This window comes from Bradyrhizobium sp. 195, assembly GCF_023101665.1.
Lineage (GTDB): Bacteria > Pseudomonadota > Alphaproteobacteria > Rhizobiales > Xanthobacteraceae > Bradyrhizobium.
The window spans coordinates 6,027,867-6,082,503 of the sequence record NZ_CP082161.1 but is presented as its reverse complement, the minus strand read 5'-3'; the positions used below and the strand labels follow the sequence as shown (position 1 = coordinate 6,082,503).

General features: G+C 63.3%; 57 protein-coding genes and 3 pseudogenes (1 of these 60 running past the window's edge). 36 read left to right on the top strand and 24 right to left on the bottom strand.

The annotated features are described in order from the left end of the window. The first annotated feature begins 170 nt into the window (after positions 1-170). Positions 171-371 carry a hypothetical protein gene (locus IVB26_RS28450; protein ID WP_247968417.1) on the top strand — a complete coding sequence of 67 codons (201 nt, stop codon included), beginning with the start codon at positions 171-173 and terminating at the stop codon, positions 369-371. 291 nt (positions 372-662) lie between these two features. Here the strand turns inward: IVB26_RS28450 and IVB26_RS28445 are convergent, their stop codons facing one another. The 4 genes from IVB26_RS28445 to IVB26_RS28430 form a co-directional block, all read right to left on the bottom strand. Next, positions 663-1,703: a glycosyltransferase family 4 protein gene (locus IVB26_RS28445; protein WP_247968416.1), complete on the bottom strand. Its 1,041-nt coding sequence runs from the start codon at positions 1,701-1,703 to the stop codon at positions 663-665. A gap of 132 nt (positions 1,704-1,835) precedes the next feature. Continuing rightward, complete coding sequence (locus IVB26_RS28440; RefSeq protein ID WP_247968415.1) at positions 1,836-2,045, bottom strand: hypothetical protein; 210 nt, start codon at positions 2,043-2,045, stop codon at positions 1,836-1,838. Between the two features lie 168 nt (positions 2,046-2,213). After that, entirely contained in the window at positions 2,214-2,540 is a 327-nt protein-coding gene (locus tag IVB26_RS28435) for a nuclear transport factor 2 family protein (protein WP_247968414.1), read from the bottom strand. Between the two features lie 121 nt (positions 2,541-2,661). Beyond that, positions 2,662-2,856 (bottom strand): hypothetical protein, encoded by a 195-nt coding sequence (locus tag IVB26_RS28430; protein WP_247968413.1) that lies wholly within the window; start codon positions 2,854-2,856, stop codon positions 2,662-2,664. A gap of 129 nt (positions 2,857-2,985) precedes the next feature. Between IVB26_RS28430 and IVB26_RS28425 the strand changes: the two genes are divergently transcribed. The 3 genes from IVB26_RS28425 to IVB26_RS28415 all read left to right on the top strand — a co-directional run bounded on the left by IVB26_RS28425 (position 2,986) and on the right by IVB26_RS28415 (position 4,395). Next, the gene (locus IVB26_RS28425) at positions 2,986-3,213 is read left to right on the top strand and encodes a hypothetical protein (RefSeq protein ID WP_247973288.1); all 228 of its coding nucleotides are present in this window, start codon (positions 2,986-2,988) and stop codon (positions 3,211-3,213) included. 539 nt (positions 3,214-3,752) lie between these two features. Continuing rightward, positions 3,753-4,001, top strand: a complete 249-nt coding sequence (locus IVB26_RS28420; RefSeq protein ID WP_247968412.1) for a hypothetical protein — start codon at positions 3,753-3,755, stop codon at positions 3,999-4,001. Positions 4,002-4,125: 124 nt separating this feature from the next. Further along, positions 4,126-4,395 (top strand): DUF6894 family protein, encoded by a 270-nt coding sequence (locus IVB26_RS28415; RefSeq protein WP_247968411.1) that lies wholly within the window; start codon positions 4,126-4,128, stop codon positions 4,393-4,395. On the opposite strand, the gene IVB26_RS28410 is transcribed toward IVB26_RS28415, so the two are convergent. Further along, positions 4,389-4,619, bottom strand: coding sequence for a hypothetical protein (locus IVB26_RS28410; RefSeq protein WP_247968410.1), 231 nt, complete (start codon positions 4,617-4,619; stop codon positions 4,389-4,391). The two genes, IVB26_RS28415 and IVB26_RS28410, sit on opposite strands and share 7 nt — an antisense overlap. Then, positions 4,616-4,816: a hypothetical protein gene (locus IVB26_RS28405; protein ID WP_247968409.1), complete on the bottom strand. Its 201-nt coding sequence runs from the start codon at positions 4,814-4,816 to the stop codon at positions 4,616-4,618. Before IVB26_RS28405 ends, IVB26_RS28410 begins: the two co-directional genes overlap by 4 nt. Positions 4,817-5,148: 332 nt before the next feature. On the opposite strand from IVB26_RS28405, the gene IVB26_RS28400 reads away from it, so the two are divergent. The 6 genes and pseudogenes from IVB26_RS28400 (at position 5,149) to IVB26_RS28375 (ending at position 10,067) form a co-directional block, all read left to right on the top strand. Continuing rightward, positions 5,149-5,319, top strand: a complete 171-nt coding sequence (locus IVB26_RS28400) for a hypothetical protein (RefSeq protein ID WP_247968408.1) — start codon at positions 5,149-5,151, stop codon at positions 5,317-5,319. Positions 5,320-5,576: 257 nt separating this feature from the next. After that, positions 5,577-6,476 carry a DUF4261 domain-containing protein gene (locus IVB26_RS28395; protein WP_247968407.1) on the top strand — a complete coding sequence of 300 codons (900 nt, stop codon included), beginning with the start codon at positions 5,577-5,579 and terminating at the stop codon, positions 6,474-6,476. A 161-nt stretch (positions 6,477-6,637) separates the two neighbouring features. Next, the gene (locus IVB26_RS28390) at positions 6,638-7,159 is read left to right on the top strand and encodes an imm11 family protein (protein ID WP_247968406.1); all 522 of its coding nucleotides are present in this window, start codon (positions 6,638-6,640) and stop codon (positions 7,157-7,159) included. A gap of 436 nt (positions 7,160-7,595) precedes the next feature. Next, positions 7,596-9,215: an AHH domain-containing protein gene (locus IVB26_RS28385; RefSeq protein WP_247968405.1), complete on the top strand. Its 1,620-nt coding sequence runs from the start codon at positions 7,596-7,598 to the stop codon at positions 9,213-9,215. 26 nt (positions 9,216-9,241) lie between these two features. After that, positions 9,242-9,343, top strand: a pseudogene (locus IVB26_RS28380) (DUF3606 domain-containing protein); the annotation flags it as partial. 355 nt (positions 9,344-9,698) lie between these two features. Beyond that, positions 9,699-10,067 carry a hypothetical protein gene (locus IVB26_RS28375; RefSeq protein ID WP_247968404.1) on the top strand — a complete coding sequence of 123 codons (369 nt, stop codon included), beginning with the start codon at positions 9,699-9,701 and terminating at the stop codon, positions 10,065-10,067. A 61-nt stretch (positions 10,068-10,128) separates the two neighbouring features. On the opposite strand, the gene IVB26_RS28370 is transcribed toward IVB26_RS28375, so the two are convergent. Both IVB26_RS28370 and IVB26_RS28365 read right to left on the bottom strand, forming a co-directional pair. Further along, positions 10,129-10,299, bottom strand: a complete 171-nt coding sequence (locus tag IVB26_RS28370; RefSeq protein ID WP_247968403.1) for a hypothetical protein — start codon at positions 10,297-10,299, stop codon at positions 10,129-10,131. Between the two features lie 75 nt (positions 10,300-10,374). Beyond that, the gene (locus IVB26_RS28365) at positions 10,375-10,761 is read right to left on the bottom strand and encodes a hypothetical protein (RefSeq protein WP_247968402.1); all 387 of its coding nucleotides are present in this window, start codon (positions 10,759-10,761) and stop codon (positions 10,375-10,377) included. A 215-nt stretch (positions 10,762-10,976) separates the two neighbouring features. Between IVB26_RS28365 and IVB26_RS28360 the strand changes: the two genes are divergently transcribed. Next, positions 10,977-11,201, top strand: coding sequence for a hypothetical protein (locus IVB26_RS28360; RefSeq protein ID WP_247968401.1), 225 nt, complete (start codon positions 10,977-10,979; stop codon positions 11,199-11,201). Between the two features lie 348 nt (positions 11,202-11,549). On the opposite strand, the gene IVB26_RS28355 is transcribed toward IVB26_RS28360, so the two are convergent. The 3 genes from IVB26_RS28355 to IVB26_RS28345 form a co-directional block, all read right to left on the bottom strand. Then, positions 11,550-13,082: an FAD-dependent monooxygenase gene (locus IVB26_RS28355; protein WP_247968400.1), complete on the bottom strand. Its 1,533-nt coding sequence runs from the start codon at positions 13,080-13,082 to the stop codon at positions 11,550-11,552. 223 nt (positions 13,083-13,305) lie between these two features. Beyond that, the gene (locus IVB26_RS28350; RefSeq protein WP_247968399.1) at positions 13,306-13,650 is read right to left on the bottom strand and encodes a response regulator; all 345 of its coding nucleotides are present in this window, start codon (positions 13,648-13,650) and stop codon (positions 13,306-13,308) included. 63 nt (positions 13,651-13,713) lie between these two features. Next, positions 13,714-13,914, bottom strand: coding sequence for a hypothetical protein (locus IVB26_RS28345; RefSeq protein WP_247968398.1), 201 nt, complete (start codon positions 13,912-13,914; stop codon positions 13,714-13,716). Positions 13,915-14,118: 204 nt separating this feature from the next. Between IVB26_RS28345 and IVB26_RS28340 the strand changes: the two genes are divergently transcribed. The 6 genes and pseudogenes from IVB26_RS28340 to IVB26_RS28320 all read left to right on the top strand — a co-directional run bounded on the left by IVB26_RS28340 (position 14,119) and on the right by IVB26_RS28320 (position 18,467). After that, complete coding sequence (locus IVB26_RS28340) at positions 14,119-14,505, top strand: hypothetical protein (RefSeq protein ID WP_247968397.1); 387 nt, start codon at positions 14,119-14,121, stop codon at positions 14,503-14,505. Further along, positions 14,502-14,843 (top strand): hypothetical protein, encoded by a 342-nt coding sequence (locus IVB26_RS28335; RefSeq protein ID WP_247968396.1) that lies wholly within the window; start codon positions 14,502-14,504, stop codon positions 14,841-14,843. The genes IVB26_RS28340 and IVB26_RS28335 overlap by 4 nt, the downstream gene beginning before the upstream one ends. A 100-nt stretch (positions 14,844-14,943) precedes the next feature. Then, positions 14,944-15,039, top strand: a pseudogene (locus IVB26_RS43235) (PBSX family phage terminase large subunit); the annotation flags it as partial. A 257-nt stretch (positions 15,040-15,296) separates the two neighbouring features. Beyond that, the gene (locus IVB26_RS28330; RefSeq protein ID WP_247968395.1) at positions 15,297-16,565 is read left to right on the top strand and encodes a CaiB/BaiF CoA transferase family protein; all 1,269 of its coding nucleotides are present in this window, start codon (positions 15,297-15,299) and stop codon (positions 16,563-16,565) included. A 123-nt stretch (positions 16,566-16,688) separates the two neighbouring features. Beyond that, the gene (locus IVB26_RS28325; RefSeq protein ID WP_458309292.1) at positions 16,689-17,894 is read left to right on the top strand and encodes an acyl-CoA dehydrogenase family protein; all 1,206 of its coding nucleotides are present in this window, start codon (positions 16,689-16,691) and stop codon (positions 17,892-17,894) included. A gap of 9 nt (positions 17,895-17,903) precedes the next feature. Then, on the top strand, positions 17,904-18,467 hold the full coding sequence (locus tag IVB26_RS28320; RefSeq protein ID WP_247968393.1) for a flavin reductase family protein: 564 nt from the start codon (positions 17,904-17,906) through the stop codon (positions 18,465-18,467). Positions 18,468-18,491: 24 nt separating this feature from the next. Here IVB26_RS28320 and IVB26_RS28315 read toward each other — a convergent pair whose 3' ends face one another. After that, positions 18,492-19,400 carry an NAD(P)-dependent oxidoreductase gene (locus IVB26_RS28315; RefSeq protein WP_247968392.1) on the bottom strand — a complete coding sequence of 303 codons (909 nt, stop codon included), beginning with the start codon at positions 19,398-19,400 and terminating at the stop codon, positions 18,492-18,494. Between the two features lie 166 nt (positions 19,401-19,566). Between IVB26_RS28315 and IVB26_RS28310 the strand changes: the two genes are divergently transcribed. The 6 genes from IVB26_RS28310 to IVB26_RS28285 all read left to right on the top strand — a co-directional run bounded on the left by IVB26_RS28310 (position 19,567) and on the right by IVB26_RS28285 (position 25,879). Further along, positions 19,567-20,550 (top strand): ABC transporter substrate-binding protein, encoded by a 984-nt coding sequence (locus IVB26_RS28310; protein ID WP_247968391.1) that lies wholly within the window; start codon positions 19,567-19,569, stop codon positions 20,548-20,550. Between the two features lie 76 nt (positions 20,551-20,626). After that, positions 20,627-22,321: a dihydroxy-acid dehydratase gene (ilvD, locus tag IVB26_RS28305; protein ID WP_247973287.1), complete on the top strand. Its 1,695-nt coding sequence runs from the start codon at positions 20,627-20,629 to the stop codon at positions 22,319-22,321. An 82-nt stretch (positions 22,322-22,403) separates the two neighbouring features. Continuing rightward, positions 22,404-23,249 (top strand): ABC transporter ATP-binding protein, encoded by an 846-nt coding sequence (locus IVB26_RS28300; RefSeq protein WP_247968390.1) that lies wholly within the window; start codon positions 22,404-22,406, stop codon positions 23,247-23,249. Beyond that, on the top strand, positions 23,246-24,031 hold the full coding sequence (locus IVB26_RS28295; protein ID WP_247968389.1) for an ABC transporter permease: 786 nt from the start codon (positions 23,246-23,248) through the stop codon (positions 24,029-24,031). The genes IVB26_RS28300 and IVB26_RS28295 overlap by 4 nt, the downstream gene beginning before the upstream one ends. Continuing rightward, entirely contained in the window at positions 24,031-24,795 is a 765-nt protein-coding gene (locus IVB26_RS28290; protein ID WP_247973286.1) for an ABC transporter permease, read from the top strand. The genes IVB26_RS28295 and IVB26_RS28290 overlap by 1 nt, the downstream gene beginning before the upstream one ends. A 37-nt stretch (positions 24,796-24,832) precedes the next feature. Beyond that, positions 24,833-25,879, top strand: coding sequence for a M29 family metallopeptidase (locus IVB26_RS28285; RefSeq protein WP_247968388.1), 1,047 nt, complete (start codon positions 24,833-24,835; stop codon positions 25,877-25,879). On the opposite strand, the gene IVB26_RS28280 is transcribed toward IVB26_RS28285, so the two are convergent. From IVB26_RS28280 to IVB26_RS28260, 5 genes are read right to left on the bottom strand one after another with little or no spacing between them, the layout of a single operon-like run. Beyond that, the gene (locus IVB26_RS28280; RefSeq protein WP_247968387.1) at positions 25,876-26,868 is read right to left on the bottom strand and encodes a 3-hydroxybutyryl-CoA dehydrogenase; all 993 of its coding nucleotides are present in this window, start codon (positions 26,866-26,868) and stop codon (positions 25,876-25,878) included. The genes IVB26_RS28285 and IVB26_RS28280 overlap by 4 nt on opposite strands. A 3-nt stretch (positions 26,869-26,871) precedes the next feature. Continuing rightward, the gene (locus IVB26_RS28275) at positions 26,872-27,960 is read right to left on the bottom strand and encodes an NAD/NADP-dependent octopine/nopaline dehydrogenase family protein (RefSeq protein WP_247968386.1); all 1,089 of its coding nucleotides are present in this window, start codon (positions 27,958-27,960) and stop codon (positions 26,872-26,874) included. Further along, positions 27,957-29,492, bottom strand: a complete 1,536-nt coding sequence (locus IVB26_RS28270; protein ID WP_247968385.1) for a class I adenylate-forming enzyme family protein — start codon at positions 29,490-29,492, stop codon at positions 27,957-27,959. Before IVB26_RS28270 ends, IVB26_RS28275 begins: the two co-directional genes overlap by 4 nt. 2 nt (positions 29,493-29,494) lie before the next feature. Next, a complete protein-coding gene (locus tag IVB26_RS28265) occupies positions 29,495-30,784 on the bottom strand; it encodes an acyl-CoA dehydrogenase family protein (RefSeq protein ID WP_247968384.1) in 1,290 nt (429 codons plus the stop codon). Between the two features lie 12 nt (positions 30,785-30,796). Continuing rightward, positions 30,797-31,594, bottom strand: coding sequence for an alpha/beta fold hydrolase (locus IVB26_RS28260; RefSeq protein ID WP_247968383.1), 798 nt, complete (start codon positions 31,592-31,594; stop codon positions 30,797-30,799). Between the two features lie 212 nt (positions 31,595-31,806). On the opposite strand from IVB26_RS28260, the gene IVB26_RS28255 reads away from it, so the two are divergent. The 4 genes from IVB26_RS28255 to IVB26_RS28240 all read left to right on the top strand — a co-directional run bounded on the left by IVB26_RS28255 (position 31,807) and on the right by IVB26_RS28240 (position 37,199). Further along, positions 31,807-32,568 (top strand): SDR family NAD(P)-dependent oxidoreductase, encoded by a 762-nt coding sequence (locus IVB26_RS28255; RefSeq protein ID WP_247968382.1) that lies wholly within the window; start codon positions 31,807-31,809, stop codon positions 32,566-32,568. Positions 32,569-32,611: 43 nt separating this feature from the next. After that, complete coding sequence (locus IVB26_RS28250; protein WP_247968381.1) at positions 32,612-33,448, top strand: enoyl-CoA hydratase family protein; 837 nt, start codon at positions 32,612-32,614, stop codon at positions 33,446-33,448. Between the two features lie 97 nt (positions 33,449-33,545). Next, positions 33,546-35,897: a bifunctional salicylyl-CoA 5-hydroxylase/oxidoreductase gene (locus IVB26_RS28245; RefSeq protein WP_247968380.1), complete on the top strand. Its 2,352-nt coding sequence runs from the start codon at positions 33,546-33,548 to the stop codon at positions 35,895-35,897. A gap of 51 nt (positions 35,898-35,948) precedes the next feature. Beyond that, positions 35,949-37,199: a flavin-dependent oxidoreductase gene (locus IVB26_RS28240; protein WP_247968379.1), complete on the top strand. Its 1,251-nt coding sequence runs from the start codon at positions 35,949-35,951 to the stop codon at positions 37,197-37,199. A gap of 9 nt (positions 37,200-37,208) precedes the next feature. On the opposite strand, the gene IVB26_RS28235 is transcribed toward IVB26_RS28240, so the two are convergent. After that, positions 37,209-37,667, bottom strand: a complete 459-nt coding sequence (locus IVB26_RS28235; protein WP_247968378.1) for a cupin domain-containing protein — start codon at positions 37,665-37,667, stop codon at positions 37,209-37,211. Between the two features lie 102 nt (positions 37,668-37,769). On the opposite strand from IVB26_RS28235, the pseudogene IVB26_RS28230 reads away from it, so the two are divergent. Next, positions 37,770-38,544 (top strand): annotated as a pseudogene (locus tag IVB26_RS28230) (IS5 family transposase). 13 nt (positions 38,545-38,557) lie between these two features. Here the strand turns inward: IVB26_RS28230 and IVB26_RS28225 are convergent. Then, positions 38,558-39,730: an ABC transporter substrate-binding protein gene (locus tag IVB26_RS28225; RefSeq protein ID WP_247968377.1), complete on the bottom strand. Its 1,173-nt coding sequence runs from the start codon at positions 39,728-39,730 to the stop codon at positions 38,558-38,560. A 249-nt stretch (positions 39,731-39,979) separates the two neighbouring features. Here IVB26_RS28225 and IVB26_RS28220 point away from each other — a divergent pair, with 249 nt between their 5' ends. The 3 genes from IVB26_RS28220 (at position 39,980) to IVB26_RS28210 (ending at position 42,815) form a co-directional block, all read left to right on the top strand. Continuing rightward, positions 39,980-40,498: a MarR family winged helix-turn-helix transcriptional regulator gene (locus tag IVB26_RS28220; RefSeq protein ID WP_247968376.1), complete on the top strand. Its 519-nt coding sequence runs from the start codon at positions 39,980-39,982 to the stop codon at positions 40,496-40,498. A 147-nt stretch (positions 40,499-40,645) separates the two neighbouring features. Beyond that, positions 40,646-42,337 (top strand): benzoate-CoA ligase family protein, encoded by a 1,692-nt coding sequence (locus IVB26_RS28215; protein WP_247968375.1) that lies wholly within the window; start codon positions 40,646-40,648, stop codon positions 42,335-42,337. A 19-nt stretch (positions 42,338-42,356) separates the two neighbouring features. Further along, positions 42,357-42,815: a RidA family protein gene (locus IVB26_RS28210; protein ID WP_247968374.1), complete on the top strand. Its 459-nt coding sequence runs from the start codon at positions 42,357-42,359 to the stop codon at positions 42,813-42,815. Positions 42,816-42,839: 24 nt separating this feature from the next. Here IVB26_RS28210 and IVB26_RS28205 read toward each other — a convergent pair whose 3' ends face one another. After that, positions 42,840-43,568 carry a CBS domain-containing protein gene (locus IVB26_RS28205; RefSeq protein WP_247968373.1) on the bottom strand — a complete coding sequence of 243 codons (729 nt, stop codon included), beginning with the start codon at positions 43,566-43,568 and terminating at the stop codon, positions 42,840-42,842. A 210-nt stretch (positions 43,569-43,778) separates the two neighbouring features. On the opposite strand from IVB26_RS28205, the gene IVB26_RS28200 reads away from it, so the two are divergent. Further along, positions 43,779-45,632, top strand: coding sequence for a PHA/PHB synthase family protein (locus IVB26_RS28200; protein ID WP_247968372.1), 1,854 nt, complete (start codon positions 43,779-43,781; stop codon positions 45,630-45,632). On the opposite strand, the gene IVB26_RS28195 is transcribed toward IVB26_RS28200, so the two are convergent. Both IVB26_RS28195 and IVB26_RS28190 read right to left on the bottom strand, forming a co-directional pair. Further along, a complete protein-coding gene (locus IVB26_RS28195) occupies positions 45,629-46,603 on the bottom strand; it encodes a CHAD domain-containing protein (protein WP_247968371.1) in 975 nt (324 codons plus the stop codon). The genes IVB26_RS28200 and IVB26_RS28195 overlap by 4 nt on opposite strands. An 11-nt stretch (positions 46,604-46,614) precedes the next feature. After that, positions 46,615-48,162 (bottom strand): bifunctional aminoglycoside phosphotransferase/ATP-binding protein, encoded by a 1,548-nt coding sequence (locus IVB26_RS28190; RefSeq protein WP_247968370.1) that lies wholly within the window; start codon positions 48,160-48,162, stop codon positions 46,615-46,617. Between the two features lie 181 nt (positions 48,163-48,343). On the opposite strand from IVB26_RS28190, the gene IVB26_RS28185 reads away from it, so the two are divergent. After that, positions 48,344-49,183, top strand: a complete 840-nt coding sequence (locus IVB26_RS28185) for a universal stress protein (RefSeq protein ID WP_247968369.1) — start codon at positions 48,344-48,346, stop codon at positions 49,181-49,183. Positions 49,184-49,248: 65 nt separating this feature from the next. Beyond that, positions 49,249-51,942, top strand: coding sequence for a bifunctional acetate--CoA ligase family protein/GNAT family N-acetyltransferase (locus tag IVB26_RS28180; protein ID WP_247968368.1), 2,694 nt, complete (start codon positions 49,249-49,251; stop codon positions 51,940-51,942). A 9-nt stretch (positions 51,943-51,951) separates the two neighbouring features. On the opposite strand, the gene IVB26_RS28175 is transcribed toward IVB26_RS28180, so the two are convergent. Both IVB26_RS28175 and IVB26_RS28170 read right to left on the bottom strand, forming a co-directional pair. Next, positions 51,952-52,440 (bottom strand): phage holin family protein, encoded by a 489-nt coding sequence (locus IVB26_RS28175; protein WP_247968367.1) that lies wholly within the window; start codon positions 52,438-52,440, stop codon positions 51,952-51,954. Beyond that, positions 52,441-52,716: a hypothetical protein gene (locus tag IVB26_RS28170; RefSeq protein ID WP_247968366.1), complete on the bottom strand. Its 276-nt coding sequence runs from the start codon at positions 52,714-52,716 to the stop codon at positions 52,441-52,443. 173 nt (positions 52,717-52,889) lie between these two features. Here IVB26_RS28170 and IVB26_RS28165 point away from each other — a divergent pair, with 173 nt between their 5' ends. After that, positions 52,890-54,026, top strand: a complete 1,137-nt coding sequence (locus IVB26_RS28165; protein ID WP_247968365.1) for an ABC transporter permease — start codon at positions 52,890-52,892, stop codon at positions 54,024-54,026. Between the two features lie 2 nt (positions 54,027-54,028). After that, on the top strand, positions 54,029-54,637 hold the 5' portion of the coding sequence (locus IVB26_RS28160) for an ABC transporter ATP-binding protein (protein WP_247968364.1). It continues 159 nt past the right edge of the window; 609 of the gene's 768 nt are visible here — the first part of the coding sequence; it begins with the start codon at positions 54,029-54,031; its stop codon lies off the right edge, out of view.

Here is a 54,637-nt window from a genome sequence, read left to right as displayed (position 1 = left end):
GCAAACCCCGATAGGCCCCAGCTCCAATGCCCGCCAATATCCCACGAGCTGGGGCCATTTTTCTAACAGCGGCCCGGAGCTGTGTGAATCCGGAAGCGTCCTGGTTTTGCGACCGGAAGTGAACTTACTTTTGCGGTTTGGAATCGTAGTCAGCAGTTGAGGAGCGCGCCATGGGAGAGCGCCGCAGAATCGTGCAGACCCGCTCGCTTGAAGAACGAATGGCCGAACAGGCCAATATACTCAAAGAACGGGCGAGCCAGTTACCGGCTGGTGCGGAACGTGAGGGTTTACTCAAGCGAGCCAGGGTCGTCGAGACCGGCTCACATCTCAGCGACTGGCTGACCTCGCCCGGATTGCAACCGCCCAAATAAGCCTTCGGAACGATTCTTCACTTTGGTACGCTCGGGAGCATCGACACGCGGTGATTCGATGCTCCAAATGATTTTGATAATGTGCGGGATCGGGACTGCACTGGTCGGCATCTTAATCAGCGTATTCGAGTGGCGCGCATTGGTGGGCTACCGGCGCCTGAAGAGGCGTCCCACACGCCCTGGCTCGTAGGATGGGTCGAGCGAACGCGAACCCATCAATCCGTTCGTCGACGACGAGGCATGCCGGGTTTCGCGAGGGCTCAACCCATCCTGCGCGTACAGAATATGCCCTTACGCCCGGCGCCATCCTCGGTCGGCCAGCTCGCGGTACCGGTCCTCGTACTGCCTCGCCATCCGGCTCGCGGCGAAACGCTCCTCGAAACGGGCGCGGATCCTGCGTCGGTCCAGTCGGCCTACTTCCTTGACCGCTTCGATCGCCTGCTCCCGGCCGTCCACGATGAAGCCGGTGACGCCGTCTTCCACGACTTCCGGCACCGATCCAGAGCGGTAGGCGATCACGGGCGTGCCGCACGCCATCGCCTCGATCATGACGAGGCCGAAAGGCTCCGGCCAGTCGATCGGAAACAGCAAGGCGGCAGCACCGGCGAGGAACGGCTGCTTGCGGGCTTCGTCCACCTCGCCGACGAGTTTGATCTTTTCGCCGTCGATCTCGGGCTCGAGCTTCTTCTTGAAGTAGGCGGTCTCCGCGCGGGGGATCTTGGCCGCGATTTGCAGCGGCATCCCGACGGCGCGTGCGATGCGTATGGCATCTTCCGGTCCCTTCTCCACCGTGAGCCGCCCGAGAAAAGCCAAATACGAACCAGCTTCGAAGGATGGTCGAAACAGGTCCCTGGGCAATCCGTGCGGAATGGTCGCGATCCAGTTTGCGTCCGGAAGCGCACGGCGCTGGTTGTCGGATATTGAGACGAAGGGGGCGTCCGGGAAAGCCCCGATCACGCTGGGAAGCCCAGGAAGGTCGAGCCGACCGTGCATGGTCGTTAGAAACGGCACTCCGGTCCGACTCAGCACCGGCAGGGCCAACCAGTCGACATGGCAGTGGATCACGTCGAAGTCGCGTGCGCGCTCGGCGATGGCCTCGATCAGCAACGCGCAGGTGGCGTTCGGATCGACGCCCCTCCGCCCCAGCCGGAGCGCGCGCGGCCACACCGCCTGGAGGCTTCCTCTGGTTTTCGAATCCCCGGTCGCGAACAGGGTGACGTCATGTCCGAGCGCGACCAACTCGTCCACAAGCCAGGCAATCACCCGCTCCGTGCCGCCGTAAAGTTTCGGAGGAACGCTCTCGGCCAACGGGGCAAGCTGGGCGATCCGCATCGCACTAGGTCCCCAACGCGATGCGCAAGCCGATCACGATGATCGCCGAGAGGAGAAACGAAATCGCGAGCAGCGTCCAAACAGGCCTCGTGCTACCGCGGGTTACGCGCGCGACCAGCATTTTCATGGTCGTCAACATTCGTCTCGGGGAAGCCGATGCAGATACGCCATCCCCAAGCTGGCGAGTTCTTCGGTATCGCTCTTGCGCTCTTCCCAGGTCCGGTGCAGGTGGCGTTCGAGCAGGCAGCGCCGGCTGTCCTGTGCATCGACGTCAGGATGCCGTGCCCGGTACACCGTCCATGCGATCTCCGTTGCGTTCTTCAAGACGGCTTCGTCGACCATGCTCACTCTCCGGCACCGAAAACCAGTCCCTGCCAACTCAACGCTTTCCGGAAAGTTTCCACTTTTTCCCGGTGTTAGACGAAGAGGGGAGATCGAGACCTCTGCAACGGCCCTCAGTTCAGGCGAATCGGCCACGTCCTGTCGCGAAGACAACACGGAGCATGCGTCCTAGTTTTGCGGACCGCAGACGTGGGTGGCGATCTTTCCGGAGGCATCGAAGGTCAGGCTCGCGCTGACGATGCCGCCGCGCGCGACGTACGAGACCACCGCCGTCTCTCCGGACGGTTGCAGATTGTCGAGGCCGGACGCGGGATATCTGGTGAGGCGGTCGCGCCAATAGGCGCGCCGGCCGTCCTTGCCCGAGCTCGTCTTCATGCCGCCGCAGGCGCAATGGATCACCGCGTCGTCGGCGTACATTCCAAGGACAGTGTCGATATCGCCGGCGCGGTAGGCATCAAGCCAGTCGACCGCAGCGGCCATCGGGTCAAAGGACATGGTCCTGCCTACATGCCGTTTCGTCGGTCGCAGGTTTAAGGGCGTGCCTATGAATGCAAGGTGAAACGGCTGGCGAAAAGACTGGGAGTTCCCATGACCAAACGGCAACCTTCGCGCCGCCTCACTTGACTGCCTGGGCTTGCGCCTGCGTCCTCGCAGGCTCCCAGAGGGCCGGAAGGATGACGCGGATCGGGCGAGCCTCAGCGGCGCCTTGAACAGCAGGCCGGGCTTGATTTTTGGCCGGCTCGGCCAGCGCCACGGAGAGCAACGCAATCGGCATGGCCAGCGACGTCGTCGCGAGTCTCAGATCCAGCATCGAACCCTCCGCGCCGCGCGTCAAGGTTGGAGGTCGCGGTTGGTTCGCGCGCGAGACCGGGAACAAGTGGCAATTTTTGATGTTTGTAGAAGACAGATCCGGATGACCGGGCTGCTGGAGGAGGACACGATGAACATCAAGACCATCATTGCCGCTGCGGTGTTGACGTCGTTTGCGGCGCCTGCGTTCGCGCAGTCGTTCTACGTGGTGCAGGACATCAAGACCAAGAAGTGCACGATCACGGAATCGAAGCCGACGACCACCGAAACGACAGTCGTCAGCGGCGACACCGTTTACAAGACGCGGTCCGAAGCCGAGGCCGGCATGAAGACCGTCAAGGTCTGCACGACGAACTGAGGGCGGTGGCGTTTATCTGATCGGCCACATGCACTGAGGCAACAATCGGCGTCGTGGACCACGGCGCCGAGCTTTCGAGGGAGGCCGCGCAAGCGGCAAGCGAAAGCCCGCGTGGAGCAATCCGCGCGGGCTTTTGGCTAGCCGGCCGGCGGTTTCGATTGCCATGACGCGGGGGAGAGGTCGCGCCGAAGGCGGGTGAGGGCTATCTCCTCTTGGGGTTGTCCCATTGTGGAAACACCCTCTCCCCAACCCTCTCCCGCAAGCGGGAGAGGGAGCGCATCTCCGCGGGGGCTGGCAAGCCTTATTTCATGCCACTAGTGCACCAAGACGCGACGAAACGCGCCTGAAACAGTGCTGAAACCCGATTGTCCTGAACTCGGCGCGCCCGGGCCTCGACCAACGAAGCGAAAAGGAGATCATCATGATCCAGATCGGTTCGAAGGAAGAAGTCGCGTTTCTGCTGGCACTGTTCGGCACCCACACCCAGCCTGTGAAGCGGCCGAAGCCGACATCGCAGCAACGTTGAGAGGCTCAAAGCCATGCCCGGTTTGGCCGAATGCCAGAGCCTGTTGCGGCTCCTGATCGCCAGGGGCGATCCCAAGGCCATCCCGCTCGCCAAGGGCGCCATCGACCAGTTTCTGAACACGGCGCCGCTCAGCGCCCGCGGGCGTGGCCTGCGCGTGCTCCAGCGCTACGCGCTCGATCAGCATGATGTGGCGGTCGGTGTGCAGCGCTCGTTCGCCGAGACGGTGGATGCCTATATCGAGCGCAAGCTTGCGGAGGAGTAAGGCTGCGCAACCGCGCCCGATCGCGCCGGAGTTGCGTTCCCGGAACCCATTGGATTCAGGAGAATTTTTCGGCCCGCTGGAAACTTTTATTTGCCCCGTGCCTAATAGGGCAAAGGATACGGACATGCCCCGATATTACTTTGACCTTCGCGACGACAAGGGAATTGCGCTGGACGAGGAGGGACTGGAATTGTCCAGCCCGCGCGCGGTTCGGGCCGAGGCCGCCAAATCGATTGCCGACATGGCGCGCGACGCCGTCTTGTCTGCGTCGCCCACCGGCGGCAGGCAACAGATGGCGATCGACGTTCGCGACGCCAACGGGCCAATCATGCAGGTGAAGTTCAGCTTCGAGATCGACAGTCTCACGTCGCGATCGCGCTCACGCGATCATTGACGCGTCAGTGTCGGCCGGGATCGCGCGGGCGGCGGCGGCGGCTGGGACTGCTCCGAGTCCAGCACGGCGATCTTGCGGCCGAGCTGCCATACCTCCACCTTGCCGTGCCGCGTGAACTGCTGCGCGAAGGTGAGAGCGGACTCGTCGGACGAGGCCTCGAATGCTTCGGCGGAGCGGAAGACGCCGTTCTCGCCGACGAGGTAGGCGCGATATTGCTGGCTCATGTCGGCGCCCTCAGGCCGGGCGAGCGCAGCCAGGCATCGATCTGCATGGCGGTCTCGTCCTGCCGCGCCCGGCGCAGCAGCATCTCGCGGCGGCGTCCCGGCGCCAGCCGGCGCGCTTCCTCGCGGCAGCGTATGGCTTCGTCGGCGAGTCTTTCGTTGAGTGTCGTAGTCTGTTTGAAACGACGCCGCTTCAGCATGGCGTGCTCCCTCGTTGGAGGAGGCGGGAGCGCAATTGGCGTTCTCATCACCGACCGATACCAAGAGCCTTGCGGTGACGGATGAAGGCTAGGCCTGCGGCGGCGGCGAGTCTGTATCTTTTGATACGGTGGACGAAAGAATCTTCGTTGGTGTTGCACGAGTTGAGCGGTTTGAGCCGCTTACTCATGCTGCGGCAGATGATGAACTATTCGCTCTGGAACCGAGACGACCTGTGGTAGTTTACGATCATCACCGGCCGAGGCTCTGCCCGTAGGCGTCGGTGGCTGAGAGACCCAGCGTGCTCCCGCCTGCAATGCCAGGGAGCACACCGATGCCGGTATATCGGCCGACGTCTGTCGACCATGACCAGACAGAATACATGCGCCAGATCGTGCGCGAAGCCCGCGAGCTTTTGAAGCAGCCGCCACCCGATACATTCCTGGGACGCAAGACGATGGACGTGCCTCCGAAGGAGGGGCAGTCGGACGAGGACGCCGGGTGACGGGCTGCGTCGTCACCATGCTTGCTCTGGTCTGAGGTGCGAGGGGCAGGAATTGGTGAACGCGATCGGCCGGTCATCGAACGAAAGCCTCGCCGTCCACAAAGCCACGCTCGCGGTACAGAGCCGGCGCGGGCTCGAACGGCGCCGCTTCCGGTCTCGAGGCTGTGCGCTTTAGCTTGGCGCACGATAGTGTCCCGCCGCCGCGCCGCAGTTGATCGAGATGGGGTCTCCCGCCCAGCTCCAGGCCGAAACCCCTGTTGAGCTTCAACAGAAGGCAAGAACGTCGATTGACATTGTTCTTGATTTGTTCTATTCATAACGCTATTTCAACCTCTGGGCGAACAGCAAAGTCGAATTCGTCCGTCATTTCCGCGGGTCAGTTGATGAGTAACTCGATTCTTTCTTTGGTCCTATTGAACAATCCCGTAACGCCGGACATGTCTGCGGTCGCCAAGGTCCTTCACGCCCGACATCCGGAGCTGGCAACGGAGGCGATGGACGACGGTCGTGCGAAGGCGCAGGCAAACTCGCCGCTCATTCGCTGCGGCAAAGAGCTCGTTGCCGTCATGTCGATGCCGGCACCCGTCCCGGACGATCAGGGACTGTGGGCGCGCGCTGCCACGACGTGGCCGGAGAGCAAGGCCGTGGCCGCCCGGCATCGAGGTCATTTGATTGTATCGATGCTCGGAAAGGGTGAGCAGCCGCTGGTCGCCGCGCGCGTCACGACCGCAGTCATCGGTGCGTTGATTGCGACGATGCCGGAGTGCTGCGGTGTGGTGTGGGCCGGCCGTGTCGCGCGGCCCGCGGATCTCTGGCTCGAAACGTCCCGCGATTCTTTCGCACCGTATCCCGGCTATCCCTTGGGGCTATGGGTCGACATTCTGCCGTTCGGCTCAGGTGCCAAGATCGGCGCGGTCACGATGGGACTATCGGCATTCGTCGGCCGTGAGATCGAGTTCGTGACCGGCAAGCTCACGCTTCCGGCCTTGTTCGACAAGGTGGCGGGACTGTCCGTGTATCTGATCGAGCATGGCAGCGTCGTGAAGGACGGCGACACGATCGGGGCAAGCGCGAGCGAGCGCATCCAGGTTCGTTACAAGAACTCCGAGGTGTTTGGGGGGCTGTCGGTTTTTTGCTGTACTGATGATTCCGTGTAAATGGGCGGCGTCGGCACACCGCGCCAGGCTGTGCTAGACCTACGTGTAACGAGAGAAGACTGATGGTTGGTTCTCCTCCAGAGAGGCGCCGGGGTAAGGCGAAGGCTCGAAGGTTCTATGTCGTCGGTCTGGCTCGGTTTCAAACGGCGCCGGGATGGGAGATGGAGAATCTCGCAGTTCTCGCAGGCGGACGCCAGGTACTCATTCCACCACCGGGGCGAGGCTTCGTGCCTTTCCCTGAACCACCGCGACTTGTGATCGACAAATCTCTCGGCCGCGCTCCCGCGGACTGGGAGCTCTTTCACGACTACCGTCTCGTTTCGGACCGTATGAAGAGCCTTCTTGAAGCATTGGATATGGAGGGCGTTCGTTTTGTCAGATGCGAGACACGTTCCCGAGACGGCCGTGCGGCACCAACTTATTGGCTGTGTGATGTCGTTCGGGTCCTCGATGCCGTCGATGAAGCGAAATCGGTTCTTGAGATCGAATATCCCACGCCCGGCCGCAAAGTTTACAATCTGAGGGGAAGAAGCAGCCTCGTCTTCAAAGAGGATAGTGTCGGGGCGGCTCATATCTTCAGGCTTCTCTTCTATCCCACGATAGTCTGCGACCAGGTCGCTAAGGATGCGTGCAAGGAGGCGGGCATGAAAGGCATCGGATTTACCGATGCGACCAAGTATTGAACTGATGCGCCGCGTTGTCGATCTTGAAATCTTTCGTCGAGAGATCCGCCGATCAGAGGCAAGAGCTTCGTGTCCAGCCGCGTTTCATCGGCAGGATGGTGTCAGGTCTTTTGCTGCGTCCGTTGTCGTGGCTGCTCGTTGACACGTCGGGCAAAACACCGGCAGAATAGTATGGTCTAGAGAAGTCGGGCTCGCGAGATATCGCGAGCTTTTTTTATTGCCATTCTTCGGCCAGGCGTTTCCTGGCTGCTCATGCGAAGCCTCGCATCGAGCAATTGCATGGCGCCTCGAAGGCATTGCTGGTTATCAGCTGCCGCCTCGCCCGACAGCAGGGCCGAGCAATCAAGTCTGACAATTTAGTTTCCTCCACTCGCATGCGGGCACCGACCTCTGGTGCCGCGCTGATTCATGCCTTGGCGCAACGCAAGAGGCTAGCATGTTCCAGATCCATCACATCTTGCCACAGAGCCTTGCTGGCCACTTCACACTCAAGGTCTTGGGCAATCGTTTCAACCTTCATGGCATCAAGAATTTGATCGATCTTCCATCAAGTCAGGAAGCTGCTCGAGAGTTAGGATCAAGCCCTCATACAGGAGGGCATCTTGCGAGCTACAACAAGATGTTCTGCAAATTTCTCGAGGGGCTCCAGTCGCACCCATCTTTCGCCGTCGCTGAGGAAGGCGATACGGCTGCTGTTGATCAATTGGATGCCGAGATGAGCAGCTTTCTTGCAGCTGCCAAGCACGCGTTGGCGAGGGGGCATTTGCTTACCAATACGCCTTCGGGAATGACGCCCGAGGGCGCGAACAGGCAGATCGATGACTGGCATGCAAATTGGAAAACATATGCCGAAGAGAATCGCGACAGCATTCGGCAGATGCAGGACACTGTTGATCAACTTCATGCTGCCAGCCAATGGCGAGGCGCTCTGCGTGCTCCCATCCTCCTTCCTGACGGGACTCTCAGTCTCGCAGACAAGTTAGCGATCATAAGGCGATACTCGCGGGAGGGACGCACTGATTCACCTATTTCGCAGCACTTCGAAGCCGTTGAACCTGTTCCCGACCGGCCTGGCCTCATTCCTCCAGTCATTGATACACGGGTCCCACCCTTTATTCCGCCTTTACCTGAAGATTTGGATCGACCGGAAGGATTGACGCCGGGTCCGCCTCAAACTTATGGGCTTCCCGGTTTGCGTGCTGCTGATCCCCGAGGCTTTGGGGCGCTACCTCCCACCACGGTGCCCCCTCAAGATCCGCTGGTCCTCAGGTTCGATCCGGCTAGCGGGGCTCCGCTGCCGTTTTTCGAGCGCTCCCCGATCCTAGATCCGGATCCTCCTTCGGCCGCCACGCCGCCTAACGCGCTGTATGGTGTCGCAGCAGTCGCTGCGCTTGGGGTGGTCGCTCCGCAGCTGCTCCCGTTGCTGGGAATGTTAGGCGCTATGGGGCTCGCAGGGACGGTGCCGGCTCGCGCTTCCGGTGCGGAGAGCGGCGCTGGGATAACCGGCAAAGGCGTCTTCTCTACCGGCACGACTCCATACGATCCATTTGCCCCGAGCAATCCTGCCCCTCGGGCAGGCGGTAGTTCTCTCGGGCTTGCGCCCGGATGGCTGGTTGAAGACAATTCTCCCAAACCAGAACATGCCAGTACGTTCGTAGATCGCTTCGGCAATTGGGCGAGCACGCCAAGCGGCACTATGCCTGCCGAGCATCTGCCTCAAGTTGCGCCCACGCCTGCCGCAGGATCAGTCGCGCCCGAAGACGTTCGGCGCCTGGCCCGGGTCAACGAGTCCAACGCGGGCAGCGTATTCACATCGGGAAGTGCGCCGATCCCGTATCTGCCATCCACTGAGTTCAACGAGCGGTTCGGCAGCTGGACCGTGCCGACCGCTGCTGCCCGGCAATCGCAGCCTAGCAGCCCGATCGGCGCGTTCGCCGACGAGCCGAGCTACCTCATTCCGCCGCCGATCTTCGGAGTGGATGGTCCAGGCAATCCGCGCAAGGACGCCGAAGAGTGGTTCTCGCGTTGGATACGGCCGTTGCTTCCGCCGGAGTGAGGACTGATTCAGAGTAGCGTACGCCGGTTGGCTACGAGGCAAAGAAGACAGGCCGCTCGGCCTCGGCGGTGAAGAAGGCGGTCAAGAAGGTGGGCAGCAGCCGGAAGAAGATCGAGCGCAAGCTGGGCGCTGATGCCGCTTCCTCAGGCAGAGCGGACCCTGAGCGTTCCTCTAGCGGACACCGCAGTTTCCCGGACTCCACATTCTACGCCATCTAGGTAGAACTGCGCAGGCCGGGGCTGGCATTTGATCCCAACAACAATTTCAACCGGCAAGGGGCTATCGCGAGATAGCCCCTTTTTAATGCCCTGTGCGCCTTTACCCTCGCAAGAATCCCCTCAACTCCGGAACTGCGGCTGTCGCGACGGATTGGTTTGGTGCCGGCTCGCCGCCGAGCTGGCGGAGCGGCCCCGGCCATACCCCCCAAGCCCCCCTGCCAGCCGGGGCCGTCTCGCCGCCCACGCGTAGTTTCGGAGTATGCGTATGCGTTCATCGCCATCGATCGTCCCGACTGATCGCCTCGACCGGGACATCTATCTGGTGCTTGAGGACTTTGGCGCGCGTGCCGGATGCGCTTGGCGCGAGACAGACGAGCAAGACACCGACCGCGACACCATCGTCCGCGACTTGCTGTCAGGCCAATACACCTATCCGGTCCGCATCGTCGTGTTCAATGCGATCGAAGGTTACGCGCGCGACGCGACCAGCGAGATCGCCGATGAATTGGCGGAAGCTGTCGCTGAGGACGCCGAGATCACTCCGGCCTTACAGGCCTTCGTGGAAGCCAACGCTTCGCGGCCATTTGCCCTTCAACTGGCGCTACCCCTTCGCGGAGTGGTTCGCCCGCCTTAGTGGGCACACCAGGGCGATCCGCGCTCTTGAAGGGAGGGGCCGCTAACAAAGTCTGCCAAGCCTAGGTAGAGCGCTGATCAACTATGACTTTAGTCGGCTGTTGCAGTTGCGCAAGCCGCGCTTCGAGCTCTGCCTTTTTAGCGACTATCCTTGCGGCGATAATCTCATCGACGTCTGTGTGGAGGGCCCACAATTCATCGATGGACATACTCGTGAGTTGCTGTTTTTCCATGATCGCACCCGAACCAGAGCCTGCTGGTCCGTTGACGCGAGGGCGGCGAGCAATTGCCGGTCCCTCAATTATCCCTTATGCCTGTTTTCTTGCCGCCAGATTCAGCCGATCTCTCGTCAAGCTGGCTCCCTGCCTTGTGCGAGCCTCATCTTCGGCCTGGGCTACTTTGTGTCGAATCTCTTCCAATTCGGAAAGCTTGGAAGCAAGCGCTTCGAGACGTTGGCGCAAGTCAGCAACGCGACTATACATCCGGCCTCCCGGCACTACGGTCCAATTGTGAACATTACGACGGCCCCGGCATCTGGAGGTTTCTGGCTCGATGCCGAGGCCGCTTTTCCGCACCGGATCGAAACCAGAGCGGCCGATCAGAATTGCGATCATCTTCAGTTCCCGCGATTGCAAATGTGAATCGCGGAAACGGCGATTAATTTTGTACCCGCTGCCATACGCGACATTCCGCATGGCATTTTCCGGGTGCGGAACACTGCATTCTCCCTACGCGCTTACGGTTCCACTGGCAGAGTGGCTGTGAGAATTGACCCCGGTTGCCGCGAGCGCCGGCCGCCGTGTCGAATGGGTCATTCGAAACGGCCTTCTCCCGAATTAATTAGGAACAAAATTCAATTGATTTAATTTATTTAATACTATTTAATTGCCTTTACCATTTGGAGGAAGCCATGCCAGACCAACACGACGACCGTCGGGAGTTCTTGAAGACCTGCGGCAAGTTCGCGGCGGTGACGCCGCCGACAATTACACTCTTGCTCTCGACGTCCTTGACTTCCAACGCGATTGCGCACTCTGGCGGGCGCGGTGTCCATCATCACCATCACGGCAACAATGGCAAAGGCAACGGCGGCTATGACGGCAGTCCTAACGGTAAACCCGACAAGGACCGCTGAGTTGCCGAGCATGACTGCTGCGGAGAGACAAGAATGCGGGCCAGACGCGGCGATATAGATTGGCACTTCGCCTCTATTGTTGTTTCGCTGATCTGGCTGGCGTTGCTTTCTGCCACGCTTCTCGCGGTGCTTTTGCTTGGGCACCCCTGAAGGGAGTGGACGGCTGCGGCGCGTGAGTTTGACACGTCGGGCAAAACACTGGCAGAATAGCATCATCGAAAGAGTTCGGTTCGGCCCGCGCGGAGCAATCCGTCGCGGGCTTTTCGTTTGCCGGGACCGGCGCGCCTTCGATTAGCGACCGCACGAAGGTCCGGATTCTAAGCCGCGTGGTTTTGCGCCGAAGCTGAACTACTTGGCAGCCGATCCAAACCAGCGCGTCAGCGCATCCTCTAACCCGCCTTGGCTTCCGTCTCCGACCCACGCCACGTACCCGTCGGGCCGCACCAGCACGGCGCCGGGCGCGGTGACCTGTCCGATAGCGGGAAGCTCCCATGGGCCCTCATAGGTGGCGTCGACGACATCGATGCGATCCGTCCACGGCGCCACGTCGATGCCGTCGGCCCTGTCAAAATCGAGCAACACACCCCGCGCGCCGTGCAGCAGCGTGAAAAGGTTCAACTTCCGTCCTTCGACCGTCACATCGAGATCTGGCATGCGCCGCCCCAGCAGCGCGTGTCCTTCGCCAAGATCATAGCGGATGTCGAGCCCGCTCATCATCGCACCGAAACGTTTGCGCGGCTCGTCCATGCCGAGCAGTTCGGCGATGGTGTCGCGCGCGGCCTTGCGGCCGTTGTCGCCGCGGCGGAGCAGCGCGATTTGCGCCATGGTGTTTTTCAGCAAGCGCGCAGCCACCGGATGGCGTTCGGCATGGTAGGTGTCGAGCAGGCTGTCGGGCGAGACGCGGTTGACCACCTGCGCCAGCTTCCAGCCGAGATTGACGGCGTCCTGCACGCCGATGTTGAGGCCTTGCCCGCCGACGGAGTGATGGATATGCGCGGCATCGCCGGCGAGCAGCACGCGCCCGCTGCGATAGGACACGGCCTGCCGCGCCGCATCGGTGAAGCGGGAGATCCACGCCGGGTTTTGCAGACCGAAATCGGTGCCGTACACGGCCACGAGCGCGTCGCTGAGGTCGCGCTGGGTGGGCGAAGCGGTGCGCTCGAGGGTTGCTTCGGTCACGACGACCAGCACGCGGCCGCTCTCGGTCTTGCTGAGGCCGTGGAAGCCGAGCGCGTCGTGGCGCAAGCCGAATTCCGGCTCCTCGCGCATCTCGACCTCGGCCATGAGGTTGCTGAGCGTCGGATCGGAGCCGGCGAAATCGATGCCCGCGGTCTTGCGCACCAGGCTGCGACCGCCATCGCAGCCGACCAGGTAATTTGCGCGCAGCGTCTCGCCGCCGGACAGCGTCACGTCGACGCCAGTCTCGTCCTGCGCAAAGCCAGTGACCTCGCGATTCCGATAGAAGGGGATCGCGAGCTCCATGGCCCAATCGGCCAGGATGCGCTCGATGTGGGTCTGCCGCAGCGCGAGCCCGTAAGCGTGCCTTGTGGGGAGGTCGCTGATGTCGAGTTTGGTCCAGGCGAAGCCGGCGAGCTGGACGATCTTTCCTTCGCGCAGGAAGCGCTCGGCGACGCCGCGCTGATCGAGGATCTCGATGGTGCGCGCGTGCAGACCGCCGGCGCGCGTCTCGACAATCGCCTGATCCGGGCGCCGTTCGACGACGGCAACGTCGACCTCGGCGAGCGCGAGCTCGGCGGCCAGCATCAGCCCGGTCGGGCCGCCGCCGGCAATCACGACGGCGTGCTCGCTCCGTGCCGGGTTCCTCACGCGGGTTCGCTCCGTTCGGCCGCGCGAATGGGAATTGGGAAGCAGTACAGGCATGTCGTGACCCCTCGGCTTGTTGTTGGGTCGGGGGTTCTACGGCAGAGGCGGGGACTTGAAGCAAGCCCGTTGCGCACCACATATTGAGTTGGGAGGAGGGGCTTGCTCTTCCGCGCTCGCCGCGTTGACACGTCGGGCAACACACCGGCATAATGGCATCATCGAAATGAGTTTGGTTCAGCCCGCGCCGGGAGATGCCCGCTGCGGGTTTTGTTTTGCAGATTCAGCGAATGCCGGCGGTTCGCTGCATGACGTCGGCGAGTTCCTCGAACGAGAACGGCTTCCGGATCATCGGCAGGCCGTCGCGCCGGGGCTCGCGACCCGACAGTTGCAGCACCTTCAGCTCCGGACGGGCTCGCTTTGCCAGCTCGGCCAGTTCATGGCCATCCATGCCGGGCATGTTGATATCAGTGATGAGGATGGAGATCTCCTTGTACTGCTCGAGCCGATCGAGTGCGTCCGGGCCGCTTTGGGCGCTGACCACCTCGCAGCCGAGATCTTCCAGCATGCCGATGATCACATCGAGGACGGCGGGATCGTCATCAACGACCAGTACAGTGTGGCTCATCGCGCGAACGTTCCTTCCAACGAAGGAATCAACGCGCCCCCTGGCGGGTAGGTTCCGGCGAGCCTAATCGTCCTTCGACAAATCGCCGGGCTTTTCGGGAAGGCTGATGGTGCCGCCTTCGCCGTGCTCGAGATCGCGACCACTGTCCCCGGTCTCGCCGGAATCTTCGATGATCCGGTCCTGCATCTCGCGCTTTTTGTCGCGGCGCGGCTCGTCTCCGGGCAGGCTACGCGATGTCTGCTGTAACGTCGTCTTGGGTGTCATGGACCGTCCTCCCGATCGGCTAACTTTCGACGCGTCTGCAAGTTCGTTTGACACGTCGGGCAAAACACTGGCAGAATTGCATCATCGAAAGACGTTTGGTTCAGCCCGCGCGGAGAAATCTGCAGCGGGCTTCTTCATTCAACACAGGCCTGCTCAACACAGGCTCATTCAACTTGGCTTTGACACGTCGGGCAACACTCCGGCATGATGACATTCATCGAGACGAGTTTGGTTCACCCGCGCGGACAACGTCCGCCGCGGGTCTTTTCGTTTCGATTTCTGAATCGGACGGCGGCGGCGCATTGCGGCCACGCACTCGTCAAACCTTGGAGCGCCGATCGGCGCGCCGCCGTCCGAACCATTGCTGGCCGTGCACGCGCGAACGTGCCGGCCCGCGGCGCAGGGCCAATTGCCCGCGCCGCTGCGGTCTCCGGAAGACACGGAGATAGGGTTCGCGCCCGAAACGATCGCGCTTCGCTTGACGCGATCTGCCGCGCATTTTCTTTTCTGGGAGGGACGATGACCGCCTATCTGATATCGCTCGCGCTCGCGGGTCTGGTCGCAATCGTGCTGTGGGAGACGTTGTCATGAATGAGGAAATCGCAAGCGAGCTCGCAAGCGAGCCGTCCCGACCGCCGGCGGCCAGGAAAACGTCCAGGGCGCGGACCCTGACCGAAATCCGCTCGCTGGCGCGTAGCCACACCAGGACGGCCCTGAAGGTTCTCGTCGGCATCATGCGCAGCGACGATGCGACGCCCGCCGTGCGTCTCTCTGCGGCCAATGCCATCCTGGATCGCGGCTGGGGTAAGTCAGCGCAGCCGATCGAGAGCGGCGAAGAGGGCGCAGTGGAATCCATCCACCGGGTCGAGCGCGTCATCGTGCGTCCGGACAACGCCGTCGACGGCGATCCGGCAGCCAGCAACGTTTGAGCTTGCGGAAATCTCGATTCGGAATTTACGGTTGATCGTTTGACACTTCGGGCAAAGCACCGGCAGAATCGGACTGCCCTAGGGCGAGCGAGCGTATCCATTGTCCATCCTGAAAATTCCGACGGCCAAGATCTTCGAGCCTCTGCTGAAACCTGCGCGCTACAAGGGCGTTTATGGTGGACGCGGCTCGGGAAAGTGGCTGCGCTGAACAATTGCAGTGGGTTTCCCGTCATGCGGAACGTGACTTTCTCAAACTAGAATTGGCTGCGCGAGGGCGCGTGGCTTCCCTACGCTCGGAAATGTCCAACGGCCCGGCAGCTTGACGGCTGCCGGGCCGCTTCTGCGTTTCGGGCCGATGCGAGCGCCGCACTTGCGAAGTTGGCGGCGCCGGGCTTTAAGTTTGCTCTTGCAGGAAATTCGGCGGCCATAAGCCGATGTAAGGGAGCACCATCGATGCCCAACAAGCCTCACTTGCCGGAACGTTCGCCGCGGGCGACGGGAGGGCTGACTGCGCTCGATGGTCTGCTGGTCGTCGATTTCACGCGTGTCGTCGCCGGCCCGGCCTGCACACAGACCCTCGCCGATTTCGGCGCGCACGTCATCAAGATCGAGAATCCCGACGGTGGCGACGACACGCGCGCCTATGAGCACGCCGAAATTGGCGGCGAAAGCGCCGCCTATCTCAGCCTGAACCGCAACAAGCGCGGCATTGCGCTCGATCTTTCGGTGCCGGAGGCCCGGGAGATCGCGCTGGATCTGATCCGCAAGGCGGATGTGGTCGTGGAGAACTTTTCAAGCGGGGTCATGAAGAAGTTCGGGCTCGACTATGAGGCGGTCGCGCCGCTCAATCCACGGTTGGTCTACTGCTCGATCTCCGCCTACGGACGCTCCGGACCGTTCGCCTCGCGCCCCGGCTTCGATCCCATCACGCAGGCCGAGAGCGGCTTCATGTCGCTCAACGGATTTGCCGACGGCCCGGCGGTTCGCACCGGCCCGCCGATCGTGGACATGGCGACGGGGATGTCCGCCTGTAACGCCATCCTGCTGGCGCTGTTGGCGCGGGACCGGCTCGGCCGCGGGCAACACGTCGAAGTCGCCTTGTTCGATATTGCGATGGGGATGACCGGCTTCTACGGCATGGCCTATCTCATCAACGGCGAAAATCCCGGCCGGTTCGGCAATTCGCCCAGCGGATCTCCCACCGTCGGCGTCTATGAGGCCTCCGATGGGCCGCTCTATATGGCTTGCGCCAACGATCGGCTCTATCGGCGGCTCGTGGTCGAGGTGCTGAACCGGCCAGATCTCATCACCGATCCGCAATTCGCCACGCGCAAGGCCCGCTCCGAGAACAAAGAGCTCCTGCGTGCGGCCATCGCGGAGGTCTTTGCCAGCGATACGCTCGAAAACTGGATGGCGAAGATGAAGCAGGCCAATATTCCGGTCGGCTATCTCCGGACGGTGGAGGAGGGGTTCAACGCACCCGAAGCTCGCGAGCGCCATCGCTTGAACCGGATTCCGCACCCTAAAGCGGAATGGGTGCCCAACATCGAGCCGCCAATCACCATGAGCCTCACCGGTGCGGTCGATCCCGTTGCAGCCCCCCTGTTAGGTGAGCATACCGAGGATGTCCTGCGTGATATGCTCGGCTATGACGAGCGTCGGATCACGGCGTTTGCCCTGAAGGGTGTCTTTGGCTCGGGTAAACTCTCTGCGCCCGGTTGAACCTCCGCGGTGGCGCCCGGCATGCGAATCGATGCCAGCTGCATTGGCTTGATTTGGCGATGGGGCGGCCGCATAAATGTGTGAAAGTGAGGGACACGAATGGCGCCTGGTCGAACGCCGAGCATGGGTCAGTCCACCGGGCCGGAAGCCGGCGAAGACGCCTATGCGGCACTGATCGCGAAGGCTCGGGCCCTGGTGCCGCGACTACGAGAGCGCGCGGCGCGAACCGAGGAGCTGCGGCATCTGCCGTCGGAAACCGAGAGGGATCTCCACGACGGTGGTCTGTTCCGGATGCTCCAACCGGCACGGATCGGCGGCGCCGAGCTTGACTATGTCGCCCTCGTCGACTGCGCGGAGCTGCTCGGACAAGCGGATGCGTCGGTAGCCTGGAATCTCGCCAATCTGGCGAGCCATCACTGGATGCTCGGCATGTTCGAGCAGAAGGCGCAGGATCTGGTCTGGGGCCGTGATCCGGACGCGCTGATCGCATCCTCGTTCATTTTCCCCGCCGGACGCGCCACGAAAGTCGAAGGCGGATACCAGCTGCGCGGCAGCTGGCCATTCTCCTCAGGCGTCGCCTCCTGCGAATGGAACATGCTTGCAAGCGTGGTCTACTCCGACGACGAGGCGGACGGCATCGAGTATCGCATCTTCCTGCTGCCGAAAGGCGATTACAAGGTGCTGGACACCTGGAACGTCGCGGGACTGCGCGGGACGGGGTCTTGCGATGTGGAGGTCAGGGATGCCTTCGTAGCTGGCCACATGTCGGTCGCTGTGGGCGATCTCGCCGGCGGCCCGACGCCGGGAAGCAAGATCAATCCAAATCCGCTGTATGCGCTCCCCGTGTTCTCGCTGTTCCCATACGTCCTCTCCGGTGTCGCACTGGGGAATGCGCAGGCGTGCCTCGACGATTACACGGAGGTCGCACGTCATCGCATTTCGACCTACAACCGCGCCAAGCTGAGCGATTTTCAGAGCACTCAGATCAAGATTGCTGAGGCCTCGGCGAAGATCGACGCCGCGCGCCTGATCATGCGGTCGGCGTGCCTCGATGCCATGGAGCACGCGCGGCGCGGTCACGTCCCCGACATGGCGACCAAGACCCGCTATCGGCGCGACGGATCTTTTTCAGTGAACTTATGTACGGACGCGGTGTCGATGCTGTTTGCCGCGAGCGGCGCGCGCGGCCTGTTCACGACCGGTGTGTTGCAGCGGCAGTTCCGCGATGCTCACGCGATCAATTCGCATCTCGCATTCAACTTCGATGCGGCCGGGACCAACTATGGACGCGTGGCGCTGGGCCTGCCGTCCGAGAATCTCACGTTGTGAGGCCGGCTGATGAATGATCTGCCGAAGCAGCCGCGTGTTCCTGATCCCGCCAACGAGTTCGCGAGCGATAGCTCGCAGATCGATCCTCGCGACTTTCGCAACGCGCTCGGAACCTATGCAACGGGCGTGACGATCATCACGGCGGCAGCGCCCGACGGCAAGCCCTACGGGCTAACCTGCAATTCGTTCGCCTCGGTGTCGCTGAATCCTCCGCTGGTCCTGTGGAGCCTGGTCGTCTATTCCTCGAGCCTGACCATCTTCCAGAATGCCAGCCATTTCACGGTCAACGTGCTTGGCGCTTCGCAGCAGGCGCTTGCGAGCAAATTCGCCAAGTCGTCAGACGACAAGTTCACCGGTGTGGACTGGACGCCGGGCCTCGGCGGGGCGCCGGTGCTTGCGGAGAGCGTTGCCAATTTTCAATGCCGCTCCGTGAATCGCTATTATGGCGGCGACCACGTGATTTTTCTCGGCGCGGTCGAGGCCTATACCTACAATACGCAGGAGCCGCTGCTTTTCGCGCAAGGGGCGTTCGGCCGATTTCTCGCGGACGACGAGCGCAAGAAGACGCCTTAGCGTGCTCAGGTCGCGCTCGATGGCTTAGCGCTCTGCCGCTGAAAGCTTGTAAAGCTCCAGCGCGTCCGCTTCCGCGCCGCGCGCGGCCTTGGCCAACCTGAAAAGTTGCCCCGCAAGCGAGGCCATCGGCACTGGCGTCGACGTCGCCTGTGCGACGTCGGCAACCGTATCGAGATCCTTGAGCATCGTGGCGATGTGACCGAGAGGCGGGGAGTGAATGCCCTGGACCATTCGCGGCACGAACAGCTGAAGCGGGATGGAATCCGCAAAGCCGCCGGCGAGCGCTTCAGGCAATCGGTTGGCGTCAATTCCGGCGTTGACGGCCAGGCGCGTGGCCTCCGCGAGGACGGCCATCGCGCAACCGACGATGACCTGATTGCAGAGTTTTGTGGTCTGACCGGCCCCGATGGGACCCATGTGGGTGAATCTGCGCGCCATGGCCAGAACGTAGGGCCGCACCCTCTCGATGTCGGCCGCTTCTCCACCCGCCATGATGGCGAGTGTGCCTTCCTCGGCGCCCTTCGTCCCGCCGGAAACCGGTGCATCGATCCAGTCAGCGCCATTGGCGTCTTTCAGTCGCTTTGCGAGATCTCGCGCGGCGTCGGGATGTATCGACGAGAAGTCGACGACAAGCTTGCCTGCGCCGGGCGCCGCTGCCAGCCCCTCGGGCCCGAAGATCACCTCTTCGACCGCCGCCGCATCGGTCACGCACATGAAGGCGATATCCGAGTTCACCAGGAGATCGCGCGGCGTGACTGCGCGCTTGGCACCGGCTTCGATGAGCGGAGCCACCTTGCCCTCCGAACGGTTCCAGACAGTGACCTGAGCGCCGGCCTTGAGCAGGCGTCGGGTCATCGGCGTTCCCATCAGCCCCAGGCCGAGATAGCCAAGCCTCTCGACGCCTTGCGGGTTCGCCTTGCTCGCATCAGCCATAGGTTGCCTCCTTCTGTCGCAGCGCAACGCCGCTTTACCATACATTGCGCGCCTAACGGCGAAACCGCCCGGCTCGCATGGCTTGCCTGATTGTTTGAACCATGAAACATTTGCGGCAGTCGGATTGGGTGGCGCCGGTCGGCGCCGGAGCAGCGGAGTGGGCACGATGCGGACCGTTTCGAAGTGGATCATGGCTTTTGGGACGGCGGCCGCGGTGAGCGCGGCGGCGAGCCCATCGTGGGCGCAGCAGACGATCCGCGTGGGCTGGACGATTCCAGCCGAGGAATCCAAATACTGGATGATGCGCCGTCCGGCTGAGTTTCCCAATCTCGGCAAGACCTACAACATCGAATGGACCCAGTTTCAGGGCACCGCGCCGATGACGCAGGCCTTGGCAGCCGGCGCGCTGGACTGCGCGACGCAAGCGCCCTTGTCGCTCTCCAATGGGGTGGTCGGCGGCAATCTCAAAGCCTACATCGTTGCGCAGCACGTGTTCGAGAAGCCCGGCGGTTTCTCGGTCTATTGGGCCGTCAAGGATGACTCGCCCATCAAGACGATCGCCGATCTCAAGGGCAAGACGGTCGGCATTTCCGTGATCGGTGGCGGCACGCAAGGGCCGTTCAATCTGCTCCTGAAGCAGAATGGTGTCGATCCGACCAAGGATATCAAGCTGGTCGAGGTCGGCTTTGCAGTCTCCGAGGACGCGCTGCGCCAGGGCCGCGTCGATGCGGTCAACATGAATCAGCCGTTTGCTGCGCGCGCGGAAGCGAAGGGCGGCACCAGGAAGCTGTTCTCCCTGTCGGAGGCCATGCCGAATATCGTGCACATCCTGGAAGCCTGCCGCGCCGATTTCGTCGACAAGAACCCGGAGCAGGTCAAGGCCTATGTCCGCGATATCACCTCGGGCATGAAGAAGGCGCTGGCGAACCGAGAGGAGACGCTGAAAGTCGTCAATGAAGTGCTGAAGGCGCCTATCCCGGTGCTCGAAACCTACCTGCTCAAGGACAACGACTTCGGCCGTGATCCAGGCGCAGCGCCGAACTTCCCCGCGATCCAGAAGATGCTGGACATCTACGCGGAGACCGGAATGCTGCCGAAACTGGATGTCGCGCAGTTCAAGCATCCGACGATCGTCGCTCCGCTTCAATAGACGACCGAGCGGGCGATCCGGCCGAGGATATCGCGGCGTCCCGGATCCTCCGGATGAGGCACAAAAAGATGCACGCATGAAGAAGTTGCGATCACGAGTCACGACAGACGGCCTCGACCGGGCCCCGCACCGGGCCTTCATGCGTGCCATGGGGCTCGACGACGCTGCGATTGCGAGGCCGATGGTGGGCGTCGTCAGCATGAAGGGCGAGCAGACGCCCTGCAATATGACCCACGACTTCCAGGTGGCCGCTGCCAAGACCGGAATCGAGGAGGCCGGCGGCACGCCGCGCGAATTCTCGACCGTGTCGGTTTCCGACGGCATCAGCATGAACCACGAGGGAATGAAGTTCTCGCTGTTCTCGCGTGAACTGATCGCCGACTCGATCGAGGCCGTCGTCCATGGTCTGGCCTATGACGCGTTGATCGGATACGGCGGATGCGACAAGACACTTCCCGGCGTGATGATGGGCATGGTTCGTTGCAACGTGCCGTCCATCTTCATCTATGGCGGTAGCTCGCTGCCGGGCCGCGCGGACGGACGCACGCTGACGGTGCTCGACTCCTATGAGGCGGTAGGCAGCTTCATGACCGGCGAGATCGACGGCGCCACGCTCGAGCGGATCGAGCGCGCCTGCCTGCCGACGATCGGTGCGTGCGCCGGCCAGTTCACCGCGAACACCATGGGCATGGTCTCGGAGGCGATGGGGCTGACCATCCCCAACGTCTCAATGGTGCCCGGCGTCTATGCGGAGCGTGCGCAAATCTCGCGACGGGCCGGGCGCCTGATCATGGAGATGCTGGAGCGCGGCGGGCCGTTGCCACGCGACATCGTGACGCGGAAATCCCTCGAGAACGGCGCGGCGATCGTTGCGGCGACGGGCGGCTCGACCAACGCCGCGCTGCATCTGCCGGCGATCGCGAACGAAGCCGGCATTGCATTCGGGATCGACGATGTGGGCGAGGTTTTTGCCCGGACGCCGCTGATCGGAAATCTGCGGCCCGGTGGCAAATACACGGCAAAGGACGTCTACGACATCGGCGGCGCCGCTGTGGTCATTCGAGAGCTGATCGCGAGCGGTCATATTGATGGTAGCTGCATCACCATTACGGGCCGCACGCTTGCTGAAGAATACGGCGCGGCGAACGCGCCGGATGGGGAGGTGGTTTACGCGTCTAGCGCGCCGATCATGCCTGACGGAGGCGTCGCGGTGCTGAAGGGAAATCTCTGCCCCGATGGCGCGGTGATCAAGGTCGCTGGCCTGAAGAGCCAGTACTTCGAAGGCGTCGCGCGCGTGTTCGAAGATGAGGAAGCCTGTGTCAAAGCGGTTCGTGATCGCAGCTACAAGGCGGGCGAAGTTCTCGTGATCCGAAACGAGGGGCCGGTCGGCGGCCCCGGCATGCGTGAGATGCTCGGCGTCACCGCGCTGATCTACGGGCAGGGCATGGGCGAAAAGGTGGCGCTGATCACCGATGGACGGTTCTCCGGCGCGACCCGCGGCATGTGCATCGGCTACGTGGCTCCCGAAGCATTTGTCGGCGGTCCGCTGGCGCTCGTCCGCGACGGTGACAGGATCCGGATCGATGCCGCGAACCGGCGGATGGATATCCTGCTCGATGAGCAGGAACTCGCCGCGCGGCGTCGGGATTGGAAGCAGCGCCCGCCGCGTCATCGTGCAGGTGCGCTTGCTAAATATGCGCGACTGGTTGGGCAGGCGCCCAGTGGAGCCGTTACGCATCAAGGGCCGGCAGAATGGCCGTGGTTCGAATGACGCATCGCACAGGTGCGAAAACGGCCGCCTGTCTGGCAGGTTTCTTGCTAAGCTCGTGCCTCACGGTGAGGCGAGCGACGGGATGACGGTAGTGCCTGCGAGATCGAGCGAATGGGTGAGACCGGTGACGTCACGAGAGCCGGCTTCTGCGATCATCGAGATCGACCGCGTCTCGCAGGTCTTTCAGACCTCGGCGCGCAAGAATCATGTGGCGCTTTCGGACATCTCGCTGACGATCGAGGAGGGAGCCTTCGTCTCCATCCTTGGTCCGTCCGGTTGCGGCAAGTCGACACTGCTTTATATCGTCGGCGGTTTTGTCAGCCCGACCCATGGCACGGCTAAGATCAAGGGCCATGCGATCACGGGGCCCGGTCCGGATCGCGGACCGGTGTTCCAGGAGTTTGCCCTGTTCCCCTGGAAGACCGTACTGGGCAATGTGATGTACGGCCCGCGGCAGCAAGGTGTACGCGCCGCCGAGGCGGAAGCGCAGAGCCGGACCTTGATCGAGATGGTCGGCCTCAAGGGCTTTGAGAATTTCTACCCCAAGGAATTGTCGGGCGGCATGAAGCAGCGCGTCGCGCTGGCGCGGACGCTCGCCTACCATCCCGAAGTCCTGCTGATGGACGAACCGTTCGGTGCGCTCGATGCGCACACGAGGACGCGCCTGCAGAACGACCTTCTCAACATCTGGGAGCGCGACCGCAAAACGGTGCTGTTTGTCACCCATTCGGTCGACGAGGCCGTCTTTCTCTCCGACAAGGTCGTGATGATGTCGAAATCACCCGGCCGCATCCGGCAAGTGATCGACATCGATCTGCCGCGTCCGCGCCGCCGCAACGAGCTGTTGCTCGACCCGCGTTATCAGAAGTACGTCGTCGACATCGAGCGAATGTTCGATGAAGGCGACGAAGGCGGTCCCATCTCATGATGTCGCCGGCCGCCTTGATCAGACGGGGCGCTCCGGTGCTGGCCTGCATCGGATTGCTGGCAGCGTGGCAGGTCGCCTCGCTTGCGCTGAAGAACGACAGCTTCCCGACGGCAATCGAGGCAATCCGCGCCATTCCGGATATTCTCGGCGACAAGGAATCCCTGATCAACATCCTGGCCTCGCTTCGCCGCATGGCGATCGGGTTTGGCGTCGCGGTGCTGGTTTCGATTCCGCTGGGCCTGCTGATGGGGCGCAGCCGGGGCGTTGCGGCTTTTTTCAATCCACTCTTGATGGTGATTTATCCGGTGCCGAAGGCCGCCTTGATGCCGATCATCATGCTTTGGCTGGGCGTCGGCGACGTCACCAAGACATTGGTGATCTTCCTGGGCGTCAGCCTACCCGTGATTTATCACAGCTTTGAAGGCGCAAAGGCGGTCGAAGAGAAGATGCTGTGGTCGGGAGCCGCGATGGGGCTTTCGCCCGCACAACGCCTGGTGCGCATCGTGCTACCCGCGGCGCTGCCGGAAATCCTGACTGGATGCCGCACTGGATTGGTGCTGGCGCTGATCACGATGATCACCAGCGAGATGATCGCCCGTCAGTCGGGCGCCGGCAACATCCTGTTCAATGCGCTCGACATGGGCCAGTATGATACCGTCTTTGCGATGATCATCATCGTGGGTGCGATGGGAATCTGCATCGACGCGATTTTCGAAAGGGTTCGTGCCAGACTGGTGCCCTGGTCCGAGCCTCAATTCGACATGCCGCTGAGCTTCTCGTGATGCCGCGCCTTGTCTCCGCAAACGTCTTTCTTGGGATTGCCCCGATCGTGCTGATCGTCGCGTTGTGGCAAGGCCTGGTGTCGTTCGGCTTCGCGCCCGCGGTCCTGCTGCCGCCGCCGGGCTTCGTCTTCAGCCGGCTGCTCCAGCAACTCGTGACGTGGACGTTTCAGCAGGAGATCGCGGCAACCCTGATCCGGCTGTTTGCAGGGTTCGCGATTGCCGTCGTGCTAGGTGTCTGTATCGGCATTGCCGCCGCCGCCAGTCCCGCCATCAACGCCGTGGTTCGGCCGATCGTTCGCGTATTGGCGCCACTGCCCAAGGTTGCGCTCTATCCGGCACTCCTGCTTTTGCTCGGCTTCGGCCACGGGTCGAAGATCACGTTGGTGGCTGCGGACGCACTTTTCCCTATTCTGTTGTCCACCTACTACGGTGCGTCGACCGTCGAACAGAAGCTGATCTGGTCGGCGATGGCGGCGGGAACGCCACGCACCGAAATCCTCTTCAAGGTGGTGTTGCCGGCGGCGATGCCGTCGATCCTGACCGGATGCCGGATCGGGCTTGTCATTTCCTGCATCGTGGTGTTTCTGGCGGAGATGATCACGTCGACTGACGGGTTGGGGCACGCGCTCGTGACCGCGGCGCGAACCTTCCAGGCCGTCGACATGTTCGTGCCGCTGATCACGATCTCGCTGCTGGGGTTGATCCTGAACGCCCTGCTCGGGGCGCTGCGCTCGTATCTGCTACGGGGCTTTCCCGAAGCGTGAACTGACCAAGAAGAAACCAGACGACCGGGAGTGAACCATGCTGGCTGATCGCATCGAGGCAAAATGGATCGACGCATTTTGCGAGATCTTTGAACGCTGCGCCGTCAAGGCCGGCGATACCGCCGCGATCCTCTCGGAAACCCAGTCGCGTGCGCTGAACGTGCATCTGGCTGAGCTCGCGCTGCTGCGGATGGGCGCGCGGCCGTTTCATGTGGTGATGCCGACACCGCGCAACCGCAATATCGTGCCGGTGCGATCGACCGGCGCGAGCGAGGCGATCCAGCGCCTCGGCCCGGTCATCACCGCGCTGCAGCAGGCCGGCTTTGTGGTGGATTGCACCATTGAGGGCCTGATGCACGCGGTGGAGACGCCCGAGATATTGAAGGCCGGCGCGCGGATCCTGGTGATCTCCAACGAGCATCCCGAAGCGCTGGAGCGGATGGTGCCGGATTCTGCGCTCGAGAAGCGCGTTCGTGCAGCGGCCAAGATGTTGCGCGGGACCAAGCGGATGCGGGTGACGTCGAAGGCGGGCACGGCGCTCGATGTCGATATGGTCGGCGCGTCCACTGTCGGCGTGTGGGGCTGGACCGACAAGCCCGGCACGCTGGCGCATTGGCCGGGTGGCATCGTCGTCAGCTTCCCCAAGAGCGGAACGATCAACGGCACGCTGGTGATGGCGCCCGGGGACATCAATCTCACCTTCAAGCGGTACCTGACGTCGCCCGTGAAGATGACCTTGAAGGACGACTATGTCGTCGAGCTGGAAGGCGAGGGCACGGATGCCGCGATGATGCGCGCCTATCTCGCCGCCTGGGGCGATCGTGAGGCCTACGCCGTGTCGCATGTCGGCTTTGGCATGAACCCCGGTGCGCGCTATGAAGCGCTGTCGATGTATGACCAGCGCGACACCAACGGCACCGAGATTCGCGCCGTCTCCGGCAATTTCCTGTTCTCGACCGGCGCGAACGAATTCGCCGGCCGCTACACGGCGGGGCATTTCGACCTGCCGATGATGGGAACGACGATCGAGCTCGACGGCGTTGCCGTGGTCCGGGAGGGCGTGCTCCAGGACGTCTTTGGCTAGTCGCGATCGAGCACCGGGGGGCGCGCCAGTCCGAAGTGACGAAGCAGGTCGACCATCGCCTGCAGCCGCTTTGCGCGATAGGCGTCGACGTCCATGCCGGAATAATCGAGAAAGCCTGCGCCCGTGCGCAGCCCGATCCGGCCTTCGTGCATATTGCGGGAAATGACGTCCGGCGCCCGATAGCGCTCGCTGCCGAGCGCGCCTTCGAGATACCGGCTCGCGTAGTACAGGATGTCGCCGCCACCCCAGTCGATGAATTCGAGCAGGCCGAGCACGGCGTAGCGGAAGCCGAAGCCGTAGCGGATCGCCTTGTCGATCTCCTCCGCACTGGCGACGCCTTCCTCGACCATGCGTGCGGCCTCGTTCATCGCCAGCGCCTGGATGCGCGGAACGATGAAGCCCGGCGTCGCCGCGCAGACGACAGGCATCTTGCCGATGCCTTCGAGCAGAGCTTTGACTTCGTCGATAATGGCGGGATCGGTGGCTTTGCCGGGCGAAACCTCGACCAGCGGGATCAGATAGGCCGGGTTGAGCCAGTGCACGTTGAGAAAGCGGCGGGGATTCACGATCGCGCCGGATAGATCGTCGACGAGAATGGTCGACGTCGTCGAGGCGATGATCGTATCCTCGCTGACCTGCCTTGAGGCTGATCCCAGCACCTCGCGCTTGAGCTCGACGACTTCGGGAACGCCCTCGAAGACGATCCCAGCGTCGGATAGCGCTTCACCGCTTTCGCCGGCCGACACCACCGAGACCCGCGCGATCAGCGGATCAATATCCGCTTCGGTCAGCAGTCCCAGCTTCGACAGGCTGGCAAAGGTCTTGCCGACTTCGCCCAGCGCGTCCGCTTTCAGCTTGGCGAACTCCTCCGCGGAACGTAGCTTGACGTCGATCATCGTGACCCTGTGTCCCGCATAAGCGAATGCGACGGCAATGCCGCGCCCCATGCGGCCGGCCCCCAGACAGGCGATATTGACGCGATTGGTCATCGATCAGAATCCATTGCGAAGCAGCGTCTGCAATTCAGCCTTGCTGAGATTGTCGAGCCCCAACGTTTGAAGCGTTCGGCCACCTCGCGCAAAATCCTCGCCGCAGACCGCACCACCGATCGACAGGAACGCATTGGCCAGCGGTGTGGCCACGCCAGCCAGGCCGGCGACGGACACCAGCAGAGACAACCCAAGCCGCAAATCCTCACGCATGTAGCGATGCTCGGTCAGCACGATCCGTTCGCGCCAGTCACCGGATTCGGTCAGCCGGTCGTGTGACCCGCGGCCATACATCCAGATCTCGCCTTCCTTCGCGTAATGATGAGCGAGCGGGAAATGTGGCGCACCGTAGCCGAGCGCCTCGCGGACCGCGATGCGTTCCGCGTCGAGTGCGTCGGTGACCCGACGGATCGCGGCTTGCGTGCCTTCCTTGTGAATGTCCCAGCGCTCGAAATGCTCGATTGGACCGGCGTTCATCACGATTAACGGCGGGTGGATGATGGGTCCTGCATTCATCAGCGCTCCGGACAGCGCGTCGCCACACGGTTCGATCACGTCCGGGAAAGCGCGTCCGATGACTTCAAGTGCATGCGGCATCTGGTCGAGCGGGAACACGCCGACCGGAAGCCGCTTGGCGCGGATGGTGACCGCGACCTCGAATGGTCCGTGCTTGCGGGTGAGCCACGGCAATGTGCCGGTTTCGGCAAAGCTCGCCTTCGCATGGTTCCCGGCATCCCGCGCAGCCTGCGCGAGGATCATCGAGCCGAATGTCGCCGGCGGCAAGAATACGACCTGACCGTCCCGCAAATGCGGGGCGAGCAGGCGGGCAATGTCTGCTTGCGCGAAGGCCGGAGCGGGGCACAGGATCAGCTCCGTGCCGTCCACGGCCTCGGCCATATCGGTCGTGACCAGCGCGAGCGTCACGTCATGGCGGCCGTTGTGATCCCTCACCAGGATGCGCGAGCCGGCGGCGCGATGCGCGGCGACCTGATCGGCATCGCGGCGCCACAGCCGGACCTCATGCCCCGACAGCGCAAAATCGCCTGCAGCCGCGAAAGAGCCGTTTCCCCCGCCCAGAACCGCAATCTTCAAGATGCTTCTCCTTGCGCGCGGGACTGCGCATCAAGTTGTTTCAGCAGGAAATGCTGGACCTTTCCCAGCGCCGTGCGCGGCAGGTCGGTGACGAAGACGATGTCGCGCGGCACCTTGTAGCGGGCGAGTTGCGCCTGGAGATGGGCTGTCAGCTCGTTCGCTTCGAGCCGGCAGCCGGATCGGGGGATGACATAGGCGATCGGGACCTCGTCCCAGCGCGGGTCCGGCCGGCCGATCACGGCGCATTCGCTGACATCGGGGTGTTCGAGCAGGACGCGCTCGACCTCCGCCGGGTAAACGTTCTCGCCCCCCGAAATGATCATGTTCTTCTTGCGGTCGCGCACCCAGAAATAGCCGTCGGCGTCGCACAAGCCGATATCGCCGGTGCGATACCAGCCGTCGTGCAATGCGTCGCGCGTCGCGGTCTCGTTACCCCAATATTCGAAGAACACGTTGGCTCCGCGCACCGCGATCTCGCCCGGCGTGCCCGCTGGCACCTCGTTGCCGGAATGATCGACCACCTTCGCTTCGCAGCACAGGCCGGCAAGGCCGGTCGATCCCGCGCGCGAAAGGTCGCCGCCAAGCCGCGTGTAGACCGCGATCGGGCAGGTTTCGGTCGAGCCGTAGACCTGAAGCACCGGGACATCGCGCGCGAGGAAACGCTCGATCAGGTGCGGCGGCACGATGGTCGAGCCGGTGGCGACGGCCTTGAGCGACGAAAGATCCGCAGTCGCCCAGGCGGGATGCTCGCTCACTGCCTGGATGATCGCAGGCACCATCACGGTGAGTGTCGGCCGTTCCTGTTCGATGGCCGCAAGCGCAGTTTCCGGCGCAAAACGCGCGTGGACCGTGACGGTCGCGCCAAGCTGCAGCGCGGGTGTCGTCTGGATATTGAGGCCACCGACGTGGAAGAATGGCAGCACGGTCAGCACATGGTCATCGGACGTCATGTTGTGCATGTGCTGGCTCATCACGCCATTCCAGAACAGCGCCTCCTGGCGCAGCACCGCGCCTTTCGGTCGCCCGGTTGTTCCTGATGTGTAGACGATGAGCAGCGGGCAGGAGAGATCGGTGTGCGGATTTCGGCTGGTGCCGTCGCTGCGCGTCAGCAGGCTTTCCAATGTCGTGCCGCGAGGCGGCGCAAAGTCGAGGCCGACGACCGCCGTCCCCGGCGCGGTCCGCCCGAGCTCGGAAACAACGCCCTCAAAGGCCTGCTCGAGCACCAGCACCTTGGCGCCTGCGTCATTGAGAATGAAGAGTTGCTCGGCGACGGCGAGGCGCCAGTTCAGCGGCACCAGCATCGCGCCAAGTCGCGCGCAGGCATAAAGCAGAACCAGATAGTCCGGCCGATTCAGACTGAGGATGGCAACGCGGTCGCCGCGGCCGACGCCGATCTGCTGCTTCAATGCCGTAGCGGTCCGCTCGATGCGCGCGGCGAAAGCCGCATAGCTCAGCCGTTCCCCTTCGAAGGCAATGGCCGTCTTGTCTGGCGCGAACGCCGCGTTGCGATCGATCAGACTGCAAAGGTCCACGATCAGTCGTCCGTCTCGCCAGCCTCATACAGCGCCTCGCGTCCGATCCGGTCGAGGCACAATTCGGCAGTCCAGGGCAGCATCAGCGAGCCGCAGCGGCTGTCGCGATAGATCCGCTCCAGCGGCAGCGAGCGAAGCATGGCCTGACCGCCGCAGGTGCGGATCGCGAGCGCGGCGAGCTCGTTGGCGCCCTCCATCACCGAATATTGCGCGGCATAGGCTCGCAGCACCTGTTCCTTGCTCGGATTGGCGCACGCTTCGGTGACGGCCTGGAACCAGATCGCCTTGATCTGTTCGAGCTTGATCTGCATCTGCGCGACCGCGATCTGCTTGGTCGGGTACATCCGCCGCTTGACCGGCGGCATGCCCGGCACTTCGCCGCGCAAGTATCGCACGGTGAAATCGTAGGCGGCTTGCGCCAGGCCCATATAGGTCGGCGACAACGTCAGGAACATGTGCGGCCAGCGCATCGCGGCCTGGAAATAGACGCCGCGCGGCATCAGCGCAGAATCGCCAGGTACAAACACATCCTTGAAAAGAAGCGTCCGCGAAACCGTACCGCGCATGCCGAGCGGATCCCAGTCGCCGACGACCGAGACGCCGTCCGATTTGGCGGAGATGGCGAGATAAAGCGTGTTGCGGCGCGATGCCTTCTCGCCTTCCTCGATCTCGGTGCAAAGCACGCCGTAATAGTCGGCGTGGCCGGAGAGCGATGCAAAGATCTTCTTGCCGTTGACGATCCAGCCGCCTTCCACGGGTTTTGCTTCCGTGCCGAAGGCGACGCCGCCGGCGGCGGCCGCACCACCCTCCGAGAAAGGCTGCGAATAGATCGCGCCGTCATCGATGATGCGGTTGTAGTGCACCGCCCGACGCCGCTCGTGCTCAGCCCGGGTTTCGGCGTCCATGTCGAGGTCGTCGGCGAGTGGGCCCGACCACAGGGTCGAGCAGACATGCATGTTCCAGGTCAGCGCGGTCGCACCGCAATAGCGGCCGATCTCGGCCGCCGCCAAGGCGTATGTCTGGTAGTTCGCGCCGAGCCCGCCGTGTTTCTTGGGAACGGCGATGCCAAGCAGGCCGACGCGGTGCAGGTCGCGGTAGTTCTCGACCGGAAAGATCGCCTCGCGATCGTAAGCGGCGGCGCGAGCGGCGAACACGCTCTGGCCGATCTCGCGGGCGCGCGCGATGATGCCGGCCTGCTCGTCGTTCAGGCGGAATGCGACGGGATCGAAGATCGGCGCATCCAGCGCCACCTTGTTACTCGCGCCGATGGTCTTGCTGACTTGCATGGTCATCGCGTCGTCACCTTACGCTTTGGTCGTAACGGAATTCAGGAAGCGGCCAAGCGCTTCGTCGAAGGCATCGGGACGCTCGAGGTTGGCGAGATGGCCGACGCCGGGCAGTTCGACATATTCGGCGGAGGGGATGTAGCTCGCCGTTTTCGCCATCATCGGTGCCGGCGCGTTGTTGTCCTTGGACCCGGACAGCAGCAACGTCGGAACGGAGATGTCCTTGAGCGTGCTGCGCTGATCGAACCCGATCAAGGCTAGCATCATGGCGCGATAGCTCGCCTCCGGCACGCTTGCCATGCACTCGCGCGCAAGCTCCATTCCCTTTGGATCCGGATCGTCGCCGACGAGTTCTTTCACCAGCGACGGCGCCAGCGATTTCATCGTCTCGCCGCGATCGAGTGGCCCGAGCCGCGCCGCAATGAACGACTTCTGCCAGTCGCCATCGGCCTTGCCGAAGGCGGGGCTGGTCTGCGCCAGCACGACCGCGCGAGCCGGTTTCGGGGACTGTACCAGCCATTTCTGGACGATCATGCCGCCGATCGAGTGGCCGACGAGAATGGGTCTGGTTGCCCCGAGTTGCTCGATGAATTGCTGGAGCGCCTGCGCCAGGGCAGCGATGCTGACGCTGGCAAGCGGCGCCGATCCGCCATAGCCCGGCATATCCCACGCGATGGCGCGGAAGCGGCGCCCGAATGTGGCAAGCTGGCGCCGCCAGGCTCGCGCAGCGCCACCGATGCCATGCAGGAAGATCAGAGGTGTCGCGTTCGGATCGCCCGCGGCTTCATAGGAGAAGCGTCCGTCCTTTGTTATCATTGGCGCAGGCTGCGACACGCGACATCCTTTTGCTCGGCGCTGTGATGCTAACAGGCCTGTGGGGGATGGGAAGCAATAATTTTATACTTAAAGCAATTTTCGGGCCGCCTCGCGTGCCGTGATGTTCGGGGCGGCGACCGCCGCTTTCGTTGCAAAAATTTGAAGGTTAAAATATAGGGAGCAACGATCACGAGATCCGAGGGAGCCTGCGCATGTCCGGATTGCCGCACTCGCCGCACGCGCTGGTGACAGGTGGAGGTCGCGGCATCGGCCGCGCGATCGCGGCCTCTCTCGTCGGTGCCGGGGCCACCGTGACCGTGCTTGGCCGGAATGCGGCGACTCTCGCAGAGGCGGTCGACGCCGGCGCCGCGCATTTTGCGTCCGTCGCGGATGTTTCCGACGAAGCGTCATTGAAGGCCGCCATTGCCGAGGCGAGCGTGCGGCAGCCGATCGATATCCTCATTGCCAACGCTGGCAGCGCTGAATCGGCGCCATTCGCGAAGTCGGACACCGCTCTTTTCACGCGCATGATGGATGTCAACTTCATGGGCGTGGTCCACGCCGTCCGTGCCGTGCTGCCGGACATGAAGGGCCGTCCCTACGGCCGTATTGTCGCGGTCGCGTCGACGGCGGGGTTGAAGGGCTACGCCTATGTCAGTGCGTACGTTGCGGCCAAGCACGCCGTGGTCGGCCTCGTGCGTTCCCTTGCCCTCGAGATGGCCGGCAGCAATGTCACCGTGAACGCGGTGTGTCCCGGCTTCACGGACACGGATCTCGTCGCCGGCAGCATCGAGAACATCATGACCAAGACGGGGCGTAGCCGCGAGCAGGCGATCGCAGAGCTCGCCAAGCACAATCCGCAAGGACGCCTGATCACGCCTCAGGAGGTGGCAGACGCGGTTCTTTGGTTGTGCGGCGAAGGCGCCGGTGCGATCACAGGGCAGGCGATTGCAGTGGCCGGGGGCGAGGTCTAGCGTGCCTGGCGCAGGCGCGGAACAAGGAAGCCAAGGAGATCGCATGAGCAGACCAGCAAATCCCGTCACCATTCCGCTCGCGGACTATTCGCCGCAGCACTTCCTGCTGGCGGTGGTCGACGGCGTTGCGACGGTCACGCTCAACCGGCCCGAACGAAAGAATCCACTGACGTTCGAAAGCTACCGGGAGCTGACCGACTTCTTCCGCGCTTGCGCATTCGACGACGAGGTCAGATCCATCGTCGTCACCGGCGCCGGTGGTAATTTCTCGTCCGGCGGTGACGTGTTCGAGATCATCGGTCCGCTGGTGAAGATGGACACCAAGGGGCTGATGGCCTTCACGCGGATGACCGGCGACCTCGTCAAGGCGATGCGGGCCTGCCCGCAGCCGATCGTGGCTGCGGTCGAGGGCATCTGTGCCGGGGCCGGTGCGATCGTCGCCATGGCATCGGATATGCGCCTCGCAGCGAGCGGGGCCAAGGTCGCGTTCCTGTTCAACAAGGTGGGCCTCGCCGGTTGCGACATGGGCGCCTGCGCGATCCTTCCGCGGATCATCGGACAGTCCCGCGCCTCCGAGCTGCTCTACACTGGGCGGTTCATGACCGCGGAGGAGGGCGAGCGCTGGGGCTTCTTCAGCCGCATCGTGACGCCGGAGCAGGTGCTGACCCAGGCGCAATCGCTGGCCAAGCAGGTCGCGGAAGGGCCGACCTTCGCCAACACCATGACCAAGCGGATGCTGGCAATGGAATGGGCCATGTCGGTGGAGGAGGCGATCGAGGCGGAAGCCGTCGCCCAAGCGCTGTGCATGACGACGGCCGATTTCACGCGCGCTTTCGAGGCTTTCGCCAACAAGGTCAAGCCGGTCTTCAGGGGCGATTGAGCGGGCGCCTTTCCCCGGTATCGTCAGCAAGGGGACTTGCGCGAAATTATTTTAGGCTTAAAATAGTTTCATGGCCGGGTGGATTGGCGAGGCTCCTATGAAAGTCGCGATCATCGGTGGCGGACCCGCGGGTCTCTACGCTGCGATCCTGCTCAAGAAGCAGCGCCCGAGCGCCGACGTCGCGGTCTATGAACGCAACCGGGCCGACGACACGTTCGGTTTCGGCGTGGTATTCTCCGACGCCACGCTGGACAATTTCGAAAAGCACGATCTTCCGAGCTACCGCCGCATCACCCAGGAATTCGCCTATTGGGACGACATCGCGGTGCATTTTCGCGGGACCGTCCACCGGGTCGGCGGTAACGGCTTTTGCGGCTGCTCGCGGCGCAAACTGCTTCTGATTCTCCAGGAGCGGGCCCGCGAGCTTGGCGTTGTCCTGCACTTCGAGGTGGACGTCGAGGACGACTCCCGCTTCGCCGATGCCGATCTCATCCTGATTGCCGACGGCATCAACAGCCGCTTCCGGGAGAAATATCTCGACCATTTCCAGCCGCAGGTCGACGTCCGCTCCAACAAGTTCGCCTGGATGGGCTCAACCAGGCCGCTCGACGCCTTCACCTTCATCTTCCAGGAGACCGAGTGGGGTCCGTTCATCGCCCACGCCTATCAGTATGAGGTCGGACACTCGACCTGGATCTTCGAGACCGACCCTGAGACCTTTGAGCGGGCCGGGCTGACCGGGCTGGACGAGACCCAGTCCGCCGCGCGCATGGCCGACATTTTCGGCTGGTTCCTCGACGGGCACAAGCTGCTCACCAATCGCTCGATGTGGCGCAATTTTCCGATGATCCGCAGCAAGCGCTGGGTCAAGGACAACATGGTGCTGCTTGGTGATGCCAAGGCGAGCGCGCATTTTTCGATCGGCTCCGGCACCAAGCTCGCGATGGAAGACGCGATTGCGCTGGCCGACGCCATGCAGAACGCGCCGAGCACCAAGGCGGCGCTCGATCTCTATGAACATGGCCGCCGTGAGGAAGTCGAGAAGACACAGCACGCCGCCGACGTCTCGCTGGTCTGGTTCGAGCATGTCGATCGCTTCTGGAATTTTGATCCCGTGCAGTTTGCCTTCGGCGTGATGACGCGTTCGAAGGCGATCACCTATGACAATCTCAAGCTCCGCGCGCCGGATTTCGTGGCGGAGGTCGACAAGTCGTTCGCCAGGCAGGTGCGCGGCAGCGGCTTCGATGTCGACACTGACCGTCCGATGGTGCCGCTGTTCCAGCCGTTCCGCTTGCGCGAGATGAAGCTCGCCAATCGCGCCGTGGTGTCGCCGATGTGCATGTATTCGGCCAAGGAAGGCGTGCCGACCGATTTCCACCTGGTGCATTATGGCTCGCGCGCGATTGGCGGCGCCGGGCTGATCTTCACCGAGATGACCTGCGTGAGCCGCGATGCCCGCATCACGCCCGGCTGCGCCGGTTTGTGGAACGACGAGCAGGAGGCCGCCTGGCGGCGCATCGTGGAGTTCGTCCACGGCAATTCGGCCGCGAAAATCTGCCTGCAACTCGGCCACGCCGGCCGCAAAGGCGCGACCAAGCTGATGTGGGACGGGATGGACCGGCCACTGGAAGATGGCGGCTGGGACGTGTTCTCGGCATCGCCGCTGCCCTATTTCCCCGACAGTCAGGTGCCGCGCGAGCTCGATCGTGCCGGCATGAACGCGGTGAAGGATGCTTTCGTCGCGGCGGCCGAGCGCGGCGAGCGCTGCGGCTTCGACATGCTGGAGCTGCACTGCGCCCACGGCTATCTGCTCGCGAGCTTCATCTCGCCGCTGACGAACAACCGCACGGACGAGTATGGCGGCTCGCTCGAGAACCGTTTGCGTTTCCCGCTCGAAATCTTCGAGGCGCTACGGGCGGTGTGGCCCTCGCACAAGCCGATGTCGGTGCGCATTTCTGCGACCGACTGGGCCGACGGCGGCATCACCGGCGATGACGCGGTGGCGATCGCGCGCGCCTTCGCCGAAGCCGGTGTCGATCTCGTCGACGTCTCGACGGGGCAGACCGTCCGCGACGCGCAGCCGATCTATGGGCGCATGTTCCAGACACCGTTCTCGGATCAGGTCCGCAACGAGGCGCGCGTGGCCACGATGTGCGTCGGCAACATCACGACGGCGGACCAGGCCAACACCGTCCTGGCCGGCGGCCGGGCGGATCTCGTCGCGCTCGGCCGCCCGCATTTGGTCGACCCGTTCTTCACCATGAAGGCGGCGGCCTGGTACGGAGCAAACGAGGCGTTCTGTCCGCCACAATATCTGCCGGGAAAAGAGCAAATTTTCCGCAACAGCGTCCGCGATCGGCAGGACCTCGACGAGCTGCGCATTAAGGCTAAGCCCAAGACCCGGGCCGAGCTCAAGGCGGAGGCGACAAAGCCGCTTGCGGCGGAGTGACCGCCCGTGCGACGTTAACCCATTGCCTGTGTTTCGAGTGGAGTTTGGGCGATGAAGGCGATTATCGTCGGTGGCGGTATCGGTGGTCTCACCACGGCATTGATGCTGCGCTCGCGCGGGCTGGATTGTGAGATCTTCGAGCAGGCCGACACCATTCGCGAGCTCGGCGTCGGAATCAACACGCTGCCGCATGCGATGCGCGAGCTCGCAGGTCTCGGCCTGTTGCAGAAGCTCGACGACGTCGCGATCCGCACCGATCAGCTCTATTATCTCAACCGCCACGGCCAGGAGGTCTGGCGCGAAGCCCGCGGCATCGACGCCGGCCACGACGTGCCGCAATTCTCGATCCATCGCGGCCGCCTCCAGGGCGTCATCCATCGCGCCGTTGAGGAACGGCTCGGTCAGGAGGCGATTCACACTGGCTGCCGGCTCGGTGCGTTCACGCAGGACGAGGGCGGCGTCACCGCTTACTTCTTCGATCGTGCAGGCGCGCACATTCACACGGCGCGCGGCGATATCCTGATCGGTGCCGACGGCATCCATTCCCGCGTCCGCGAGACGTTGTTCCCGAACGAAGGCCCGCCGTGCTGGAATGGCCTGATGCTATGGCGCGGTGCGCGCGACTGGCCGCTGTTCCTCACTGGCAAATCCATGATCGTGGCCGGCGGCCTCAATGCCAAGGTGGTGATCTATCCGATCGCGGAAGGATCGAGCCCGGCGAGCCGCCTGACCAACTGGGCCGTGCTGGTGAAGGTGGGCGAGGGCAACGCGCCGCCGCCGCGGAAAGAAGACTGGTCGCGGCCGGGCCGCCGCGAAGAGCTGATGCCGCACGTGGCGCGCTTCTCGGTGCCCTATGTCGATGTGAAGAGCCTGATCTCGGCGACGCCCGAATTCTATGAATATCCGACCTGCGACCGCGATCCTTTGCCATACTGGTCGTCCGGACGCGTCACGCTGCTCGGCGACGCCGCGCATCCCATGTATCCGGTCGGCTCCAATGGCGCGTCACAGGCGATCCTCGATGCGCGCTGCCTTGCGGACGCGCTGGTGCGCGCCGAGCATCCGCGCCAAGCGCTGCTCGAATACGAGAAGAAGCGTCTGCCGATGACGGCCGACATCGTCCGCTCCAACCGACGCGGCGGTCCCGAGGGCGTCATCGACGCCGTCGAGCAGCTCGCGCCAGATGGATTCGACAACGTCGACAACGTCCTGAGCTATTCCCAGCGCGAGGCGATCGTACGCGGCTATGCCACCAAGGCCGGCTTCGCCGCCGTGCCGGGACTTGCTGCGGTCCGTGCGTAAGACGCGCCGCTAGCCGGCGCCGGGCGGCGGCGGCAGGAAGTGGATGTTGAACTCGGCGGCCATCGCCACGACGTCCTCCGGCTTCTGCTCCTTCATGTTGTGAAGGCCCCAGAACAGGTCGAACAGCTTTTTGGTCGGCGACACCCAGAACAGCACCTTTGCGGTCTGCTCCGACTTGTTGAAGATGCCGTGCGGCACGCCCATGCCGAGCCGGATCAAATCGCCCGCGGTCGCCTGCGACTCCGAATTGCCGAGCACGAAGTCGAGCTTGCCCTCGAGCATGTAGAGATACTCATCCTGGTCGGGATGGATGTGCGGCGGCACGAACGTGCCCGGCGGCAAGGTCGCATGCCAGGAGAAGCTGTGCTCGGTATTGCTCTTCGGCACATAGGTCTGGCCGAGGATGTTCCAGGAAATGCCCTGGATCCCTTCATTGGCCCGCGTGATGCCGGTGATTTCACTCTTCATTGCAGTCCTCCCGTAACGCGATACATGGCTTAGGTCGTGTGGACTCTAAGGATTCCCTTTTAGGAGCAAATCAGATTCAAGGCTTCTTTTTGGGAGGCCGCCTTGGGTGTGATGGACCGTTTGGTGTTGAGCGACGCGGCGTGGGAACGGATGGCGCCGCTCATCATAGGTCGCCCCGATCAGAAAGGCTCCACCGGGCGCGACAACCGGATGTTCGTGGAAGGTGTGCTGTGGATCGTACGAACAGGCTCTCCCTGGCGTGATCTTCCAGAGGCGTTTGGAGATTGGAACAGCGTGTTCCGGCGCTTCAGTCGATGGAGCATCAAGGGTGTTTGGTGGCGGATCTTCGAGGCGATGTCTGATGATCCGGACTTCGAATATCTGATCGTCGATTCCACCATCGTTCGGGCGCATCAGCACGCCGCCGGGGCCAAAAAGGGGGTCTGAAGATCAAGTGGAAGATCAAGCGATCGGCCGCTCGCGCGGGGGCCTGAGCACCAAGATACATATGGCCGTTCGAGGCTTGGGATGTCCCGTGCGGCTCATGCTTACCGCAGGTCAGAAGGGTGATGCACCGCAAGCCGCCGCATTGATCGACGGCTTGCCCGCCGAGGTCGTCATGGCCGATACGGCCTATGATGCCGATCACTTGCGCCAAGCCATCGCTGCCAAGGGAGCGATGGCCGTCATTCCCAACAATCCGTCACGTGCGATCAAATACCCGCTCGACAAGCATCTTTATGCCCAGCGCCATCTCGTCGAATGCTGCTTCTCAAAACTCAAGCAGTTCCGCCGCGTCGCAACCCGCTTCGAGAAGACCGCCCGAAACTACCGTGCCGTCGTCACCCTCGCTGCCATCGTCTTATGGATGCGATAAGTGTCCACACCACCTAGTTCGCCTTGCAGTCCTTGGCATAGCGGTCGCCATAATTTTCGAAGACCTTCTGGACGATCTCGGTCTGGAACTTGCCGTCCGAACGCTTGGCGACCTTGGTCAGATAGAAATCCTGGATCGGATAGCCATTGGTGTTAAACTTGAAGGCGCCGCGCAGCGAGGTGAAGTCGGCCTTCTTCAGCGCGGTCCGGACGGCGTCCTTGTTCGAGAGATCGCCCTTCACGGCCTTGACCGCACTGTCGATCAACATCGCGGCGTCATACGCCTGGAAGGCGTAGGTGCCGGGCACGACGTTGTAGGCGGCCTCGTAGGAGGCGACGAACTTCTTGTTCTGGGGATTGTCGAGGTTGGGAGCCCAGTTCGCGCCGCCGAACATGCCGACGGCCGCGTCCTGCTGTGCCGGCAGGGTCGATTCATCCACCGTGAACGCCGAGAGCACCGGAATGCTGTCGGCGAGCCCGGCCTGCCGGTATTGCTTGACCAGATTCACGCCGAGGCCGCCCGGCATGAACGTGAAGAGGGCATCGGGCTTCTGCGACGAGATCTTGGACAACTCAGGCTGGAAGTCCAGCGTGTTCAGCGGCATGTAGGATTCCTCGACGATCTCGCCCTTGTAGTCGAGCTTGAAGCCCGCCACGGAATCCTTGCCGGCCTGATAATTCGGCACCATCAGGTACATGCGCTTGTAGCCGCGATCCTGCGCCACCTTGCCGAGGATCTCGTGCACCTGATCGTTCTGATACGAGGTCACATAGAAGAAGGGGTTGCAGTCCTTGCCGGCGAACGTCGACGGGCCGGCATTGGGGCTGATCAGGAAGGTCTTCGATTCCGTCACGGGCCGGTGGATCGCCTGCAGGATGTTGGAGAAGATCGGGCCGATCACGAAGTCGACCTTGTCGCGTTCCAGGAGGCCCTTGGCCTTGGTCACCGCCGCGTCCGGCTTCAGTTCGTCGTCGACCACGACGACCTCGACGTCACGGCCGCCCATCTTGCTGCCGAGATCCTTCACCGCGAGCGCAAAGCCGTCGCGAACCTGCTGACCCAGCGCGGCCGCGGGCCCCGACAGGGTCACGATCACGCCCAGCTTGATCTTCTCCTCGGCGAGGGCTGGGGTCATCGCGGCGCCAAGCAGCACGGTGGCTGCGGCCAAGGTCATTTGCGTCTTCATGATCTTTCCCTCGTGACTATCGGCGAGCGCTGCAGGCCGCGTACTCCGATCCAAGCTTATGCCGATGATGGCTGCCGCGGCAAGCAAGCTCAAGACGTCGCCATTCGAGCGGCAGTGCGCATGCAAGCGTCGCGCCAATTATTTGAAGCCTAAAGAAATTCACGTGCGGTCGATTGTTGCAGCTTTGGACTTGCGGCCGGCTTCAATTTATTTGAAGCTCAAAATGTTGGGGAATCCGTGCCGGCGCCAATGCCCGCCGAGAGTGACCGCACCGAGATGCTCGATTCCGAGACCAAGGCCGTCGAAACGCCGGAAGACCACGCCGAAGAGCTTCGGCTGTGGTTGCGCCTCCTGACCTGTACGACCCTGATCGAGGGCGAGGTTCGCGGCCGGCTGCGGCAGCGGTTCGACGTCACGCTGCCCCGCTTCGATCTGATGGCGCAGCTCGACAAGGCGCCCGATGGCATGACGCTGTCCGATGTCTCCAAGCGGATGATGGTGTCGAACGGCAACGTCACCGGTCTCGTCGAGCGCCTCGTGGAATCCGGCCATCTCGATCGACGTACTTCGGAGACGGATCGCCGTGTCCAGGTGATCCGCCTCACGAAGCTCGGCCGCGCCGAGTTCCGCAGGATGGCTGCGGAGCACGAGACCTGGATCGCCGATCTCTTCGCCGATCTCTCGCCGAAGGATGTGCGCGAATTGATGCGCCTCCTCGCCAAGACCAAGGCGTCGGCGCAGAAATCGGCCGCGCGCCGCCGGCCGTAAGCACGGGGCCGGCAGGCCGCCCAATCCCTTTTGCCGCAGGAAAAAGCACGGCATGCCCAAAATCCGCTATTGCGCCAAATTGTTTTAAGCCTAAAATGTTTTCCAGATCGTGCTGCCGGGTGCAATCCATGCTGAAAGGAGCGTGCGATGGCCAACGCCGCCAAGGTTCAAGTGACGGGCTCGCATGACGGCAACGCTGCGACGGCCCATGTCGATACGTTTGCGCAGCAGCATCTGCCGCCGCGCGAACTCTGGCCCGAGTTCATCTTCACGCGGCCGGAGCTGCGCTATCCGCCTCGATTGAATTGCGTCAGCTACTTCCTCGATCGCTGGGTCGAGCAGGGGCATGGCAATGCGCCCTGCGTCATCAGCCCCACCGTCAGCTACACCTATCGCGAGCTGCAGGCACTCGTGAACCGCCTCGCCAACGTGCTGGTCGGCGAGCTTGGTCTCATCCCCGGCGGGCGCGTGCTGTTGCGCTCGGCCAACAACCCCATGATGGTCGCGACCTATCTCGCGGTCATCAAGGCCGGCGGCATCGTCGTGGCGACGATGCCGCTGCTCCGCGCCAAGGAGCTGTCCTATCCGATTCAGAAGGCGGAGATTGCGCTGGCGCTGTGCGACGGCAAGCTTGCCGAAGAAATGGAGAAGGCGAAAGCGGCTGCGCCGACTCTCAGACGGGTCGTTTATTGGGGCAATGGCGCGGCGGACTCGCTCGAAGCGCTGATTGCCGGCGCTAGCGCGGAATTCAAGGCCGTCGATACCGCCTCGGACGATGTCTGCCTGATCGCTTTCACGTCGGGCACCACAGGCGATCCCAAAGGCACCATGCATTTCCATCGCGACATGCTCGCGGTCTGCGACGGCTATGCGCGCAATATCTTGCGGGCCGAGCAGAAGGATCGCTTCATCGGCTCGGCGCCGCTCGCGTTCACGTTCGGCTTCGGCGGCGTGCTGTTTCCGATGCATATCGGCGCCTCCTTCGTCGTGCTGGAGAAAACGACGCCGGACGACATGCTGGCGGCGATCGAGCAATACAAGACCACGGTCTGCTTCACGGCGCCGACCGCATACCGGGCGATGATCGGCAAGCTGTCGGGCCACGACATCTCCTCGCTTCGCAAATGTGTTTCCGCAGGCGAGACGCTGCCCAAGCCAACCTTCGATGCCTGGCTCAAGGCCACCGGCATCAAACTGATGGACGGCATCGGCTCGACCGAGCTGCTGCACATCTTCATCAGCGCAACCGAGGACGAGATCCGTCCCGGCGCCACCGGAAAGCCCGTGCCGGGCTATGAAGCCAAGATCGTCGATGATGAGGGCCGTGGCGTTCCGCCGGGCACCATGGGGAAGCTCGCGGTGCGCGGGCCGACCGGTTGCCGCTATCTCGCCGACGAGCGCCAGCGCAAATACGTCCAGGACGGCTGGAACATCACCGGCGACACCTATCTGATGGATGGCGACGGCTATTTCTGGTACCAGTCCCGCTCCGACGACATGATCGTGTCGGCGGGCTACAATATCGCCGGCACGGACGTCGAGGCGGCACTGCTCACGCATCCGGCGGTCGCCGAGTGCGGTGTGGTTGGTGCCCCGGACGAGGCGCGCGGCATGATCGTGAAGGCCTATGTCGTCGCGGCGCCCGGCGTGACACCGGACGCGCAGCTGGTGACCGAGTTGCAGGAACATGTCAAACGCGAGATCGCGCCGTACAAATATCCGCGCGCGATCGAGTTCGTGACGCAACTGCCGAAGACCGAGACCGGAAAATTGAAGCGCTTTACCCTGCGGCAACTGGCGCAGGCCGCGGTGACGTCCTCGGGCGTCGCGGTGGAATGATAAGGATGGAGAATTGCCCGTGACGACGCCGAAGGGCCCGCAGCTCGCGGTGCTGCCGACCGCAGCCGACGATGACACCCGTTCGCGGGTGCAGGTGCTCCAGCCGTCGGGGTGGCCGATGCCGAAGGGCTATGCCAATGGCATGGCCGCCGAGGGCCGCATCGTCGTCACCGGCGGGGTGATCGGCTGGGATGCCGAAGAGCGTCTCGCGGAAGGCTTCGTTGCGCAGGTGCACCAGACCCTGAGCAACATCGCCGCTATCATGGCCGAGGCCGGTGCGCGACCAGAGCACCTCGTGCGGTTGACCTGGTACGTCGTCGACATGGAAGAGTACCTGTCGAACTTGAAGGAGCTCGGCAAGATCTACCGTGCGATTTTCGGGGCGCATTACCCCGCGATGGCACTGGTGCAGGTGGTGCGCCTCGTCGAGAAGGCGGCGCGCGTCGAGATCGAGGCCACCGCCGTCATTCCGCGCTGACTCAGCTCGGCTCAACTCGCCTTCTCAGCTAGCCTTGGCGAGCTCGTCATCCTCGGGCGAGTTCAGATAGATGCCCGACATGGTGTCGACCCAGCACAGATGGTCGTGCACCTTCTTCACACCCTCGACGTTCTCCGCTGCGACGATCGCGGCCTGCCGCGTGCGCTCTTCGGAGATGACGCCGCTGAGGTGAACGATGCCGTCGCGGACGATGACGTTCAGTCCGAACGGGCACCAATCGTTCTTCTCCATGGTGTCGATGATGCGGTTGCGAATGTGGTCGTCGTCTGCCGTCGGATCCCGCACTTCGCGGGCGAGCCCCGCCACCGCCTGCAGCAGGTTGGCGCGGGATACGATCCCGACGACCTGGTCGCCGCGCACCACCGGCAGTCGCTTCACGTTGTTGCGCTCCATGAGGTCGACGATCTCGGCGAGCGCCTTATCCTCCGTGATGGTCACGACCGAGTCGGTCATCACCTCCGCGACCTTGCGGCCGTGCTCGTGGACGAAGTCACTGGCGGATTTGCCTGGACCAAGGATGAACCGCAGCCAGCGTCCGCGCTTGCGCCCGGTGCCGATTTCGCTGCGGCGGATGAAATCTCCTTCCGAGACGACGCCGACCAGCTTGCCGGTATCGTCGACCACCGTGAGACCACTGACATGCCGCTTCAGCATGATATTCGCCGCCTCGACGATGCTGGTGTCGGGGTTAACCGAGATGACCGACCGGGTCATGATCTGGTGGGCGCGCATGGACAACTCCGCTGGCTTGTCGAATTTCGATGCACAAAAATTAACGCGGACGCCGGGGGACGGCTTGACTCAGGTCAATCGGACGAAGCCTGCCGTTCCGATGAAGCAATTGTGATCCTTGCCCTCGGTTTGATGCAGCTCAAGGCTTACGCGAAGCCGCGCCATATCCTGCCGCCGACATCAAACAGAAGCCCTCGGGAACATTGAGCCATGAGCGTCGTGCAGATACTTCCACGAGCCAAGGAGCCGGCGGTGCAGGCTCTCCCCGTCAATCCCACGGCTGCTCCCGAGGTCTCGACGGCGGGCTCCGAAAAGCGTTCGGGGGCGCCGGTTGCGGCCGACCCGTTGCCTGCATCAGAGCCATATCCTCTCGATCGCGCGTTTCACGCGATGCTGGCACGGTTCACGGGCGGCATTTCACCGCTGGCCCTGTCGCTCGCCTGGCTCGATTGGGGTTCGCATCTCGCTGCGGCGCCGCAGCGTCAGATGGAGATTTTCCGCAACATCCTGCGCGACACCGGCCGGTTGGCCGAGGCTGTGGCGCACGCGACGTCGCCGGAGCAGAAGCCGTGGTCTGTGATCCAGCCGCAGGACCGGGATCGCCGCTTCACCGGACCGCAATGGGAGGCCGCGCCGTTCAATCTGCTGGCGCAGGCATTTCTGCTGGGAGAGCGCTGGTGGCACGATGCCACGACCGGCGTGCGCGGCGTGTCGCACGCCAACGAAGCCATCGTCGAGTTCTCGATGCGCCAGACGCTCGACATGTTGGCGCCGTCGAATTTCATGGCGACCAATCCAAAGGTTCTGGAGAAGGCATTCCTGAGCGGCGGGGAGAATTTCGTTTTCGGATGGCAGAACTGGTGCAGCGACCTGATGCGCCTGCTGTCCAACTCAAGGTCGGCGGATGACGCGCAGTTCGTGGTCGGCAAGACGGTGGCGGCGTCGCCCGGCAAGGTCATCTATCGCAACGAGCTGATCGAGCTGATTCAGTACTCTCCGACGACCGCGCAGGTCCGACCCGAACCGATCCTGATCGTGCCGGCCTGGATCATGAAATACTACATCCTCGATCTCTCGCCCCGGAATTCGCTGGTCAAATATCTGACCGGTCAGGGTTTCACCGTGTTTGCGATCTCCTGGCGCAACCCCGATGCAAGGGATCGTGATCTCGCCTTCGACGATTATCGCAGGCTGGGCGTCATGGCGGCGCTGGACATGATCGGCTTGGTCATGCCGGGCCGGAAGACCCATGCGCTCGGCTATTGTCTGGGCGGCACATTGCTGTCGATCGCCGCCGCCGCGATGGAGCGCGACGGTGACAACCGTTTCGGCACCGTCACTCTTCTTGCGGCCCAGACCGACTTCACCGAGGCCGGAGAGCTGACGCTCTTCATCAATGAGAGCCAGGTCGCCTTTCTCGAAGACATGATGTGGCAGCGTGGCTATCTCGACACGACGCAGATGGCCGGCGCCTTCCAGCTGCTGCGCTCCAACGAACTGATCTGGTCGCGGCTGTCGCACGACTATCTGATGGGCGAGGGCGCGCCACTGAACGATCTGATGGCCTGGAATGCGGACGCAACGCGGCTGCCTTATCGCATGCATTCGGAGTATCTGCGCAAGCTATTCCTCGACAACGATCTGGCCGGCGGGCGATACCATGTCGGCGGCAGGAGCATTTCGCTATCCGATATTCACGCGCCGATGTTCGTGGTCGGCACGCTCGCCGATCACGTGGCGCCGTGGCGCTCCGTCTATAAAATCCACTACCAGGTCGACGCCGACGTGACGTTCCTGTTGACCAGCGGCGGCCATAATGCCGGCGTCGTTGCGCCTCCGGAGGAGCCAGGCCACAGCTATCAGGTGCTGACCAAAGCCGAGGACGCGCCCTACGTTGGTGCAGACGAATGGCTGAAGCTGGCTCCGCACGTTGAAGGGTCGTGGTGGCCGGAATGGGCCAAATGGCTGGCGGCACGCTCCGGCGCGCCCTGCGACCCGCCGCCGATCGGAATCGGAGACTCTCCCGGCCTGCCCGATGCGCCGGGGGACTACGTCCACACCTAAACTTCCGGCTCGGCACTCGGCGCCAGGTCCGCGGAGCGGAAGGGCTTGGTCTTGTCCAGCTTCCGGTAGGCCGCTGACGCCGTCCGCAACAGCTTCTTTTCCCGCTTGCGGTTGAGGAAGCGATTGCCCGCATCGAGGCCGGCGCCGTTCAATGACGCTGCCAGCGCTTGTCCTCGCGCATCGTCGTTCAAGTGTCCGAGCGAGCGTTGCGCCTTGCGCAATTTCTTGAGGATGGACTTCTGTTTCGTCAGTGAATCCCCGGCGAACAGATCCTGGAGCGACTCGATCGAATAGGTCATCCGCTTGTTGAGAAGCCGCAGCTTGTGGCGTTTCTCGACGTCGAGCTTGCGGAGTTTTCGCGCTTTCTTGAGCAGCTTGGTCTCCCACTCGGTCAGCCGCTCCGACGCGTGATCGGCGAGCGTGCAGCGGCGCAGTCGAATGGCTTCCTTGCTGCGCCGGGTCGACCAGGGGCCGCTCTCGATCCAGGTCGAGGTCTGCTCGACAAGGCGGCGATACCGCGCGGATTGCAGTGCGCGCGCGAGCAGGCGGTGGCTTTCGGTGCGTTTCTCGTCCCAGTGCTGTAGCTCGGCAATGACGGCGAGCTCGTCGCCGCTCTCGGCGACGACCCGCTCGATCGCCACGTCGAGGTCCCGCACCATGCCGAGCTGGCTGTTGAGCCATTTCAGTTCGGCCCAGACATTTGGGCGCAGAGTGTCGTCGACCATCGGCGAGAAGAAGCGGATGGCGGTGCGCAGATGCGTCAGTGCGATCCGGATCTGGTGCAGCGCGTCGGGATCGCCGCGGCAGGTGCCGTCATGCTGGGCGAGGACGGCATCGAGGTGACGGCGCGCGATGATCCGGAACGCGGTGTCGCAGGCCATGCCGGGGCTGAGGCGGGCAGGCAGCGCATTGCGCCGCGTCGCCGGCTTGGCATGCTTGGCCGCCGTTGAGCTTGTGGTGGGTCGCGACATTCTTGCCCGCGTCAATCAGATTGCCTTATTTGCCCCTCGGCGATCGCGTCCCGGCAGTTTTGGAGCGTTTGCTCCTCTGTCCCGGATGCATCGATGGTCGCCCAGCCGATATGGCCGATATTATAGTGCTCCTGCAGCGCGGCAACCTCTTGCGTGGCGTCGGATGCGTCTCCCTGGCGGCTTCCGATCCGTCTCTGCCGGGTTGCGAGGTCGGCAACGAGGAATAGGCCGTTCAGCGGCACGTTGCGCTCGCGCGCCAGTGCGGCGATCGCGTCCCGTTCGTCCTCGCGGGCGAACACGCCGTCGATGATCGCCGAATGGCCTTGCGCCAGCACCCGTCCAGCATACTGAACCAGCGTGGCGTAGATGTGCGCTGCGTGCTCCGGCGTGTAGGCGGACGGCGGCAGGCGGTGGGTGTCCTCCACCCCGAACATCCGTTTGCGGACGAGGTCGCTGCGCAGCACGACGGCCCCCGGCGGCGGCGCGACGACGGGCGCGAGCGCTTGCGCCAAAACCGTCTTGCCGGTGCCTGACAATCCACCGACCGCGATCAGGCACGGAGCAGGAGGCTGGATCAGCATCCTGGCGAGGTCAAAATAGCGCTGTGCCTGGCCAAGAATGCTGGGATCATCGGAATGCGGTGGCTTCAGCCGAGCCAGCGCCACCTGGGCGCGGATCGCTGCCCGGATGGACATCAACAGCGGCAGGGCCGAGAGCGCGTCGAGATTGTCGGTCGGCGTCGCGGCGAGATAGCGGTTCAGGACGATGTTGGCCGCGCCTGGCTGATCGTGATGCAACAGGTCCATCAGCGTGAATGCGAGATCGTAGAGCACATCGACGGTCGCCATCTGCGCATCGAACTCGATGGCGTCGAACAGCACGGGACGGTCCTCGATCAGAACGATGTTTGCGAGATGCAGATCGCCATGGCAGCGGCGCACGAAGCCTTTCCCGCCGCGCTCTGCGAGCAGGGGGCCAGCACGCAGGAATGCCTCGTGCGAGGCTCTGCCGAGCTTTTCGATATCTCCCGCGTCGAAATGGCCGCCGGCTCGCAGACCGTGAATGTTGCCGTCGATCAGGGCAGGGATGGAGGAGACCCATGCCTCGCCCTCGGCGTGGATCGCCGCCGCGTGCGAAGCTGCAATGGCGTCGGCAGCAGCCGAGGCAAAAGCGGCATCCAGCGTGCCGGTCTTTGCCAGATGATCGAGCGTCCGGCTTTCGTCGAAGCGCGACATGTCGACCGCATATTCGACCGGACTGCCCTGGCCGTCGACCTTGAACGATCCGTCCGGCTCCTCGGTGATCGCAACGACGCGATGATAGATCTGCGGCGCCAGCGGCCGGTTGATCCTGATCTCCTCCTCGCACGCTGCCTTGCGCTTCGCGAGCGTTGAATAATCAAGGAACGGAAACTGCACGGCGCGCTTGATCTTCAGTGCGCGCCTACCCTCGAGAAAGACCGAAGCCGCGTGCGTGTCGATCCGCTTGACGCCCGGATGCTCGGCGGAATTGGTGAGCGCCGCAAAGATCCGGTCCTGGGTCGCAGAATCGTCTGTCATTCCTGGCACATCCAGCTGCGTCGGGAGGCAGTCCGCCCGACGATCAGGGTAACCCTTAGGAGCGGATCGCGGCCAGTCCTTGACGTCGGTCAACGCTGTTTCGGACCGAGTTCCCTTGGCTTGACGAGGATCAAGCGCCTCGACGTAAGCCGGCCTATTGTAGCGGCCAAGGAGAATCCCGATGCCCATCAAGGATGTCTTTCTGCCGCTTGTCGGCCAGCCGCGCGGGCCGGCCCTGGTTGCGATCGAGAAATGTGTGGCCGTCGCCGCCGCCCTCGGCGCCAGGATCACCGCGTTGGCGCTCGAGGAAGACGTTTTCGAGCGGCCAAAGGTGATGCTGCCCACCGATCGCGATTCCGCGGAGACCGGCAGCTCGCGCGAGGCGAACGACACGCAGCAGCTCCTGAGCGCATTCGCCAACGCGGCGTCCCGTGCCAACGTTCGCGCCTGGAGCCGAACGGGCAAGATACCGGCGGACCAGATCGCGGCGATCCTGGCCGAGCACGCCCGTTTCAGCGATCTCGCTTTGATTCCCGTGAAGCCGCACGACAGTCGAACGGAGAGGATTGTCGAAACCTTCCTGTTCGAATCGGGCCGGCCGCTTCTGCTCTGTCCGGAACATCTCGCGGACGAACTTCGGCCTGAATTCGAGAACGTCATGATCGCCTGGGATCACTCCGCGCGTGCGGCGCGAGCGGTCGGCGATGCGCTGCCAATCCTTCAGGCGGCCGCCTCGGTCCGCGTGGTGACGGTTGCGGATGACAAGACCGAAGCGATCGTGCAATCCGGAACCGCTCTGGTCGATCATCTGAGGGAACACGGCGTCTACGCCTCGTTCGAAACGGCCAAAGGCAGCGGCAGCTCGATCGGCAAGGTCTTGGGAAGCTGGGCGAATTCCCACAGTGTGGATGCGATCGTGATGGGCGCCTATCATCATTCGCGTCTGAACGAGATCGTGTGGGGCGGTGTGACAAAGACCGTCATTGGCCAGCCACCATGCTGGGTTATGATCTCGCACTAGGCGCGTCATTTTCCGGCCTGATCGTCAACCATCGAAACCGTCGCTGACCGGGCGCATTTGCTTTCATGTCAACCTATCGTCTGAACAATCTGCTGGCGCCGCGTTCAGTCGCGCTCGTCGGTGCGAGCGCCCGTCCGGTCTCGGTCGGACGTGCCGTTCTGGAGAACATTCACAAGGCCGGTTTCAAGGGGCGGTTCGGCCTCGTCAATCCACGCCATGCCGAAGTCGGCGGCGTTGCCGCGGTGAAGAGTCTGGAGCGGCTGGACTTCGTGCCCGAGCTCGTGGTCATCACGGCGCCGGCGCGCGAGATTCCTGATATCATCGATCAGGCCGGGCGTCGCGGCTCGGCGGGCGCCTTGATCGTCTCGGCCGGGCTCGGCCATGGACCGGGATCTCTGTACGAAGCCGCGATCGCCTCGGCCCGCAAATACGGCATGCGGCTGATCGGACCGAACTGTCTCGGCATCATGATGCCCGGGGTCAGTCTGAATGCCAGCTTCGCGGCGCATATGCCGGGGGCGGGCAGCCTCGCGCTGATCTCGCAGTCGGGCGCGATCGCCGCCGGCATGGTCGACTGGGCTGCGCAACGCGGCGTCGGCTTCTCCGGCATCGTCTCGATTGGCGATCAGATCGACGTCGATATTGCCGATCTGCTCGACTATTTCGCGATGGATCACAAGACGCGCGCGATCCTGCTCTACATCGAGTCCATCAAGGACGCGCGCAAGTTCATGTCGGCGGCGCGCGCCGCGGCGCGTGTGAAGCCCGTCGTCGTGGTGAAGTCCGGGCGCATGGCGCAGGGCGCCAAGGCGGCCGCCACCCATACCGGCGCGCTCGCCGGCGCCGACGCCGTCTATGACGCGGCATTCCGCCGGGCGGGTGTGCTGCGGGTCTCCGATCTGCGTGAGCTGTTCGATTGTGCCGAGACACTCGGCCGCGTCGAATCGCCGACGGGAAAGCGTCTCGCCATCCTGACCAACGGCGGCGGCATCGGCGTCCTCGCCGTCGATCGACTGGTCGAACTCGGCGGAATCCCGGCGACCATCTCGGCGGAGGTGCGCAAAACGCTCGACGCGGCGCTGCCGCCGACCTGGTCCGGTGCAAATCCCGTCGACATCGTTGGCGACGCTGACGCCTCGCGCTACGCGGCGGCTTTGGAGGTGCTGCTGGCCGATCGCGACAATGATGCGGTCCTCGTCCTCAACGTGCAAACGGCAATCGCCTCGGCGGCCGAGATCGCCACGACCGTGACGGAGCTCGTCGGCAAATATCGCGAGCAACATGGCCGCTGGGCGAAGCCAGTGTTGGCGGCCTGGGTCGGAGCCGATCAGCACGTCATTCAGGCACTTTCCGGCGCCGGTATGCCGAACTATCCGACCGAAGACGACGCCGTGCGCGGCTTCATGCATCTGGTCCGGCACCGCGAGGTGGTCGAGGAGCTGAGCCAGGTTCCTCCCGCGATGCCCGATACGTTCGTGCCCGATGCCCGGGGGGCGAGGCAGATCGTCACCGCCGCGATCGCGGACGGCCGTGAATGGCTCGAGCCTGTCGAGATCAAGAACTTGCTCGAAGCCTATGACATCGCGATGGTGCCGACCTATGCGGCGAGCGACGTCGAGCAGGCGGTGGCCTATGCAAAGGAAATCTTCGCACAAGGCGACACCGTCGTGCTGAAGATCATGTCGCGGGACATCATCCACAAATCCGACGTCGGCGGCGTCGTGCTCAATCTGACGACGCCGGAGGCCGTGCGTGCGGCCACCTCCGACATTCTCGCCCGGGCAAGAAAGCTGCGGCCAGAGGCCCGCATCGGCGGCGTGATCGTCCAGGCGATGGTCGTGAAGGCGAAGGCGCGCGAACTGATCCTGGGCCTCGCCGACGATCCCACTTTTGGCACCGTCGTGGTGTTCGGCCGTGGTGGCACCGCGGTGGAGATCATCAACGACAAGGCGCTTGCGCTGCCGCCGCTGGATTTGCAGCTCGCGCGCGATTTGATCGACCGCACCCGCGTGTCGCGGCTCCTAAAGGCCTATCGTGACGTGCCAGCGGTCAAGCACGATGCCGTCGCCATGGTGCTGGTCAAGCTGGCGCAGATGGCGGCCGACATTCCCGAGATCCGCGAATTCGACATCAATCCGCTGCTGGCGGACGAAACCGGCGTGACCGCGGTGGATGCCCGCGTTGCGGTCGGGCCGCCGCAACGGAAGTTCGTCGGCTCCGGCCCGGCCAATTTCGCCGTCCGCGCCTATCCGTCGCAATGGGAACGCCGCCTCAAGGTCAAGGACGACTGGCGCATCTTCGTGCGGCCCATGCGTCCCGAGGACGAGCCGACCATCCACGAATTCCTGCGCCACGTCACGGCGCACGACCTTCGCCTGCGTTTCTTCGCACCGATGAAGGAATTTACCCACGAGTTTATCGCACGCCTGACCCAGCTCGACTATGCGCGCGCGATGGCCTTCATTGCGTTCGACGAGGCAACCGGCGAAATGGTCGGCGTGGTTCGGCTCCATTCGGATTCGATCTACGAGAGCGGCGAATACGCGATCCTGCTGCGGTCCGATCTCAAGGGCAGGGGGCTCGGCTGGGCCCTCATGCAGCTGATCATCGACTACGCCAAGTCGGAAGGGCTGAAGACCATATCGGGCGACGTGCTCAAGGAGAACACCGTCATGCTCGAAATGTGCCGGGACCTCGGCTTCGAGGTCAAGCCGGATCCCGCCGAACCCGATATCTGCGACGTCAAGTTGAAGCTCTGAGCGCGCCCGCTAGGAGCGCCCTTCAGCCGAATTTGCCGCGGCGGATGTCTTGGTCGTCGTCCGCAAGTTCCTGATGATGATGGCGATCAACGGCAGCAGCACCGGCACGATCGTGCTGAGCGGATGATGCACCGCGCCTGACACCTGGGCCTGGAGCGCACGCGCCTCGAGCTGAAGGGCTTCGATAGAGGTGTCGTGAATTTCGTTGGCAAGCTCGATGTCGCGGCCTGACGGAGCGCGGCCGGCGATCGCGAAGAGAGCGGCCGCGATGGCAAAATTGACGGCGCCGAGGATGGCCGCCGCGGCGATTGCACTCCAGGTCTGGACCAGCGCGAAATAGGCAGACAGCTCCAGCATCAGAAGCCCAAACGCCGCGATCAGTGCCGCAAAGGCGCGCAGGCCGAGGCCGACAAGCAGATGGCGCAGTCTGATGTCCGCGATGATCCTGTCGGTGCGCCATAGCGCGCGCAGATGTTTGACCACATTCTCGGTATTCACTTAGTGTCTCCTCAGCATGAAGCCGACAACCACGCCGAGCGCGAAGGCGGAGGCGAGCGATGTGATCGGGCGCTCCGCAATGAGGCCCTGAAGCTGCTCCTGTTCTTCGTCAACGGTTTCGCCGAGCTCGCTGAGCGCGGCCCTGATCTGGTCGGCGAGCGCCTCGGCACGATCTTTCGAGCTCTCGAACATCTCCTCGCCGGCCGTGCTCAGCAAGCGTGTGACATCGACCTTCAGCGCCCGCAATTCTTCGCTCATCCTGTCACTGTTGAACATGGACTTGATATCCCCCTTGAGTGCAAGCAAGCCTAGGACCCGCGTGCGCGATCGCGCTTGATTTGCGTCAATCCGCGGCGTGTCCGGGTCTTGAGACAGGTCAAGCCGGCGGCCATATGCTGGCCTAGAAATGCCGTCTGACTGGGACCGATTGCCCCGATGAGGTGGAACGCGTGAACCACGAACCGCTGTTGCTCGCAACGCCGTCCGGCGACGTGCTGAACTTGCGTCCTGAAGGGCCCTGGACCGCCGCGAATGTGGTCACGCTCGAGACATTGTCCCGGTCGGTCGGAGCCGACGTCGATCAGTCGCGTCTCGTCACCCTCGACATGTCGGGCGTCAGCGCGCTCGACACGCTCGGGGCCTGGGTCCTGGAAAAGCTGTCGCGCAGGGCCGCATCATCCGGCAGATCTGCCGAGTTCGTCGGGGGCGCCGAACATTTCAGCGGGCTGATGGACGAGGTCCGTCAGGTCAACCGCAATACGCCTGCTCCGACGGCTGCGCCGAACCCGGTGCTGGCGAGGCTAGGCGATCTCGGCAAATCCACGCTCAGTGCGCGGGAAGACCTCACGATTTTCCTCCAGATGCTCGGCGCATTGTTCATGGCGGTGATCGGTGTGCTGCGACGGCCGCGTTCGCTGCGGCTGACGTCGCTGGTGTATCAGCTCTACCGCATCGGGTGGCAGGCGATCCCCATCGTCGCGCTGATCACCTTCCTGATTGGCGCCATCATCGCGCAGCAGGGCTTCTTCCATTTCCGCAGATTCGGCGCGGAATCCTACACCGTCGACATGGTCGGCATCCTGGTGCTGCGTGAGCTCGGCGTGCTGATCGTCGCCATCATGGTCGCCGGCCGGTCGGGAAGCGCCTACACCGCCGAGCTCGGCTCGATGAAGATGCGCGAGGAGATCGACGCGCTCTCGACCATGGGGCTCGATCCCGTCGAGGTCCTGATCCTGCCGCGCGTTGTGGCCCTGGTCATTGCGCTGCCGATCCTCACCTTCATCGGATCGATTGCCGCGCTCTATGGCGGCGGTCTCGTCGCGCAGTTCTATGGCGACATGGGGCCGGCGATCTACATCGCCCGGCTGCACGAGGCCATCACGGTCACCCATTTCGAGGTGGGCATCCTGAAGGCGCCCTTCATGGCGCTGGTGATCGGGATCGTGGCCTGCAGCGAGGGATTGCGCGTCAAGGGCAGTGCGGAGTCGCTCGGGCGGCAAACCACGACGTCGGTGGTGAAGTCGATCTTCCTGGTGATCGTGCTCGACGGCCTGTTCGCGATCTTCTTCGCCTCGATCGGAATGTGACGATGGATGCATCGCAAGACCAGTTCGCGATCCGCGTCCGTGACCTCGTGGTCGGATTCGGCCGCCAGACCGTGCTCGACCATCTGTTGCTCGACGTCCGCCGGGGCGAGATCCTCGGGCTGGTGGGGGCGTCCGGCGGCGGCAAGTCGGTGCTGATGCGGACCATCATCGGCCTCATCCCGCGCCAAGGCGGGACCATCGAAGTCATGGGACAATCCACTGGCGGTCACGGACGAGGCGCAGCCACGACATGGGGCATCCTGTTCCAGCAGGGCGCGCTGTTCTCCTCGCTGACGGTCCGTCAGAACGTTCAGTTTCCGTTGCGTGAAAATCTCGTCCTGTCGCAGGAGCTGATGGACGAGATTGCGATCGCCAAGCTCGAAATGGTCGGCTTGCGTGCCCAGGACGCAGACAAATATCCGGCGGAGCTGTCCGGCGGCATGACCAAGCGCGTGGCGCTGGCGCGCGCGCTCGCGCTCGATCCGCCGATCCTGTTTCTGGACGAGCCGACCTCCGGCCTCGATCCGATCGCCGCCGGCGATTTCGACGCGCTGATCACGACGCTGCAAAAGACGCTGGGTCTGACCGTGTTCATGGTGACCCACGACCTT

Coding starts and splice junctions, on each gene's coding strand:
- IVB26_RS28450 (WP_247968417.1), top strand. CDS start 171: ATGGGAGAGCGCCGCAGAATCGTGCAGACCCGCTCGCTTGAAGAACGA.
- IVB26_RS28445 (WP_247968416.1), bottom strand. CDS start 1,703: ATGCGGATCGCCCAGCTTGCCCCGTTGGCCGAGAGCGTTCCTCCGAAA.
- IVB26_RS28440 (WP_247968415.1), bottom strand. CDS start 2,045: ATGGTCGACGAAGCCGTCTTGAAGAACGCAACGGAGATCGCATGGACG.
- IVB26_RS28435 (WP_247968414.1), bottom strand. CDS start 2,540: ATGTCCTTTGACCCGATGGCCGCTGCGGTCGACTGGCTTGATGCCTAC.
- IVB26_RS28430 (WP_247968413.1), bottom strand. CDS start 2,856: ATGCTGGATCTGAGACTCGCGACGACGTCGCTGGCCATGCCGATTGCG.
- IVB26_RS28425 (WP_247973288.1), top strand. CDS start 2,986: ATGAACATCAAGACCATCATTGCCGCTGCGGTGTTGACGTCGTTTGCG.
- IVB26_RS28420 (WP_247968412.1), top strand. CDS start 3,753: ATGCCCGGTTTGGCCGAATGCCAGAGCCTGTTGCGGCTCCTGATCGCC.
- IVB26_RS28415 (WP_247968411.1), top strand. CDS start 4,126: ATGCCCCGATATTACTTTGACCTTCGCGACGACAAGGGAATTGCGCTG.
- IVB26_RS28410 (WP_247968410.1), bottom strand. CDS start 4,619: ATGAGCCAGCAATATCGCGCCTACCTCGTCGGCGAGAACGGCGTCTTC.
- IVB26_RS28405 (WP_247968409.1), bottom strand. CDS start 4,816: ATGCTGAAGCGGCGTCGTTTCAAACAGACTACGACACTCAACGAAAGA.
- IVB26_RS28400 (WP_247968408.1), top strand. CDS start 5,149: ATGCCGGTATATCGGCCGACGTCTGTCGACCATGACCAGACAGAATAC.
- IVB26_RS28390 (WP_247968406.1), top strand. CDS start 6,638: ATGGAGAATCTCGCAGTTCTCGCAGGCGGACGCCAGGTACTCATTCCA.
- IVB26_RS28385 (WP_247968405.1), top strand. CDS start 7,596: ATGTTCCAGATCCATCACATCTTGCCACAGAGCCTTGCTGGCCACTTC.
- IVB26_RS28375 (WP_247968404.1), top strand. CDS start 9,699: ATGCGTTCATCGCCATCGATCGTCCCGACTGATCGCCTCGACCGGGAC.
- IVB26_RS28370 (WP_247968403.1), bottom strand. CDS start 10,299: ATGGAAAAACAGCAACTCACGAGTATGTCCATCGATGAATTGTGGGCC.
- IVB26_RS28365 (WP_247968402.1), bottom strand. CDS start 10,761: ATGCGGAATGTCGCGTATGGCAGCGGGTACAAAATTAATCGCCGTTTC.
- IVB26_RS28360 (WP_247968401.1), top strand. CDS start 10,977: ATGCCAGACCAACACGACGACCGTCGGGAGTTCTTGAAGACCTGCGGC.
- IVB26_RS28355 (WP_247968400.1), bottom strand. CDS start 13,082: ATGCCTGTACTGCTTCCCAATTCCCATTCGCGCGGCCGAACGGAGCGA.
- IVB26_RS28350 (WP_247968399.1), bottom strand. CDS start 13,650: ATGAGCCACACTGTACTGGTCGTTGATGACGATCCCGCCGTCCTCGAT.
- IVB26_RS28345 (WP_247968398.1), bottom strand. CDS start 13,914: ATGACACCCAAGACGACGTTACAGCAGACATCGCGTAGCCTGCCCGGA.
- IVB26_RS28340 (WP_247968397.1), top strand. CDS start 14,119: ATGATGACATTCATCGAGACGAGTTTGGTTCACCCGCGCGGACAACGT.
- IVB26_RS28335 (WP_247968396.1), top strand. CDS start 14,502: ATGAATGAGGAAATCGCAAGCGAGCTCGCAAGCGAGCCGTCCCGACCG.
- IVB26_RS28330 (WP_247968395.1), top strand. CDS start 15,297: ATGCCCAACAAGCCTCACTTGCCGGAACGTTCGCCGCGGGCGACGGGA.
- IVB26_RS28325 (WP_458309292.1), top strand. CDS start 16,689: ATGGGTCAGTCCACCGGGCCGGAAGCCGGCGAAGACGCCTATGCGGCA.
- IVB26_RS28320 (WP_247968393.1), top strand. CDS start 17,904: ATGAATGATCTGCCGAAGCAGCCGCGTGTTCCTGATCCCGCCAACGAG.
- IVB26_RS28315 (WP_247968392.1), bottom strand. CDS start 19,400: ATGGCTGATGCGAGCAAGGCGAACCCGCAAGGCGTCGAGAGGCTTGGC.
- IVB26_RS28310 (WP_247968391.1), top strand. CDS start 19,567: ATGCGGACCGTTTCGAAGTGGATCATGGCTTTTGGGACGGCGGCCGCG.
- ilvD (WP_247973287.1), top strand. CDS start 20,627: ATGAAGAAGTTGCGATCACGAGTCACGACAGACGGCCTCGACCGGGCC.
- IVB26_RS28300 (WP_247968390.1), top strand. CDS start 22,404: ATGACGGTAGTGCCTGCGAGATCGAGCGAATGGGTGAGACCGGTGACG.
- IVB26_RS28295 (WP_247968389.1), top strand. CDS start 23,246: ATGATGTCGCCGGCCGCCTTGATCAGACGGGGCGCTCCGGTGCTGGCC.
- IVB26_RS28290 (WP_247973286.1), top strand. CDS start 24,031: ATGCCGCGCCTTGTCTCCGCAAACGTCTTTCTTGGGATTGCCCCGATC.
- IVB26_RS28285 (WP_247968388.1), top strand. CDS start 24,833: ATGCTGGCTGATCGCATCGAGGCAAAATGGATCGACGCATTTTGCGAG.
- IVB26_RS28280 (WP_247968387.1), bottom strand. CDS start 26,868: ATGACCAATCGCGTCAATATCGCCTGTCTGGGGGCCGGCCGCATGGGG.
- IVB26_RS28265 (WP_247968384.1), bottom strand. CDS start 30,784: ATGACCATGCAAGTCAGCAAGACCATCGGCGCGAGTAACAAGGTGGCG.
- IVB26_RS28260 (WP_247968383.1), bottom strand. CDS start 31,594: ATGATAACAAAGGACGGACGCTTCTCCTATGAAGCCGCGGGCGATCCG.
- IVB26_RS28255 (WP_247968382.1), top strand. CDS start 31,807: ATGTCCGGATTGCCGCACTCGCCGCACGCGCTGGTGACAGGTGGAGGT.
- IVB26_RS28250 (WP_247968381.1), top strand. CDS start 32,612: ATGAGCAGACCAGCAAATCCCGTCACCATTCCGCTCGCGGACTATTCG.
- IVB26_RS28245 (WP_247968380.1), top strand. CDS start 33,546: ATGAAAGTCGCGATCATCGGTGGCGGACCCGCGGGTCTCTACGCTGCG.
- IVB26_RS28240 (WP_247968379.1), top strand. CDS start 35,949: ATGAAGGCGATTATCGTCGGTGGCGGTATCGGTGGTCTCACCACGGCA.
- IVB26_RS28235 (WP_247968378.1), bottom strand. CDS start 37,667: ATGAAGAGTGAAATCACCGGCATCACGCGGGCCAATGAAGGGATCCAG.
- IVB26_RS28225 (WP_247968377.1), bottom strand. CDS start 39,730: ATGAAGACGCAAATGACCTTGGCCGCAGCCACCGTGCTGCTTGGCGCC.
- IVB26_RS28220 (WP_247968376.1), top strand. CDS start 39,980: ATGCCCGCCGAGAGTGACCGCACCGAGATGCTCGATTCCGAGACCAAG.
- IVB26_RS28215 (WP_247968375.1), top strand. CDS start 40,646: ATGGCCAACGCCGCCAAGGTTCAAGTGACGGGCTCGCATGACGGCAAC.
- IVB26_RS28205 (WP_247968373.1), bottom strand. CDS start 43,568: ATGCGCGCCCACCAGATCATGACCCGGTCGGTCATCTCGGTTAACCCC.
- IVB26_RS28200 (WP_247968372.1), top strand. CDS start 43,779: ATGAGCGTCGTGCAGATACTTCCACGAGCCAAGGAGCCGGCGGTGCAG.
- IVB26_RS28195 (WP_247968371.1), bottom strand. CDS start 46,603: ATGTCGCGACCCACCACAAGCTCAACGGCGGCCAAGCATGCCAAGCCG.
- IVB26_RS28190 (WP_247968370.1), bottom strand. CDS start 48,162: ATGACAGACGATTCTGCGACCCAGGACCGGATCTTTGCGGCGCTCACC.
- IVB26_RS28185 (WP_247968369.1), top strand. CDS start 48,344: ATGCCCATCAAGGATGTCTTTCTGCCGCTTGTCGGCCAGCCGCGCGGG.
- IVB26_RS28180 (WP_247968368.1), top strand. CDS start 49,249: ATGTCAACCTATCGTCTGAACAATCTGCTGGCGCCGCGTTCAGTCGCG.
- IVB26_RS28170 (WP_247968366.1), bottom strand. CDS start 52,716: ATGTTCAACAGTGACAGGATGAGCGAAGAATTGCGGGCGCTGAAGGTC.